The organism is Nocardia sp. NPDC004260 (assembly GCF_053603155.1).
In genome coordinates this window covers 1-57,671 of sequence record NZ_JBSGEZ010000047.1, presented here as the reverse complement: position 1 = coordinate 57,671, position 57,671 = coordinate 1, and the positions used below count along the sequence as shown (strand labels likewise).

53 protein-coding genes and 1 pseudogene (1 of these 54 running past the window's edge) are annotated in these 57,671 nt (G+C 66.6%); 33 read left to right on the top strand and 21 right to left on the bottom strand.

Annotated elements, in window-relative coordinates; all coding sequences use genetic code 11:
• Positions 1-227: the beginning of an ATP-dependent DNA ligase gene (locus ACWEO7_RS25195; protein ID WP_452426615.1), read on the bottom strand. The gene continues 283 nt to the left of window position 1, outside the view; the window shows 227 of its 510 coding nt (coding positions 1-227); the start codon lies at positions 225-227; its stop codon lies beyond the left edge, outside the window.
• A gap of 217 nt (positions 228-444) precedes the next feature.
• On the opposite strand from ACWEO7_RS25195, the gene ACWEO7_RS25190 reads away from it, so the two are divergent.
• Together ACWEO7_RS25190 and ACWEO7_RS25185 are read left to right on the top strand one after the other, a co-directional pair.
• Positions 445-831: a hypothetical protein gene (locus ACWEO7_RS25190; RefSeq protein WP_452426613.1), complete on the top strand. Its 387-nt coding sequence runs from the start codon at positions 445-447 to the stop codon at positions 829-831.
• A 95-nt stretch (positions 832-926) separates the two neighbouring features.
• Positions 927-1,295, top strand: coding sequence for a DUF6374 family protein (locus ACWEO7_RS25185; RefSeq protein WP_452426611.1), 369 nt, complete (start codon positions 927-929; stop codon positions 1,293-1,295).
• A 127-nt stretch (positions 1,296-1,422) separates the two neighbouring features.
• Here the strand turns inward: ACWEO7_RS25185 and ispG are convergent, their stop codons facing one another.
• Positions 1,423-2,595: a flavodoxin-dependent (E)-4-hydroxy-3-methylbut-2-enyl-diphosphate synthase gene (ispG, locus tag ACWEO7_RS25180; protein ID WP_452426609.1), complete on the bottom strand. Its 1,173-nt coding sequence runs from the start codon at positions 2,593-2,595 to the stop codon at positions 1,423-1,425.
• A 107-nt stretch (positions 2,596-2,702) separates the two neighbouring features.
• Here ispG and ACWEO7_RS25175 point away from each other — a divergent pair, with 107 nt between their 5' ends.
• Both ACWEO7_RS25175 and ACWEO7_RS25170 read left to right on the top strand, forming a co-directional pair.
• The gene (locus ACWEO7_RS25175) at positions 2,703-2,840 is read left to right on the top strand and encodes a hypothetical protein (RefSeq protein WP_452426608.1); all 138 of its coding nucleotides are present in this window, start codon (positions 2,703-2,705) and stop codon (positions 2,838-2,840) included.
• A 117-nt stretch (positions 2,841-2,957) separates the two neighbouring features.
• A complete protein-coding gene (locus tag ACWEO7_RS25170) occupies positions 2,958-3,956 on the top strand; it encodes an IS481 family transposase (RefSeq protein ID WP_452426606.1) in 999 nt (332 codons plus the stop codon).
• A gap of 9 nt (positions 3,957-3,965) precedes the next feature.
• Here ACWEO7_RS25170 and ACWEO7_RS25165 read toward each other — a convergent pair.
• The 10 genes and pseudogenes from ACWEO7_RS25165 to ACWEO7_RS25120 form a co-directional block, all read right to left on the bottom strand.
• Positions 3,966-5,561: pseudogene (locus tag ACWEO7_RS25165) on the bottom strand (1-deoxy-D-xylulose-5-phosphate synthase); the annotation flags it as partial.
• The gene (ispH, locus tag ACWEO7_RS25160) at positions 5,558-6,526 is read right to left on the bottom strand and encodes a 4-hydroxy-3-methylbut-2-enyl diphosphate reductase (RefSeq protein WP_452426604.1); all 969 of its coding nucleotides are present in this window, start codon (positions 6,524-6,526) and stop codon (positions 5,558-5,560) included. The gene ispH and the pseudogene ACWEO7_RS25165, both read right to left, overlap by 4 nt.
• Positions 6,526-7,638, bottom strand: coding sequence for a terpene synthase family protein (locus ACWEO7_RS25155; protein WP_452426602.1), 1,113 nt, complete (start codon positions 7,636-7,638; stop codon positions 6,526-6,528). Before ACWEO7_RS25155 ends, ispH begins: the two co-directional genes overlap by 1 nt.
• A 23-nt stretch (positions 7,639-7,661) precedes the next feature.
• Positions 7,662-8,801, bottom strand: a complete 1,140-nt coding sequence (locus tag ACWEO7_RS25150) for a polyprenyl synthetase family protein (RefSeq protein ID WP_452426601.1) — start codon at positions 8,799-8,801, stop codon at positions 7,662-7,664.
• A gap of 17 nt (positions 8,802-8,818) precedes the next feature.
• Positions 8,819-10,066 (bottom strand): oxygenase MpaB family protein, encoded by a 1,248-nt coding sequence (locus ACWEO7_RS25145; protein WP_452426599.1) that lies wholly within the window; start codon positions 10,064-10,066, stop codon positions 8,819-8,821.
• Between the two features lie 7 nt (positions 10,067-10,073).
• Positions 10,074-11,405, bottom strand: coding sequence for an NAD(P)/FAD-dependent oxidoreductase (locus ACWEO7_RS25140; RefSeq protein WP_452426597.1), 1,332 nt, complete (start codon positions 11,403-11,405; stop codon positions 10,074-10,076).
• Complete coding sequence (locus ACWEO7_RS25135; protein ID WP_452426596.1) at positions 11,402-12,976, bottom strand: flavin-containing monooxygenase; 1,575 nt, start codon at positions 12,974-12,976, stop codon at positions 11,402-11,404. Before ACWEO7_RS25135 ends, ACWEO7_RS25140 begins: the two co-directional genes overlap by 4 nt.
• A 66-nt stretch (positions 12,977-13,042) precedes the next feature.
• Positions 13,043-13,789, bottom strand: a complete 747-nt coding sequence (locus tag ACWEO7_RS25130) for an HD domain-containing protein (protein ID WP_452426594.1) — start codon at positions 13,787-13,789, stop codon at positions 13,043-13,045.
• Positions 13,790-14,268: 479 nt separating this feature from the next.
• A complete protein-coding gene (locus ACWEO7_RS25125; RefSeq protein WP_452426592.1) occupies positions 14,269-15,114 on the bottom strand; it encodes a DUF1932 domain-containing protein in 846 nt (281 codons plus the stop codon).
• Positions 15,111-16,487: an XRE family transcriptional regulator gene (locus ACWEO7_RS25120; RefSeq protein ID WP_452426590.1), complete on the bottom strand. Its 1,377-nt coding sequence runs from the start codon at positions 16,485-16,487 to the stop codon at positions 15,111-15,113. Before ACWEO7_RS25120 ends, ACWEO7_RS25125 begins: the two co-directional genes overlap by 4 nt.
• Positions 16,488-17,157: 670 nt before the next feature.
• Between ACWEO7_RS25120 and ACWEO7_RS25115 the strand changes: the two genes are divergently transcribed.
• The 16 genes from ACWEO7_RS25115 (at position 17,158) to ACWEO7_RS25040 (ending at position 34,440) form a co-directional block, all read left to right on the top strand.
• Entirely contained in the window at positions 17,158-17,679 is a 522-nt protein-coding gene (locus ACWEO7_RS25115; protein WP_452426588.1) for a hypothetical protein, read from the top strand.
• Positions 17,672-18,667 carry a nucleoside hydrolase gene (locus ACWEO7_RS25110; protein ID WP_452426586.1) on the top strand — a complete coding sequence of 332 codons (996 nt, stop codon included), beginning with the start codon at positions 17,672-17,674 and terminating at the stop codon, positions 18,665-18,667. The genes ACWEO7_RS25115 and ACWEO7_RS25110 overlap by 8 nt, the downstream gene beginning before the upstream one ends.
• Positions 18,668-18,985: 318 nt before the next feature.
• Entirely contained in the window at positions 18,986-19,801 is an 816-nt protein-coding gene (locus ACWEO7_RS25105) for an SAM-dependent methyltransferase (RefSeq protein ID WP_452426584.1), read from the top strand.
• A complete protein-coding gene (locus ACWEO7_RS25100) occupies positions 19,798-20,223 on the top strand; it encodes a hypothetical protein (RefSeq protein ID WP_452426582.1) in 426 nt (141 codons plus the stop codon). The genes ACWEO7_RS25105 and ACWEO7_RS25100 overlap by 4 nt, the downstream gene beginning before the upstream one ends.
• Positions 20,224-20,293: 70 nt before the next feature.
• Positions 20,294-20,980 carry a hypothetical protein gene (locus tag ACWEO7_RS25095; RefSeq protein ID WP_452426580.1) on the top strand — a complete coding sequence of 229 codons (687 nt, stop codon included), beginning with the start codon at positions 20,294-20,296 and terminating at the stop codon, positions 20,978-20,980.
• Between the two features lie 347 nt (positions 20,981-21,327).
• The gene (locus ACWEO7_RS25090) at positions 21,328-22,203 is read left to right on the top strand and encodes a hypothetical protein (protein WP_452426578.1); all 876 of its coding nucleotides are present in this window, start codon (positions 21,328-21,330) and stop codon (positions 22,201-22,203) included.
• On the top strand, positions 22,200-24,224 hold the full coding sequence (locus ACWEO7_RS25085; protein ID WP_452426576.1) for a PfkB family carbohydrate kinase: 2,025 nt from the start codon (positions 22,200-22,202) through the stop codon (positions 24,222-24,224). The genes ACWEO7_RS25090 and ACWEO7_RS25085 overlap by 4 nt, the downstream gene beginning before the upstream one ends.
• Positions 24,221-25,201 carry an NAD-dependent epimerase/dehydratase family protein gene (locus ACWEO7_RS25080; RefSeq protein ID WP_452426574.1) on the top strand — a complete coding sequence of 327 codons (981 nt, stop codon included), beginning with the start codon at positions 24,221-24,223 and terminating at the stop codon, positions 25,199-25,201. The genes ACWEO7_RS25085 and ACWEO7_RS25080 overlap by 4 nt, the downstream gene beginning before the upstream one ends.
• 14 nt (positions 25,202-25,215) lie before the next feature.
• Positions 25,216-26,322 carry a hypothetical protein gene (locus ACWEO7_RS25075; RefSeq protein ID WP_452426572.1) on the top strand — a complete coding sequence of 369 codons (1,107 nt, stop codon included), beginning with the start codon at positions 25,216-25,218 and terminating at the stop codon, positions 26,320-26,322.
• A 152-nt stretch (positions 26,323-26,474) separates the two neighbouring features.
• Entirely contained in the window at positions 26,475-27,593 is a 1,119-nt protein-coding gene (locus ACWEO7_RS25070) for a cytochrome P450 (protein ID WP_452426570.1), read from the top strand.
• Positions 27,590-28,864, top strand: a complete 1,275-nt coding sequence (locus tag ACWEO7_RS25065) for a hypothetical protein (protein ID WP_452426569.1) — start codon at positions 27,590-27,592, stop codon at positions 28,862-28,864. Before ACWEO7_RS25070 ends, ACWEO7_RS25065 begins: the two co-directional genes overlap by 4 nt.
• A complete protein-coding gene (locus tag ACWEO7_RS25060; protein ID WP_452426567.1) occupies positions 28,861-30,021 on the top strand; it encodes a glycosyltransferase family 9 protein in 1,161 nt (386 codons plus the stop codon). The genes ACWEO7_RS25065 and ACWEO7_RS25060 overlap by 4 nt, the downstream gene beginning before the upstream one ends.
• A gap of 3 nt (positions 30,022-30,024) precedes the next feature.
• Positions 30,025-31,734, top strand: coding sequence for a carbamoyltransferase family protein (locus tag ACWEO7_RS25055; protein ID WP_452426565.1), 1,710 nt, complete (start codon positions 30,025-30,027; stop codon positions 31,732-31,734).
• A gap of 5 nt (positions 31,735-31,739) precedes the next feature.
• Positions 31,740-33,101, top strand: coding sequence for a DUF459 domain-containing protein (locus tag ACWEO7_RS25050; protein ID WP_452426564.1), 1,362 nt, complete (start codon positions 31,740-31,742; stop codon positions 33,099-33,101).
• Positions 33,098-33,817 (top strand): hypothetical protein, encoded by a 720-nt coding sequence (locus ACWEO7_RS25045; protein ID WP_452426562.1) that lies wholly within the window; start codon positions 33,098-33,100, stop codon positions 33,815-33,817. Before ACWEO7_RS25050 ends, ACWEO7_RS25045 begins: the two co-directional genes overlap by 4 nt.
• A complete protein-coding gene (locus ACWEO7_RS25040) occupies positions 33,814-34,440 on the top strand; it encodes a hypothetical protein (RefSeq protein ID WP_452426560.1) in 627 nt (208 codons plus the stop codon). Before ACWEO7_RS25045 ends, ACWEO7_RS25040 begins: the two co-directional genes overlap by 4 nt.
• Before the next feature lie 151 nt (positions 34,441-34,591).
• Here the strand turns inward: ACWEO7_RS25040 and ACWEO7_RS25035 are convergent, their stop codons facing one another.
• Positions 34,592-35,125, bottom strand: a complete 534-nt coding sequence (locus tag ACWEO7_RS25035; protein WP_452426558.1) for a hypothetical protein — start codon at positions 35,123-35,125, stop codon at positions 34,592-34,594.
• A 488-nt stretch (positions 35,126-35,613) separates the two neighbouring features.
• On the opposite strand from ACWEO7_RS25035, the gene ACWEO7_RS25030 reads away from it, so the two are divergent.
• The 4 genes from ACWEO7_RS25030 to ACWEO7_RS25015 all read left to right on the top strand — a co-directional run bounded on the left by ACWEO7_RS25030 (position 35,614) and on the right by ACWEO7_RS25015 (position 39,279).
• Positions 35,614-35,775 carry a hypothetical protein gene (locus ACWEO7_RS25030; RefSeq protein WP_452426557.1) on the top strand — a complete coding sequence of 54 codons (162 nt, stop codon included), beginning with the start codon at positions 35,614-35,616 and terminating at the stop codon, positions 35,773-35,775.
• Between the two features lie 911 nt (positions 35,776-36,686).
• Complete coding sequence (locus tag ACWEO7_RS25025) at positions 36,687-37,208, top strand: hypothetical protein (RefSeq protein WP_452426555.1); 522 nt, start codon at positions 36,687-36,689, stop codon at positions 37,206-37,208.
• A gap of 117 nt (positions 37,209-37,325) precedes the next feature.
• Complete coding sequence (locus ACWEO7_RS25020) at positions 37,326-38,072, top strand: hypothetical protein (RefSeq protein WP_452426554.1); 747 nt, start codon at positions 37,326-37,328, stop codon at positions 38,070-38,072.
• 586 nt (positions 38,073-38,658) lie between these two features.
• Positions 38,659-39,279 (top strand): hypothetical protein, encoded by a 621-nt coding sequence (locus ACWEO7_RS25015; protein ID WP_452426552.1) that lies wholly within the window; start codon positions 38,659-38,661, stop codon positions 39,277-39,279.
• Positions 39,280-39,464: 185 nt separating this feature from the next.
• Here the strand turns inward: ACWEO7_RS25015 and ACWEO7_RS25010 are convergent, their stop codons facing one another.
• The 3 genes from ACWEO7_RS25010 to ACWEO7_RS25000 all read right to left on the bottom strand — a co-directional run bounded on the left by ACWEO7_RS25010 (position 39,465) and on the right by ACWEO7_RS25000 (position 43,450).
• Complete coding sequence (locus tag ACWEO7_RS25010) at positions 39,465-40,220, bottom strand: competence protein CoiA (protein WP_452426550.1); 756 nt, start codon at positions 40,218-40,220, stop codon at positions 39,465-39,467.
• 758 nt (positions 40,221-40,978) lie between these two features.
• Positions 40,979-41,752, bottom strand: a complete 774-nt coding sequence (locus tag ACWEO7_RS25005; protein WP_452426548.1) for a TIGR02391 family protein — start codon at positions 41,750-41,752, stop codon at positions 40,979-40,981.
• 132 nt (positions 41,753-41,884) lie between these two features.
• Positions 41,885-43,450: an RNA-binding domain-containing protein gene (locus ACWEO7_RS25000; protein WP_452426546.1), complete on the bottom strand. Its 1,566-nt coding sequence runs from the start codon at positions 43,448-43,450 to the stop codon at positions 41,885-41,887.
• 270 nt (positions 43,451-43,720) lie between these two features.
• On the opposite strand from ACWEO7_RS25000, the gene ACWEO7_RS24995 reads away from it, so the two are divergent.
• The 3 genes from ACWEO7_RS24995 (at position 43,721) to ACWEO7_RS24985 (ending at position 46,745) form a co-directional block, all read left to right on the top strand.
• Positions 43,721-44,362, top strand: a complete 642-nt coding sequence (locus tag ACWEO7_RS24995; RefSeq protein ID WP_452426545.1) for a hypothetical protein — start codon at positions 43,721-43,723, stop codon at positions 44,360-44,362.
• 265 nt (positions 44,363-44,627) lie between these two features.
• Positions 44,628-45,203 (top strand): HD domain-containing protein, encoded by a 576-nt coding sequence (locus ACWEO7_RS24990; protein ID WP_452426543.1) that lies wholly within the window; start codon positions 44,628-44,630, stop codon positions 45,201-45,203.
• A gap of 630 nt (positions 45,204-45,833) precedes the next feature.
• Positions 45,834-46,745: a dihydrodipicolinate synthase family protein gene (locus tag ACWEO7_RS24985; RefSeq protein WP_452426541.1), complete on the top strand. Its 912-nt coding sequence runs from the start codon at positions 45,834-45,836 to the stop codon at positions 46,743-46,745.
• Positions 46,746-46,761: 16 nt separating this feature from the next.
• On the opposite strand, the gene ACWEO7_RS24980 is transcribed toward ACWEO7_RS24985, so the two are convergent.
• Entirely contained in the window at positions 46,762-47,397 is a 636-nt protein-coding gene (locus ACWEO7_RS24980; protein ID WP_452426539.1) for an AAA family ATPase, read from the bottom strand.
• Between the two features lie 169 nt (positions 47,398-47,566).
• Here ACWEO7_RS24980 and ACWEO7_RS24975 point away from each other — a divergent pair, with 169 nt between their 5' ends.
• Positions 47,567-47,797, top strand: a complete 231-nt coding sequence (locus ACWEO7_RS24975; RefSeq protein WP_452426537.1) for a hypothetical protein — start codon at positions 47,567-47,569, stop codon at positions 47,795-47,797.
• Positions 47,798-48,013: 216 nt separating this feature from the next.
• On the opposite strand, the gene ACWEO7_RS24970 is transcribed toward ACWEO7_RS24975, so the two are convergent.
• Both ACWEO7_RS24970 and ACWEO7_RS24965 read right to left on the bottom strand, forming a co-directional pair.
• Entirely contained in the window at positions 48,014-48,421 is a 408-nt protein-coding gene (locus ACWEO7_RS24970) for a hypothetical protein (protein ID WP_452426535.1), read from the bottom strand.
• 247 nt (positions 48,422-48,668) lie between these two features.
• On the bottom strand, positions 48,669-49,883 hold the full coding sequence (locus tag ACWEO7_RS24965; RefSeq protein WP_452426534.1) for a hypothetical protein: 1,215 nt from the start codon (positions 49,881-49,883) through the stop codon (positions 48,669-48,671).
• A gap of 380 nt (positions 49,884-50,263) precedes the next feature.
• On the opposite strand from ACWEO7_RS24965, the gene ACWEO7_RS24960 reads away from it, so the two are divergent.
• From ACWEO7_RS24960 to ACWEO7_RS24940, 5 genes are read left to right on the top strand one after another with little or no spacing between them, the layout of a single operon-like run.
• On the top strand, positions 50,264-51,451 hold the full coding sequence (locus ACWEO7_RS24960; protein ID WP_452426532.1) for an NAD(P)/FAD-dependent oxidoreductase: 1,188 nt from the start codon (positions 50,264-50,266) through the stop codon (positions 51,449-51,451).
• A complete protein-coding gene (locus ACWEO7_RS24955; protein WP_452426530.1) occupies positions 51,448-52,557 on the top strand; it encodes a DegT/DnrJ/EryC1/StrS family aminotransferase in 1,110 nt (369 codons plus the stop codon). The genes ACWEO7_RS24960 and ACWEO7_RS24955 overlap by 4 nt, the downstream gene beginning before the upstream one ends.
• Before the next feature lie 6 nt (positions 52,558-52,563).
• Positions 52,564-53,508 (top strand): NAD-dependent epimerase/dehydratase family protein, encoded by a 945-nt coding sequence (locus ACWEO7_RS24950; protein WP_452426529.1) that lies wholly within the window; start codon positions 52,564-52,566, stop codon positions 53,506-53,508.
• Complete coding sequence (locus ACWEO7_RS24945) at positions 53,505-55,127, top strand: carbamoyltransferase family protein (RefSeq protein WP_452426527.1); 1,623 nt, start codon at positions 53,505-53,507, stop codon at positions 55,125-55,127. Before ACWEO7_RS24950 ends, ACWEO7_RS24945 begins: the two co-directional genes overlap by 4 nt.
• Positions 55,128-55,131: 4 nt before the next feature.
• Positions 55,132-55,935, top strand: coding sequence for a class I SAM-dependent methyltransferase (locus tag ACWEO7_RS24940; RefSeq protein ID WP_452426526.1), 804 nt, complete (start codon positions 55,132-55,134; stop codon positions 55,933-55,935).
• A 99-nt stretch (positions 55,936-56,034) separates the two neighbouring features.
• Here ACWEO7_RS24940 and ACWEO7_RS24935 read toward each other — a convergent pair whose 3' ends face one another.
• Together ACWEO7_RS24935 and ACWEO7_RS24930 are read right to left on the bottom strand one after the other, a co-directional pair.
• Positions 56,035-57,093: a dTDP-glucose 4,6-dehydratase gene (locus ACWEO7_RS24935; protein ID WP_452426524.1), complete on the bottom strand. Its 1,059-nt coding sequence runs from the start codon at positions 57,091-57,093 to the stop codon at positions 56,035-56,037.
• A 253-nt stretch (positions 57,094-57,346) separates the two neighbouring features.
• Positions 57,347-57,526 (bottom strand): hypothetical protein, encoded by a 180-nt coding sequence (locus ACWEO7_RS24930; protein WP_452426523.1) that lies wholly within the window; start codon positions 57,524-57,526, stop codon positions 57,347-57,349.
• Positions 57,527-57,671 lie beyond the last annotated feature (145 nt).

The window sequence follows — 57,671 nt, the reverse complement described above, 5'->3', positions numbered from 1 at the left end:
AGTGAGGTGGCAATACGCTCGGCGATGTCGGGAAACGAGGTGGTGACCTCGCGCCTGGCTCTGCTGTAGAGGCGGCAGTGCCCGTCACGGCAGACCGACATCAGCCGCATCCCATCGAATTTGAGTTCCACCGTCCACGCTTCGGTGCCGGGCGGCGACCCCGGTACGGCGAGCATCGGTGTCGGGATCGATACCACATCAGCGTATCTACAGCTAATGACATTCACGCAGATGGAAGGAATTTTATGGACTTAGAGCCCGGTTCAGCATCCCCGCCATCACTTGCAGGACCTCGTGCAGATGACAACAGATCCGCCGTGATCCCGGCGACGGCACGAGAGAACACGTTGACACGGCCTGATTATTCGCTTTAGATTCGCTTTCCATACGGGTTCGCAGTGTCGATCAACTCGGTCGGCCGCCCGGATGGGGAGGTAGTTTGCTATGCGAATTCGCGCAGCAGCAGGACTGGGATCGACTCTGATCGGGCTTGGCATCGGCGTGGCGATATCGGCTGGATCCGCCTCGGCAGCGGTGCCGTTGCAGTCGCCGGGTGTGATTGCCGGCGTGGGGCTCACCCATGCCGAAACAGTCGCCGTAGCCAACAGCCCGGTGCCATCAGTACTGGGTATTGGCTTGCTCGCACCACTGACTGTTGTTGTGGTACCCGACGGCTCACCGACACCCCACACGGAGGATGGCCGCGTGGCCGCGACGATGCAGACCATCTGGCAAGACATGGCCGGACAGCCCAACGGACGGATCTCGGTGGCCCTGGTGGATCCAGCGCAGACCGGCGGCAAGCTCATCGTTGTGAAGCAGTTTTTGTAACCCAGGGGGAGGAGCGCTGACGAATTATGCGCTTCAGATTCGCTTTCGGCGTCGCGTGGTGTCGACCGACCTCCGGGGCTGCGTTGGTTCAACGAATGAGGCAGGGGGCTCGCCGCATGTGGGCGTGGAGCAGGAGCGTCGCCGAATACGCCGCCGCGGCGACATGGACGCGCCACGCCGCGAGGACGAGTGAGCCGAAGTACGGTGAAGCGAAGTACCTGGAGCGATCGAAGCAGCGTATCGAAAGCGTGTTCGATCTAGAGTACGGTTCAGACATGTTGGAGACAGCGCCTCTTGGCTTCGCTGAGAAGCAGATCGGGGAAGTGCGGCGCCAGCTATTGGACGCGGCGGCGTTCGGCAAATCCATCTCTCCTGAACAGCTGGAGAACATGGCTGGCAAGCTCCTGGCTGCGCTGGGGGCCTTCAGGCTCTCGGCGGCGGGTGAGGACTCGGGCAAGCCCTAGTTCCCGCTGGCAGGGTGCATCGCCGTTTGGCGCTGTTTGGTTCATCTGCGAGCGCGGGACGCCACGAGGCAACGACGCGGGCGTCTGTAGGCAGTGAAGCATCCAAACGACGTGCTGCTTGGGCTGTTCATTTCGCGGCTTGCCGTGGTAGCACCGGTTCGCCGGTGCCTGCGTCCTCGCCCATCTCCTCGGCGATGCGCATCGCCTCTTCGATGAGCGTCTCGACGATCTGCGCCTCCGGGACGGTCTTGATGACCTCACCCTTGACGAAGATCTGGCCCTTGCCGTTGCCGGAGGCCACCCCCAGATCGGCTTCGCGCGCCTCGCCGGGACCGTTCACGACACAGCCCATCACGGCCACCCGCAGCGGCACCGCCATGCCCTCCAGGCCCGCGGTCACCTCGTTGGCCAGCGTGTACACGTCGACCTGGGCGCGCCCGCAGGACGGGCACGACACGATCTCCAGCTTGCGCGGGCGCAGGTTCAGCGATTGCAGGATCTGCCCGCCGACCTTGACCTCTTCGGCGGGCGGTGCGGACAGCGACACGCGGATCGTGTCGCCGATACCCTCCGACAGCAGCGCGCCGAAGGCGACCGCCGACTTGATCGTGCCCTGGAACGCCGGGCCCGCCTCGGTGACGCCGAGGTGCAGCGGGTAATCGCACTGCGCGGCCAGCTGACGGTATGCCTCCACCATGACCACCGGGTCGTTGTGCTTGACCGAGATCTTGATGTCGCCGAACCCGTGCTCCTCGAACAGGCTCGCCTCCCACAGCGCCGACTCCACCAGCGCCTCCGGGGTGGCCTTGCCGTACTTCTCCAGCATCCGCTTGTCCAGCGAACCGGCGTTCACGCCGATGCGGATCGGGATGCCCGCCGCGCCCGCAGCCTTGGCGACCTCCTTGACCCGGCCGTCGAACTCCTTGATGTTGCCGGGGTTGACCCGTACCGCGGCGCATCCGGCGTCGATCGCGGCGAAGATGTAGCGGGGCTGGAAGTGGATGTCGGCGATCACCGGGATCTGGGATTTCGCGGCGATCGTGGCCAGCGCGTCGGCGTCCTCCTGACGGGGGCAGGCCACCCGCACGATGTCGCACCCCGACGCGGTGAGTTCCGCGATCTGCTGCAGGGTGGCGTTCACGTCGTGCGTCTTGGTCGTGGTCATGGACTGCACCGAGATCGGGTGATCGCTGCCAACCCCGACGCGGCCGACCTGAAGTTGACGGGTTTTGCGGCGGGGCCGCAGCGTCGCGGGTGGTGGGTTGGGGGCGGGAAGATAGACCGGTGCATGCGTGGTCATGGCGCACTCCAGGTGACGGCGGGCAGTGCGGCCGCCGGCGCGGGGCCCGGCGGGGTAGCCAGTAGCGTGCGGCAGTCGGCGGCGATGCCCGTGCTGATGAGTCCGCAGTGGGACAGCAGCTCGGCGCGGCTGGCGTGCGGGAGGTAGCCGGTGGGGACGCCGAGGGTTCGAATCGCGGCCGGGGAGTGGGGAGAGCGCTCGGTGACGGCGTGCACGAGGCGGGCGCCGATGCCGCCGTCGACTAGGTGTGATGTCCAGGGAGGTTGTACCGGGTTGGAACGGTGAGCCTGTGTGACTGGTGAAGGCCTCCGGCGGTGAAGTGGAGCTGTCGAATTCACCGCTTCACCGATCCGGAGGCCTTCGTGTCCCACGCTAACGCAGCGTTGACCCCGCGTGCTCGTCTACGACTGGCCCAGCTCGTCGTCGACCGCGGCTGGAGCTATACCGCAGCAGCGAAAATGTTCATGGTCTCCCCGCGAACCGCCAGGAAATGGTCCGACCGCTACCGCGGCGAGGGTCCTGCCGGGATGGCCGACCGCAGCTCGCGTCCGGTGACCAGCCCGGCCAAGACCCCGCCACACGCGGTACGCCGGATCGTGCGGCTTCGGTGGCGTCACCGGCTCGGACCGATCCAGATCGCCGGCCTGCTGGCGATGCCGGCCTCGACCGTGCACGCGGTGCTGACCCGGTGCCGGATCAACCGTTTGTCGCGCATCGACAGGGTCACCGGCGAACCGCTGCGCCGCTACGAACACCCCCATCCCGGGTCGCTGATCCATGTCGACGTCACCAAGTTCGCCAACATCCCCGACGGCGGCGGGCACAAGTTCCTCGACCGCCGCGCCAGCAAGTCCAACGCCCGCGCCACCGCCCACCGAACCGGCAAGCGCGGCAACAACTACCGGCCCGCCATCGGCACCGCATACGTGCACACCGTCATCGACGACCACTCCCGCCTCGCCTACGCCGAGATCCACTCCGACGAGAAGGCCGCCACCGCGATCGGTGTGCTGCAGCGGGCCGTGGCATGGCTGGCCGACCACGGCGTCGCCACCGAACGGGTGCTGTCGGACAACGGCTCGGCCTACAAATCACATGCCTGGCGCGATGCCTGCACCGAACTGGGCATCACCCACAAACGCACCCGCCCCTACCGGCCACAAACCAACGGAAAGATCGAACGCTTCCACCGCACCATGGCCGAGGGCTGGGCTTACGCCCGGCTGTATGAATCCACCGAACAACGCAACACAACCCTGCCCGCATGGCTCCACTTCTACAATCACCACCGAGCCCACTCCGCCCTCGGAGGTCGGCCACCGGTCACCCGGCTGACCAACCTCCCTGGACATCACAACTAGGCCGTCTTCAACGGTCACGGTGGCGCGGTGGCGGGCGACGAGTCCGAACAGCGCCGGGTTGAGCGGTGTGACCCATCGCGGATCGACGACGGTGACTCCGGTTCCCTGTTCGGTGAGTTCGGCGGCCGCGGTCAGGCACGGCGCGGCCATGGCCCCGACCGCGACGATCAGCACGTCGAGTGGCAGGTGGGGGCTGCGGTAGAGGATGTCGAGCCCATCCATCCGGGCTTCGGCCGAAAGATTCGGCCCGACTGAGGCTTTCGGGAAGCGCAGGGCAGTGGGTCCGTGGATGCCGATCGCTTCGCGTAGTAGTGCTCGCAAGGACGCGGGGTCGCGTGGGCAGGCGATCCGCATCCCGGGGACGCTGCTGAGCAGCGCCAGGTCCCATAGGCCGTGATGGCTGGGTCCGTCGGGGCCGGTGATTCCGGCGCGGTCGAGGACGAGGGTGACGGCCGCCTGGTGCAGGCCGATGTCGTAGAGGGCTTGGTCGAGCGCGCGCGGCAGGAATGTGGAGTACAGCGTGACCACGGGGTGCAGGCCGCTGCTGGCCATGCCCGCGGCGGCCGCCAGCATGTGCTGCTCGGCAATCCCGGAATCGATCACACGGTGGGGGTGGGTGGCCGATAGTGCGCCCAAGCCGGTGGGCAGCCGCATCGCGGCCGTGGCGGCGACGATCGCCGGGTTGCTGTCGGCGAGCGTGGCAAGCTCGTCGCCGAACACATCGGTCCATGTCGGTGTCGGTGGTGTGGTCGGTTGGCCGGTGGCCGGGTCGATCACTCCGCAGGCGTGCATCCGGTCGGCCGTGTTGTTCTCGGCCGGCTCGTACCCTTTGCCTTTCTCGGTGACGGCGTGGACCACGATCGGCCGCGTCGATTCGCGCGCGCGGGTCAGTGCGGTGGTGATGGCCTCGATATCGTGTCCGTCGATGGGCCCCATGTACTCGAATCCCATGAGCTGAAAGAGGTTTTCCCCTCGGGTGGTTCCGTCGCGCAGTTGCGCGAGATGGGTCGCGATCTGGCCGACTGTGGCGTCGTAGCTGCGAGCGTTGTCGTTGACGACGACGACCACGGGCGCAGCGTCGGCGCCGAGGTTATTGAGGCCTTCCCAGGCGACGCCGCCGGTGAGTGCGCCGTCGCCGATCACGGCGATCACCCGGCGGCCGGGATCGCCACGCAGATGAAACCCGCGGGCCAGGCCGTGCGCGTGGGCGATACTCACCGAGGCATGTGACGATTCCAGCCAATCGTGCCGTGACTCCGCCCGGCTGGGATACCCGGACAGGCCGCCCTTGCGGCGCAGGGTGTGGAACTGCCCGGCGCGGCCGGTGATGATTTTGTGCGTGTAGGCCTGATGGCCGGTGTCGAAAATGATCGGGTCGCGCGGTGAGTCGAACACCCGGTGCAGGGCGATCGTGAGCTCCACCGTGCCCAGCGAAGCGCCCAGGTGCCCACCGGTGGCAGCGACCTGCTGGATCAGGTGTGCGCGCACCTCATCGGCCAGTACCCGTAGCTGCGCTGCGTCAAGTCGGGTGATGTCGTTGGGTTCGGAGATGGACGCCAGCACACCCGCCGTCGTCGCCGGCCGGGCGGCGTCCGGGCGGGTCATGACTGCCTCTGTGACGTGGGGCCCGGCAGCTGACGCGGCGGCGCGAACCGCATGGATTCGGTGGTGATTTCGCGTTCGACCACGTGCACGGGTCCGCGGGCGCGCAGCGCGTCGATGACCTGGCCGACGAGTTCGGGCGGGGTGGAGGCGCCCGCGGTCACACCGATGGTGTCGGCGTGCTCAAGCCAGGCCTGGTCGATGTCCGTGGCGTCGTCGATCAGGTAGGCCGCGGTGCCCGCGCGACGGGCGAGTTCGACCAGGCGCTGGGAGTTGGACGAGTTACGGGAGCCGATGACCAGCAGCACATCCGCGTCGTCCACGACTGCGCGCACGGCGTTCTGCCGGTTGGTGGTGGCGTAGCAAATGTCCTCGGACGGCGGCTCTTTGAGCCCGGGGTAGCGAGCGCGCAATGCCTCGATCACCGCGGTGGTCTCGTCCACTGCGAGCGTCGTCTGCGTCAGCACCGCCACCGGGGTGTCGTCGGGGAGTTCGAGTGATGCCACGTCCTCGGCTGTCTCCACGAGCACCGTCGCGTCCGGCGCCACGCCGAGCGTGCCGACCGCCTCTTCGTGCCCGGCATGGCCGATCAGGACGATCCGATCGCCTCGGCGAGCGAACCGCTCGGCCTCGTGATGGACCTTGCGGACCAGCGGGCACGTCGCGTCGAGAACCCGCAAACCGCGGCGGTCGGCTTCGGCGCGCACCACGGGCGACACACCGTGCGCGGAAAACACCACAGTGGCGTCGTCCGGCACAGGGTCGGGAATGTCGTCGAGTTCGTCGACGAAGATGGCGCCGCGCGCGGCGAGGGCGTCGACGACGTGCCGGTTGTGCACGATCTGCTTGCGGACGAACACCGGACCGGGCGCATTCGCCAAGGCCCGCTCGACGGTTTCGATTGCCCGCTCGACGCCCGCGCAGTAGCTGCGGGGCGAGGCCAGCAGCACAGTGGTGGTCGTGCTCATCACCGCCTCCCGGCCGTTGCGTATTTCCACCAACCGTCGATCTCCGGAAACGGCGGCGGGGTCAGGTCGTCGGGATCGACCAGGGCCGGGGTCGCGGAGAGAATCACCTGCGCCGGAGGCGAACTCGTGGGCGTGCTGGTGGCGTGGTGGTGGTAGCGGGGGGTGGAGGAGGCCCAGTGGATGCCCGCGGGGATCCAGTTGGGCAGGTCGATGGCCAGTCGGGCGACGGCTGGACGGGGGTCGGTGCGCAGCTGCTGCTGCAGATGCCAGGCCAGCGCCACCGTCCGTTCGTAGAGCCGCCACGTTTCTGTCACCGCGGCCGCGGGCTCGAGGTCGTTGTGGTGGGTGAGGACGGTGATCAGATTCGTGGTGGCGGTCCCGGCGTTGCGCTCTTTGACGATGCTGTACAGGTCGTTCAGCAGAATGGTTGCCGTCATCGTCGCTTTGACGAACGCGTGCACCGGCGGGTCGTCGATCGCGCGGGGCGACAGTGGGCAGCCCATGGTCGCCGGGGTAAACGGCAGCAGGGTGCCGACACCGCATTTGGCCCAGCGAGTCCTCAAGTACGTGCCCAGGCTCGGCGGTGTCGGTCGTCGTTGTAACGCTGTGTAGCGCTCCTGCCCGATCAGCCATGTCGCGAATTCCACACGGAACCAGAGGATTTCGGTGTCGGTCAGCACGTTTTCGAGCTGGCCGCGCAGATCCCGCAGCGCCGCCGCCCACCGATCACCGGGCGGCAGCGGCACGTCCGGGCCGTCGGTCATCACCGATTGGAGCACGCCGGCGTGCGCGACGATCTGCTCGAGGTGAGGGTGGGCATCCCAATGGTCATCCAGCAGCGACCCGAATAGGAACCACTTCGTCGCGGCAAGGATGGTGGAGTCGGGCGCGTGCGGCAGCGCGGGGGCGATCCCGGCCGCGCAGCCCATCCGCGTCGCGATGCTGGCAGGTTCACAGAGGCCCTGATCCAGGCACCACACGACCGCGTGGTCGTCGATGGCTCGGATGTCGCACGGATGCGATCGCAGGGGGAAGGGGCAATACACCGTGACTTGCCGTTCAGCCACTGGGGGTTTGGGCGTGGCCACGTCGAAGGGCTGGGTTGCGGTCATGGGTTCCTCCGAACGTCGGGGTGTCAGGCGGTGCGGTCGACGACCAGGCGCGCGAGTGCGGTGAGCTGGGCGCGGCCATGAGCGGTGGGATCGGCTCGTTCCAGATGGTCGAGCGCGCAGGCGATCTGCTTGTTCGCGTAGTCGTGCACCCAGTCCAGGGCGCCGCTCGCCTCGATCAGTTCGGCGGCTCGGGCAACCTGCTCCTCGGTGAGCGGCTGAGCTGCGGCGTAGATGGCGGCGAGTTCAACGGCTTGCGGGCTGCCGGTGTTCAGCGCGACCACCACGGGAAGGCTCTGCTTGCGCCGACGCAGGTCGGCCTGCGCAGGCTTGCCGGTGACCTCACGCAATCCCGAAATACCCAGCAGGTCGTCGCGTGCCTGGAACGCCAGTCCGAGATGTCGCCCGAACCGTCCGAGTGCGTGGATGCGATCCTCGGTGGCGCCGCCGAGCCGGGCGCCCAGCGCGCAGGCACATTGCAGCAGGGCAGCGGTCTTGTCGTCCATCATCGTCAGACATTCGGCCAACGCGACGTCGCGACGGGTCTCGAACGACGTGTCCACCAGCTCGCCCTCGATCAGCTGCAGGCCGTCGGCGGTCAACCTGTCGACGGCCGCAACCGCATGTGGTGCACAACTGAGCAGGGCCCGGATGGCGGCGACCAGCAGGGCGTCACCAGCGAGGATGGCGGTAGAGGCAGAGTAGGCGGCCCACACCGAGGGCCGGTGCCGCCGCAGGGCGTCGCCGTCGATGAGATCATCGTGGATCAGGCTGGCGTTGTGCATCAGCTCCACCGCGACCGCGGCGGGCACCGCCGCGGCCCGCAGGCCACCGACCGCGTCCGCGCACGCCAGCACCAACGCCGAGCGCACCCCCTTGCCCCAGGAGCCCTCGCCGTCGCGGGTACTGCCGTCCAATTCCGCCCAACCGAAGTGATAGGACACAACCCGGCCGATCCCGGGCGGCAGCGCGCCGATCGCGGCACGCAGAGCCGGAGCGACCACCGTCCTCGCCTCACCGAGAAGGTCACCGCCCACCAGTGCCGACCTGCTCGGACCTTCCGGCGTGCGGGCGATCGGATCATCGACCGATCGGGTGAGGGCCCGGCCGGTCGATGACGCGGCCGTCGCCAGAGGCAGGTGCGGGGTTGCGGTGTGCTGAGGCATGGGATCTTCCGTGGTCGTCATGAGCTCGGCCGAGCGGTCGTTTGCTGTGCGCGTCCGGCGAGGTGATCGTGGCGGCGGTAGCGCGAATCACCGTTGTGCTGTCGCATCATTCGCTGGCCGGCGGCGACCCAGCTGCGGCGCCCGCACATCTCGCTGAGGCGGGTCGCGGCCGGCAGAACGCACCGCAAGACCTCCGCACCCCGAATGACGGTGGCGGCGCCGCCCAGGATGCGTTGCATCAGGTGGTTGTCGGGCAGGTCGAGAAAGTCGGCGTTCTCGCCGCCCAGGATCCGGCGGGCGTAAGCGCACAGAATGGCGGTGGCTGCGGCACGGCCGAGGCGGTGCGGCAGATCATCGTCGTTTCCGACGGTCAACGGCCCGATCGCTTCCAGCAACGCACGCGCCAGCCGTTGACTGTCCAGGTCGGGGGCGTCGAACTCGTAAACAGCCTGCACAGACATCAGCCGCGCCGCATCACGCTCGTCGGTCGGAAGTATCTCTGGATCCACGCCCACCAGGTGCCCGACCACTCGCCAGTAGTGGTAGACAGCGGCTTTCTCCCCGGCGGTGAATCGCAGACCGAGGGCTTCGGACCCCGACAGGATGGCCACGGCGAATAGCGCGTTCGTGCCCGCCATCTGGGACTGGTTGAGGGGGCGATCCCACGCCTCCCAATCCCAGTCCGGTCGCCGCGACATGCCAGCACGCACCAGGGCATGCATCAACCGCACCCGCAGTGTGGCCGTCCACCCGGGTGCGAACGGCGCAAGTCCGCCCGGTCGCGTCACCTGAACAAACCAGTAGGTCGTCTCCGCCGTCCGGCGGGCCGCCATCCGTTCCAAATCGCCGGTGATAACCAGGGGTTTGGTGACACGATGCGCGAGATACCCGCCCAGCAAAGCCCCCATGCTCAGCGCGGCGAGCCCGACCGCGCCGGTGCGTCCGATCACCCGAGCCGCGAGGTCGAGCTGTGCGGAATCAGCCCAGTACGGAGTTTCGGCTCCGTGGAAGAACGCCCTCAGCTCCGGCGGCGGGTCGGCGAGGGTGTCGATGCCTTGGGTCAGCGCCTGCTCGAACATCGCCCGGCCCTCGCCGGGCGGGTACCGGCGGAACATTTCGACCACCGCGTCGGCGGGCGGATCACCCAGTGCGGTGAATCGCCGTGCGTAGGCGACACGTTGGTCGGCGGTGACGGCGGTCGTCCGGGCCTCGGGCGGTAGGAGGCTGCGTGGGAACACTTTCTCCTGGTGTGCCGTTGCCCTCACCTCGTCCTCACTCGACACCGAGCAGGGCCGGGCCAGCGATTCTCGGCTGGAACAGCGCCGCGGGTGGGGCGGTCAGCGACATCACCTGCGCGAAAGTGGCCGCGGTGTGGGCATCGCGGGTCGCGCGGTGCAGCACCCGGGACATGAAAATGTGCTGGGTACGGATCAGCGGCCCGTGGGGTGCGCCGATGGTCTCCGGCAGTCGCGCGTCCTCGGCGGTAGACATCATCCACGCGTCCCGCCCGCCCGCAAGCACGGCGCGGCAGGCCGCGCGCGCGGTCTCGTGACCGATGCCGCCGTGCCGCTCGACCGCCGCGTCGAGCGCTTGCGCACCCAATATGGCCAAGGTCATGCCCTGGCCATAGACCGGATTGACCACCTCCGCCCGGTCGCCGAGCAGGACAAGCCCGGCCGGAAGTTTCCGGATGTCTCGCCGCACACTCGGACCGGCCGGAAACCACTCCACTCTGCTGGCGGACTCGGCCTGGCTCACGACATCACACAAGATCGGGTCACGAAGTCGGCCCAGCAGCTCTTCGAATCCGGCCTCGCCCTGGCGCGGTCGACCGCTGTGCATCCCGCCCAGACTCACGATGTAGCGGTTCTGCTCGACCGGTAGCAGCGACCCCGTCCACGGCTGGCCAGCAGAGGTCTGCAAGTACAGGGCACGGCCGCCGAGGGTTGCGGTGACATCAGAGGGGAGCTCGATCAACCGGCTGCTGTAGGCGCATCCGGCATCGACTCGGATCTCCGGCAGCGGCGCGCACCCCAGCTGCGCGAGCCAGGTGGCGGCTGCACTGTTGCGTCCTGTGGCATCAATGACCAGCTGCGCGGGGAGGTCTTCGGTGACGGTCTGTCCGCGCTGGCGGATCCGCACGCCGGTCACCGCGTGGTTGTCGCCGAGCAGTCCGATGACTTTGGTGCCCTCGATCACCTGCACCTTGCTATCGCCGAGTACCCGCGCTCGCACCCGGTGGTCGAGCAGGCTACGGGTCAATGAAAGAAACGCGACCGGGCTGTGGTGCGGTGCCATCCACCCCGCCGAGCTCAGCCACCGCAGATCCCTGCCCATGACAACACGCACAGCGCCAGCGCTGAGCAGGTCGGCCACGATGCCGGGCAGCATTTCCTCCAGCGCTCGATGGCCGGCCTCCAGCAGCAGATGAGCATGATTGGATTGCGGTGTCCCCGGCCGGAACCCGGGTGTGAGCGGGTACCGATCGCTTTCGATCACCACGACCTCGTCGGCGGCGTCACGTAACACCCACGCCGCCAGCAGCCCGGCCAGGCCTCCACCGGCGACGACTGCCGTTGTGCACCGCGCGCGAATGGTGCTCATGCCGACTGCTTCCCTTCGCGTGCAGACTGGGTCAGCAGTGTCCGGTGCGGCGGGGGCACCGCCACGAAGGCCGTCGCCGGATCCCGGCGCACCATCCGGCCGAACTGCGCGACCGTTCCCGGCCACGGATTGGTGACCTCACCGTCGATGCGTTTGAACCACGTGGGCACACCGGCGGCGGGCCACACGGTGTCGGCTATCGCGCCGTCGAGCCAGCCCGCGAACTCCGCCATCGCCGCTGAGGTGACCTCGATCGGGGCGCCGAGCCGGGCGCTGAGCTCCAGACAGCGCACGATGTAGTCGGTTTGGAGTGCTTTGATCGCCGGGTTGCTGTTCGCCGGAGTGAACGAGTTCGGTCCGGCGATCATGTACATGTTCGGGAATCCGGGCACGGCCAGCCCGAGTAACGCGTCCGGACGCCCGGCACGAGCCCACCGGTCGTGCAGGTTCACACCACCACGGCCCCGGATCTCAATCCCGCCCAACAACTCCGGTGCCCGGAACCCAGTGGCGAAGACAATGACATCGGCATGTCGGTCAATGCCATCCACCGTGCGGATGCCATCGGCGGTAAACCGCTCTATCGGGTCGGTGACCAGCTCGACATGAGGCTGCATCAGCGCCGGATAGAACCCGTTGTCCAGCAGAATTCTCTTCTCACCGATCCGATACGGCGGGGCCAGCTTCGACCGCAGTACCGGATCAGGAACCTGGCGACGCAGATGAGCACGAGCGACCCACGCCGCAGGCCGCGCCGACCATCCACCACGCATGATCGGCGCGAGCACGAGATCGGCCCCGTGGTACAAACCCGCCCGATACAGCTGGTGCGCCCCGGGCACATGCCCGAGGATCCATCGGGTGACCGGACCGAACCGCTGGTCGGGCTTGGGTAGGATCCACGCCGGCGTGCGCTGGTACACCGTCACCCGCGCGGCGGTGCGCGCCAGTTCGGGCACGATCTGCGCGCCGCTCGAGCCGGTGCCGATCACCGCCACGTCCCGCCCGGCCCAATCGACGCTGTGATCCCACCGGGCGGAATGGAACGCTGTACCGCCGAACTCGGCTCGGCCAGCAATGTCTGGGATGTATGGCCGGTGGAGTTGTCCGACCGCCCAGACGATGTGATCGGCGCGGTAGGTGTCGCCGCGGCGGGTGGTGATCGTCCATCGTCCGTCGTCGTCGCAGTAGGTTGCGGCCGCGACGGCGGTGTCCAGACGCAGGTGCGGGCGCAGACCATGCCGGTCGGCGATTCCACGCAGGTAATCCAGAATCGCCTGCTGGTCAGGGTATCGGATTGCCGGGTCGCGCCAGGGGTCGAAGTCGTAGGAGTAGAGGTGGCTTGGGACGTCGCAGTTGGCTCCCGGGTAGCGGTTGTCCCACCACACACCGCCGACCTGAGGGTTCTCCTCAAGAACCAGGAAGTCCAGCCCGGCCTGCTTCAGTTGCTGTGCGACTCCCAAGCCGCCGAATCCCGCACCCACCACGATCACCTGCGTCCCGGGCGGTGTCTCGGCAGGACGTGATGGTGATGTGTGGGCGGACGCCGAGTCAGCGATGTCGGTGGTCATACGCTGGTCTTTCTGTGTGATGGCTGCGGGCACCGGCTTTGCGGGCCAGCGCGAGAGGGCGGAGGGCTATTCGGCCCACGGAGCGGTGAGCACCAGCTGCTCCCAACCGGTGCGGTAGATCAGCGCCAAGCGCCCGTCGGGCACGGCCGTCACTTCGGCACGGGCGGCCTGGATGACCGCCGCCTTGAAGGCCAGGCGCGGGTGTTCGGCCAGCACAGTGGCAAGCCATTGCTGGTCCATGTCGGGGGCACGCAACCCGAAGAGGTCCAGCCCAGCGCCCGTGGAGAGCAGTCCGGCGATCGTGGACAGGTCCGATACCCCGAGGGTGATGTGCTGGGCGATGCCGTCGCGGACGGCCTGCACTCGCTCAGGCGCCTCACCCATTTCGGTGAGGGCCATCGCCGCATATTCCGCACCTCGAACAGCGAAACACCTTCCCGGAACGGGGTTTTCCAGTGCGATGTCGTGCAGCATCGCGGCCACGAAAGCGAGTTCGTCGTCGACGGCGGCCGCACGGTCGTAGCGGGCGAGAGCCCTGCCGAAGTAGTAAGTCCTCCAGCTGTGCTCATACATTGCGGGGCTGAGGGTTTCGCGGGCGCGGCGCTCGGCGTCGCGAGCCAGCGGAGTATCGGGGAATCCGAGATCATCGAGGCGGGCTGTGCCGTGGCCGCCGAGGGCGGTGCGGACCTTGCTGTCGAGCAGGCTCGGCAGGACGGTCAGCAGCAGGGTTCCCAACCGCATCGCCTGGCGACGCGATAGCACACCGCCAGTGAGCGATGCCCAGTTCCAATCGAGCTCGTCCAGCACGCCCATCCGAATCCCTTCATCGGCCACGGCAGCCGTCAGCCGTCGGTCACATTTGGGCTGCCGGGTAAACCCTCAGTGATCCCACAAAAGCGAATCTAAAGCGAATTTTTGCGAGAGTCAATGGGCGGGCTTGGCTCAGTCCGCCGAGGTAGCAGGCAGTGCCCACTGGACCGCCCTTGACCTAGAGGGCGAATTCAAAGCGAAGTCCGTGCACATATCGCCCCAGTGGGCACCGCGGCGGCAGCGGCCCCGCGTGAACCGGCCGCGCACATGACCCTCCGGTCGTAACCCGCCCGATGCCTACGAGAGGACATGCGCCGGGCGCATGCGCTCAGGTGAAGGCTGTTGCGGACAGCATGGGAAGACAGGGCTCCAAGGACGAGCTGGGCAGAAGGCCGACGAGTGCTCCTACAGCCCTACCCGTCCGGCGCAAGCGGGGCCGGGTAGGGCGCGAACGTGGGAGGGGCTATCGAGGCGCCCGATTACTAATCGTGATCAGTGGTCGTCAGGCGTTGGATGACCTGCTCTGGCGAGTTCGCCCAGTTGTCTTTGTCCGCGTCGAATCGCCGGTAGAGTTTCGCGGCAGCCTCAACGAAGTCGGCGGGTAGGCCGGCCTCAGAAAGGCTTATGGCGGCCTCCTCGACCTCGGGTACCCAGCGCCAAGCTCTGGCCGCGACTCCAGGGAGCGCGGCTCGGTCGTTGAGGAAGCCAGTTCCGATCCGATTCGCCTCGGCGACAAGCATGTCGGTGATGCCGTGCTGGTCTGCGAGACCATGGGAAATGGCTGCCAACAGCCGAGCCGGGCGTTGGTAAGCGATGAGAGCCATCTTGAGCGCGCTCGCTGCACCGAGCCTGTCGCCAAGTAGATCAACGGACAAGCCCGCCGTGGTGAACAGATCACGTACCGATACGCACGCATTGCGAGCACCCGCAACGAAAATCTTGGCGGACGGGTTGTCATCACGTGGCGGCGGCCCGGAGATCATCGCGTCGACCACTGCAGCGCCGTGATCAGTCAAAAGCGCTGCGATGTGTTGCAACTGCTGTGGGCTGATCGCATTCGCCTCGACATAGATTCCCTCGAATCGGTGTTCGGCGACCATCTCTGCGACCTCGATCGCAGCGGCGGACGGGCAAATCGATACGACGATTTCGGCACGCCGAAGTAGTTCCGCGGGGTCTTCGATCGAGGTGAGCTTGGCGTCAGTGGCACGCCTGCGAGTGTCAGTACTGCGGCCTTCGGGGCACCACAGAACGGTGTGGCCAACTGTAGCGAGTCGGCCACCGAGCGCTGCCCCCATATTGCCTGGATGTAGCAGTCCGACGATCATGATGTTGCTCCAGGTGGTAAGGCATGAGCGCTGCTCACGGGCGAATCCTTGATGCGGTCGCGTAGACCGATCGCCAGAGCAGATGTCTGGAAGTGGGGCCGCTCCAATGCCGTACTGATCTGGCGAAGTCGTCGACCGACGCTTTCGACACGTCGTTGTCCACCTGTTTCGAGGACCGCTTCGATCTGTTCCGCGGCGCCGTCGAGGTCGCGCTGCAACAGCCGCGCGACCGCGAGGTCGAGGCGTGCTAAGGACATCTCGCCGAGCCGTCTCTGCTCGGGCGGGTCTTCGAGGTAGAGCTGAAGCGATTCGTCAGCGAGGGTTTCTGCGATGGCGTAGTTGCGATCACCGCCGAGCCAAAGACGAGCATTGGCCGCTGAGTACGCCTGCTTACCGATGGGGAATGCCATCATGCCGCCGGGCTGATCCTCGCCTTGTACGTGCTCCCGGGCCCAGTCGGCTCGAGTCAACGCCTCCTCTGTTCCACTGGCATCCCTCATGCGGGCGCGAGCACGGGCCTCGACGGAAGCGAGGCGTACTCGAGCCGTGCCGGCTTCGGGGGCGAATTGCCATCCCTGTTCGGCAAATTCGACGGCATCGGTGAACCGGTCGTCCCAGTAGGCGATCAGTGCCTGAAGACCGCGCACCCAGCCGCGTAGGCCATTGTGCTGAGCAAGTTCCCCACAGAGAAATGCTGTGCGAGCCTGAGTCTGTGCGGCGTCGATGCTGCCGAGGTCGAAGGAGGCATTCGCCAGGACCGCGCAGACTGTACCAGCGACGAGGTAGAGATCCCGAGTCAGCTTGGGCGGCTGCCGTCCTTCCAGCTTCCTGAAGACGCGGTCGCGAAGCGAACGCAGCTCGACGAAGGCAGGGTAGACGGGCCTATTCGGGTAGACGTTGACGATGCGCTGGAGGTCAGCATGGAACTGCTCCAGCGTGTGCGGCCCCACGTTGGACTGTTCAGCGAACTCGCCGAACGCGGCGGATTCGGTTGCCGCCATCGTGGTCATCTCCTCGATGTCTTCCCGGATACCCGGTGCAGGACGCCATGGGGCTACCAGTTCCTGGGGCGGCACCTGTACCGGTGTCGACGGTGTCCAGTCTGCCAGCGGGGGACCGAACATGTCTTCTGCGGTCACCCCATACTCCTTGAACATCTGCTCGAGGACCCGGCAAGAGATCGGGGTGGGAAGCCCGATCTCTCCCTTGATCCACCGGCGAGCGGTTGACCAGGACACGGCGGCCTTCGGTGCATGTGTCTGCTCGGCGATCTCAGCAGACGTCCGCTGGAAAACAAGCACAAATTCACTCGTGGTGAGCCGCTTCGCTTTCACCAACTGTTCGAGGCGCGTGCGATCTGCCTGGCCGGCCACGCGATCTCCTTCTCCGATGACTGTGGGTACGTCGACAAGCTGAGACTACGGACCCGATGACACTCCCAGACCTGTCTGCTGACCAGATGCGCACCGAATGCTGACCACATGCTCACCGCATGCACGCCCTGCCTGTACGACGATCTGAGGTCATCAATCACTGGCCAAATCCGCAGTCAGGAGGGGCATGATGACTTGCACCGCAGGGGAAGGTGTTGTCTGGTGGGACAAACCTGAGTCTCGGATCCATAGTGCAACTACTACGGTACGGCGACTCTGCCCTGCAGCGTGTAGCAGTAGCCGCAATGCTGATGCTGGGTTTGCACCGCACAAGGGCCCACGGTCGTGACCCGATGGACAGCCACATCACAGTCAAGTTCAGCATCAACGGTCTGCCGGTGATCCTGCACTACCGCGCAGAAAGAAGCGCAGCGGACGTTTTCGCCGCAGAGATGCGACGAAAGAGCCCTTCTCGGACTGTCACAGTCGATGACGCCGTGACAGAAGAGATGGCTCGCCTTCCCTGCCAACGGCTTTTCCTACCGTGATCCCGCTTGCTCGCGAACTGCACTCACCCGCGAGTCATATCGACTGAGCCGCCCGAAGCCTTCCACCACCATCGCCATATTTCCTTGACGCTCGCCTGACCATCGTATTCCTGTGAGGATTAATGATTTTAGCCCATTCATCGACCCAAGCTGCCGAGATATTGTGTGCGCGGTACCGCTCTGAGAACGGTTTCGACGGCGCGCAGGTGAATCACTTTTCGCGCATAGTTGTACCTACTGGAAGTATCGACAGCATTCAAATGCCCCGCCATTTAGGCGATATCGTGCGCAATGAATTGGAGCAGAGCAAGATTCGGACGCCGATCATCTTGAACAAGACCACCGGCTACCTGATGTTCATCACCAACGCTGCGCCAGCAGGCGACCCACGGCCGGTGCACATGCTGAACATCGGGCGCGAGGCTGAGAGTGGCGTGCCGTTGTCGCTGCGCCGGGACGCTGGACTATACCGGAATGCTGCGATCCGCACCGTACGCGGGGTCATGGTCCCGCTGCCGGGTCCAGACGATGGAATACGCATCTGGCTGGAAGAACCTGTTGGTCGCAGGCGGGCCGACTTCGACACCGTCGCGGAGATCACGGTGTCGGCCGGTGACAAGCTGGCGGGGCGGCGACATGGGTGAACACGAGCCGATGGCGGCCCAGCTGGACACCCCGCTCATCGTTGCCAGCGATCAAGGCGGCGATCCAGATGATGCGCTGACGCTGGCTCTGCTGGCGATGACCGAACCGCGGCTCGAACTGGTGATCACCGCTGACGAGCTCCCGGATTGGCGCCGCGCGAGATTCACTCGGCACCTGCTGACCCTTCTCGGCCGAGACGACGTCCGCGTAGTGGCGGGCCGTGTGCTCGGCGAGAGCAAGTACTGGGCCGCCGACCATCTGTATCCGGCGGATATCACCGTCGAGAGCGTAGATGTGTATGAGGCCGTCGCGGAGGTCTGCGGCCGAGTCAGTTCGTCGGTGCGCTATCTGGGGTTGGGACCGCTGACCGATCTCGCCTACATCTTGGAGGAGGATTCACGCCAGTACGCCCCTTTGAGGTTGGACGAGCGGCTGTGTATCTGGCAGATGGGCGGTGCCCTGAACTATCGGCGCCCGGACCGGGCCGAGCACAATTTCCGGCTTGATCCGCAGGCGGTGCACGCGGTTATGGCTCGAGCGACATACCTTTCGCTGGTGATGTCGGATCACACGTTCGTGCCGGATATCGCGGTCGATGCTGGCAGCCCGATCTATCAGTTGCTGGCCGCATCCCCGCGGCCGTGGGCGCAGTTGCTTCGACAGCACCTGGATCAGTGGTTCTTGGGCTTTCATTCGTCCAGCAAGATGCATGACCCGCTGACCATGACGGCCGCGATCGGACTGCGGTTTGTCAGTTTCGAGTGGGCCGAGTTCCACCTCGCGCCTGACGCTCGCATGTCCGCAGGTACCGACTATGGTGCGCTGCTGTCGGCCGGGGCCGACTATGGCGCGTTCGTGGAGTGGGTGTTGGCCACCTTGCACACCGGGAAACCGGCGGCACGACCAGTCACTTTGGGTCAAGCGGCGGATGAGCGCGCAACGCTGAAGGCGGACTTCTCCGGAGTCAGCGAGCCGGGGCGCGAATGACGATCATGCCTTTGGTACTCGTCCCGGCGGCGGGCGCCCGAGTCACCGATTCATGGGGGAGGGGAGGGCTCCGGTGAATGGGAATTACCTGGACCGCCGCACATATCAGCATATGGATGCCAATCTTTGGAACTGCTGGGACGATCCGGGCGAGTTGACTCCCCAGCGTGCCGAGGACGCACGACAACTGCATGGGCAGTGCAGTTCCCACTGTCGGGTACGCCCGCGGGTCGAGCAGAGTTCCAGCTCCGGCGACAGCGGCCCGCAGCACGAAGGAACCACATAATGGGCGGTGCTGGGAAGAAGTCCGTGCCCGCGGTGAGCAAGCATTTCGATCCGCTCAAGGCGCACAGTGGTCGCATCCACGATTACCTGCTCGGCGGCAAGGATCAGTACGCGGTCGACAGGGAAGCGGGCGAACGAATCGTGGGCAGCGCGGGCGAATATCAGGTGGCCGCCCGCGCCGCCCGCGCGTTTCTCATCCGGGCGGTTCGTCACCTTGCTGCTGAGCGGGGGGTCGGGCAGTTCGTGGAGCTGGGGTCTGGGTATCCCTGTCCACCGAATGTGCATGAGGTCGCCCAAGCGTGCGCTCCGGCGGCGCGCACGCTCTACGTCGACAACGACCCAGTTGTCGCGGCGCACGGGCGCGCGCTGCTGGCCGACTTCCGGACGAGCAGTGGGCAGACCCGATTCGTGCACGCTGATGTGGTCGACACCGCCACGATCGCAAGCGAGATGGGCGGCTTTCTGAATCTCGGCGAGCCCATCGCGATCTGTTTGGGGGCCGTGCTGGAGTTCGTCGAAGACCCGTGCTGGGTTGTTCAGGAGCTGGTCGGGACGTTGCCCGCCGGGTCGTACGTCGTTGTCAGCCATATCACTGGCGATTTCGATACGGAGATCGTTGCACGCGCTGCCGCCGTCTACGCCAGCTGTGACATCGCGGTCTGGCCGCGCACCCGTGAGGAGGTCACCCGAATTCTGGCTGGCTGTGAACTCATCGAGCCTGGCTTGGTCGCGCCGCATCGATGGCGGCCTGACGACGAGCTCGAGCAGCGCCGCGCACAACAACTCGGGTCGGCGCCCGCACCCAACACCGATATCTGCTGCTACGCAGCAGTTGGGAGGGTGCCATGACCCGGACCGAGAATCCCGCGGCTGCGTCGTGTGGAGGGCGCGCGGTAGTGGCTGGTCCTGGCCCCGAGCACCGGGCTGTGGAAGCGCCCCGGTCGGCGAGACCGCGACATCTCACCGTCGTCAGGGACGCGGTCGATGCTCGGCAGCCGCTGACCGTGGAACAGCGGCGCGAGCGGCTGGAGGCGCGAATCTCTCTGCTGTCCGGGTGCGCTACGTGCGTGGTGCAGGTCCGCGGTGATCTCAGCGCGGTGGTGGTGCTGTCCGGGCCGGCGCCCCGTCATCTGATCCATGCAGCGCTGACCGTGATCACGGCTGGCGTGTGGAGCTTGATCTGGGTAGCCGTCGCACGGCAACGACGCCCGCTGCGAGTGCGGCTGAGTGTCGACGAAGCAGGCCACGTACGGGGGACGGCGTGGGAGTGATCCGACCGCGTCCGCACGGTGAGGTCGTGTTGCGGCGCGAACCGAATTGGTGTGAAGGCAGGAAAAGCACATGGCACGTCATCTGACTCGGTCCGCGCGCCGTGTTCTGGAGGCTTTGGCGGCCGCCGAGGGCGCTCGAACGGTCGCCGAACTGGCAGGGCGCAGCCGCCCACACCGACCGATCCGATCGAGGTTGGAGGAGTTGAGACGCCGCCGGTTGGTGCGCTCGGTGTCCGCGTGGGAACTCACCCCCGAAGGCCGTACTCACCTCGCGGCGTTGGTCGACCGCTCCCGCACACGGTGGATGGACGGATTGCCGCGCCCGTACCCGCTGCCGTCATCGACCGATCTGCTATCGGCGATGACCGACGGCCAGGTGCCCGAGCACCACCCGCATGTGACGATCCTGCGCGCGGCGTTTCTACTAGGTCGGTTCGACAAGTGGTGCAACCTCGACAGCGTGACCGCCGCCGATGGCGATTCCGGATCGGAAGTGGTCGGCCACATGGGCATCAGCTGCGAGGACTATCTGGAAGCAGTGCGGGAACCGCTGGTCGCGGCGGTCGAGGCCGCAGCTCCATACGTCGAGGGGATAGGCGAGCTGGTCGCGGCCATTGCGGACGCGTGGCGCCGCGCCAGCTACGGAGAGCCGACCCTCGCGCGCCAGGACACCGTCTACCAGGCCTGTCGTGCCTACGACAGCCGAGCCCGGCCGGGCTATCCGACCCTTACCTGCCCACTGGGGGTGGTGTGGTGATTACCTTCGCGCCCTCCGGGGCTTGTTTCTTCGGCTGAAGTCTTGGCGGTTGGAGGCCGCCCCGGATCCCCGATCGTTGCTTGTGGTCCGGCTGCTCGCCGACCTGTCGGGACCACGTCCGATCCGAGGGACCTCGGCAACGTTGCGCTATGTGCGCATGAAAATGCAAGTGCGGCAACTATTTTAAGGAAACAGCGTGTTGACGATGTGTACGCGATGTGCGGACACTGGAATTCTCGGCGACCCACACGATGCGAAGGGGGGCCGACGTGTCGATGTCTGCGCCCACGCCTGATGCAGCGGTTCGCGAAGCGCGGGTCTTGTGGTGCTCGTATTTCGATTCGTCGGTGGCTGATCTGCAAGAGATCGGCGCTCACCGTGAGTGGTTGTCCACCGGCATCACGCCGAGTGATCACGAATTCGTCCTGAGTACGGGACAACGGGTCGAGCTCGTCTCGCTCGAAGCGATCCCTGCTGGGGGCCGTGATCCGCGGATGCCAGAGACCGCCGGCCGGGTCACCGGTGAAAGCGCCGTGCGGCAGAGGCTGGCCGAAATCGCGGTTGGATTGCGTTCTCGGATCGTGGGTGAGGGATTCGTACTGCGCCAGGTCGACTCGGCCTGCCAGCGGCTTCCTGAACGCCATCCGTGCAAGCCGGTCGTCGAGGATTCCGTGACGCTGGCGCGGCGGTTACGCGAAGAGCTTGGCTTCGCCGCGGCGCTGGATTATCCGGCGGCTGCCCTCACTGCCTTGGCCGAGCGCTCCGAACCCGCCGGACGGACTCTGCTGGTGGTCGGAGGCGGCATGCTCGGCCGAGCTGTTGCCGAACAAGCGGGAACTGCGGGATACGCACAGGCACTGATCGTCACCCGCACGCCCAGTAAAGCGCGCAAGAAGCTGGAGCGCACCACGTGCCCGGTATCGCTGTCAGCGGTCGACGGCGCGCGAGAAAGGTTGGGAACCCGTGGATGGGATGCGGTGATCGCTACGTCCGCGGTCGACGGCGGCTACCGGGCTCGGATCAAGACGTTGATCGACGCACCCGATTGTGTCGGCGCGATGGATTTGTCCGGGGTCCCGCTGCGCAGCCAAGCCACCGACCGGTATCAGCACATGTACGGGCCGCGCTTCACCGCGCTGGTCCACAAGCAGAACCGCTACGTCGCGCGGCGTGCCGACCTCGTGCGCCGCAGGATCGCCGAATCGGTCGGGGAGCAGCGATGACTGTAGCTTCGGAGCACAGCAGCGGTGCGACCAACGACATCGAGGTGGATCGCATCGCGGCGTTGACCACGGCCCTCGGGTACGTGGATGTGGAGAGAGTCAGGTCGTGGGGGCGGATCCTCGCCGACCGGTTGCAGCAGGGTGGGCGGGTCTTGGTCGTCGGCAACGGCGGCTCGGCGGCGCAGGCGCAGCACTTGGTCGCCGAGCTGGTTGGCCGGTTCGAGTCCGAGCGGGCGCCGTTGGCGGCGATGGCGTTGACTACCGATTCCGCGGTCGTGACCGCGGTCGCCAACGACTACGGGTTCGATGAGGTGTACGCGCGACAGGTGCGCGCGCACGGCCGCGAAGATGACGTGCTGGTGGCGTTTTCCACGTCCGGGTGCAGCGCCAATGTGCTCGCGGCGGCCGTGGAGGCGAACGGTCTGGGAATGCTGACTCTTGCGGTGACCGGCCCGTTCGGCAGCCCGCTGGCGAGAGCGTGTGACGACGTGGTGTCCGTCGAGTGGCCGACGACTTCGACGATTCAAGAATGCCACCTGCTGATCACTCATGAACTGTGCGGCGCCGTCGATTCCGCCTTGACATCGAAAACGCAGCAACCGGTGCCGATCGAGCCGCCGACCTACGGCACTGCACCGCCACGGCGATTCGGGCACTTGGTGGTGGTTGGTGACGCACTCGCGGACTGCGACTGGAGTGGCGAGGTCACGCGAGTGTCGCCAGAGGCTCCGGTGCCGGTGCTGAGCGGGCTGGCAAGACAGTGGCGTCCCGGCGGTGCGGGCCTGGCCGCGATGCTCGCGGCCAGCGACGGCTGGTCGGTGACGATGGTGGCGGCTTTCGGCGACGACGAACCGGGGCAGCGGATCAGGGCACAACTCGCCGCGGCGGGAGTGTCGGTCATCGAGCTCGCCAGCGACGGGCCGACATCGGTGAAACTGCGGATGCGTGCGCGAGGACAAACCCTCCTGATGGTCGATGACTCCACTCCCGGGACAGCGGTCGGTAAGCCACCGGCCGGCGTCGCGCGGGCACTGGCTGCGGCGGACGGCGTCCTGGTCGCCGACTACGGCCGCGGGGTCGCAGCCCAACCGCAACTACGCGCGCTGCTGGCAGCTGTTTCTAGCCGGGTACCGGTGGTGTGGGATCCACACCGGCACGGACCGGCGCCGATTCCACGCGTGAGCGTCGTCGTGCCGAATCAGGACGAAGCTGCCTGGCTGGCCGATGACGACATCGTGGGAAATGATTTGGACGCCGACGTCCGCCGTGCTCGGAACCTGCGGGCGCGGTGGCGCTGCGACCACGCCGTAGTCACCCGGGGAGCCGACGGCGCTGTCCTGGTCGGCGACGATACCGAGCCTGCACAGGTGTTCCCGGCACCGCGCCGCGAGCACGGCGATGCGCGCGGCGCGGGCGACAGGTTCGCGGTGACACTGCTCGAGCAGCTGATCGGCGTCCGGATCCCCTCGACGGCAGTCCAGCAGGCGGTCATCGTGGCCGCCGATCAGGTTGCCGGATCCCCCACACCGGGCTCGCTCTGTGAGAGCCGCCACGAGGTGGATGGCCTCGCGGTGGCGCAACGGGTGCGCGCGACCGGCGGCACAGTGGTGGCGACAGGTGGCTGCTTCGACGTGCTCCACGATGGACACCGCCACCTGTTGCAGGCCGCGCGCGCCATGGGTGACTGCCTGATCGTGTTGCTCAACAGCGACGACTCGGTTGCTCGGCTCAAGGGCCCGACCCGGCCCCTGGTGCCCCAGGCCCAACGGGCGGCGATGTTGTCGGCGTTCGCCTGCGTGGACGCGGTCGTCGTGTTCGACGAGGACACCCCCGCCGAGGTGCTGGAGCGGGTGCGGCCACATCTGTGGGTCAAGGGCGGCGACTATGGCCACTCCGAACTGCCCGAGACCGGGGTGGTCGAACGCCACGGCGGCCAAGTCGTTCTCGCCCCGTACGTGGATGGGGTGTCGACGAGCGAGTTGATCGCGCGCGCCGCGGCGGCGCGGGCGGTGCGATCATGATGCGCACGGTGCTGGTCACCGGCACAGCCGGGTTCATCGGCAGCCACACCGCCGCCGGCTTGCATGCATCAGGGTGGACAGTCACCGGTGTCGATATCCGGCCTGCGGGCCGCGAGCCCAACCGGTGGGAGGCGATCATCACGGATGCAGCCGACCCGGCGCTGCTGGCGAGGATCGGGACAGGCGAGTTCGACGTGGTCGTTCACCAGGCGGCGATCACCGACACCCTCGCCCCAGCGGACGAGCGGCTGGAATGGTCGAATTCGGCAGTGCCGCACCGGATCGCGCGGGCATGCGCGAGCTCTGGTACGCGGCTGGTGTATGCCTCCTCCGGCGCCGTGTACGGCGTTGTCCGGCCGGGGACTGCCTGCATCGAATCCGACGCCGACGACCGGGTGCGCTGCTCGGGCCCGTTGAACGCATACGCCCGATCGAAGCTGGCGATGGATCAGGCGATGCGGCGGTGGGCGCGAACGCACGGATTGGACTTCGTCGGGCTGCGTTACACCAACGTGTTCGGCCCAGGGGAAGGCCCGAAAGGGCGGATGGCGTCGATCCTGTCGCAGATCGTCACCACCGCGGCCGCGGGGCGTCCGGTGTCGCTGTTCGAGGACACGTTGACCGCCGCGCGGGATTACCTCCCGGTGACGCTGCTGGTATCGACGCTGGTACGTCTGCTGGACAACCCGCGAGTGTCGGGGATCTACAACCTCGGCTCCGGCGTTCCGGTCCGCTTCGAGACGCTGCTGGGCTGGTGCACCGAGTGGGCCGGTTCGCCGATCCCGATGATTGCGGTGCCGAATCCGGTTCGTGACCGCTACCAGTACTGGACCTGTGCGGATATGCGGCAGCTGCGTTCGGCGCTGCCCGGCCTGCAGCCGGTGAGCGCGGAAACGATCCGCACCTACACCCGCGTCCTGTTCGACAGCGCCCGCGCCGACCTGGTGGCGCGGGATGAGCCTGTGAATTTTCGGTAATCGGAGGAAATACTATGTCTACCAAAACAACCGGCGTTCTCGACGGGGAATCCGCGCTACGTCATCGGATCACGGTGCTGTCGCGCTCGCTGCGGCAAACAGCCGCGGTCGAGCACGCCCCGATGCCACGGTATGTCGGTTACGACACCGTCCGCGACGCCGACGGCACCACCTACGGCCGCAAGAAGGCGATCCTGATGTCGGGCGGATGCTCGGTGCCGACCTGCACGATGTGCCCGTTCACCAATTTCAACAACTTCGGCCGCGGCGGCAACCCTGATGGCTTGCGTGAGCAGGTCGCTTCGCTGCTGGCGCGCACCAGCGACGAGCCGGAATACGACATGCTCGCTCTCTACAACGACGGCTCTTTGTTCGCCCCCCGTGAAGTGCCATTGGACGTGCAGCTCGACATCGCCCGAGAAGTCGCTGCCACCGGTGTGCGCCGGCTGGTCGTGGAAAGCCTGCCGCAGTTCGTGACCGCTGAAACGCTCCTGCCTTTCCTCGACGCACTCGGCGACGTCCAGCTCGAAGTCGGCATCGGGCTGCAGTCGGCGGACCGGCTGGTGCGCGAAACCCTCGTCAACACCCGCATCACCGGCACGGCGTTCGAATCGGCAGTGGCGTTGATGCAGCAACACAACGTGATTCCCAAGATCTACCTGATGATCAAGCCGCCGTTCCTCACCGAATCGGAGGCGATCACCGACGTCATCGATTCCACCGCCTACGTCGCCTCGCTGGGCGTGGACGGGGTGACGTTGTGCCCGACGCGGCTGGCGCCGAACACGGTGGCGTGGTGGTTGTATCAGCGCGGCCACTACACCGCGCCGAATCTGTGGACCGTGGTGGACGCGGTGCGCGGAGCACACACGAAGGCAGCGGTTCGGGTGGCGTGCATCAACATGCGCGGCACCGACTTCGATTCGATCTACCCGGACTCGTGCGAACACTGTGCCGATCCGATCGTGGATGGGCTGGTCGCCTACAGCGTCAGCGGCGACTTGGCGGATCTTCCGATCTCGTGTGAGTGCCGCCGCCCGGCCGCGCCGGTCGCCTTGGACCACGAACACATCCTCGCCCGCACGGCGGCTGCGCTGGATGCCTGCGAGGCCGCCACGTGAAGCGGCCGCCGCTTGTGTCACCGCCGCCGGCCGCGGCGGATCTGCCCCGGTTTCTCGCTGACCAGCGCCACCGGCTTGGTGAGGTGTTCGCCGTCGAATTCCCGACGCATCCACCGACGGCGTACTGCATCGGGCCCGGCGCGGTGAGGCAAATGTTCGACCATGAGCGCGCCGGACGTTTGGCCGTGCACAACACCGCTTCGGTGCACACGCTGTTTCGGCGCGCGGTGTTCACGCTGAGAGGTCGCGAACACGCCATGGCACGCATGTTTCTGTCCACAGGCCTGCGGCATGAGGCAGTGGCCGCGTACCTGCCCGGTGCGGCGGGGATCGCGCATCGCCACGTGACCCGATGGGCCCAGATGCCGACAGTGGCGCTGTATCAGGCTGCTCGCGACTACACCATGGAGATCTGCCTGGCGGCGATCCTCAGCCTGCCCGCCGATGACCCGACCGGACCGCGGATTGCCGAACTGTTCGATCGGTTCGTCGCCGGAGCAGAGCTCTCACCCGCCGACGAAAGCGGTGCCGAAGTGTTCGCCGCCGCCGTCGAGGCAGCGACGCAGCTGCGAGAACTGTTGCAGTCGTGCACGATGCGCGCGGTGCACGGTGCACCACCGTCGGTGGTCGCCACCTGGGGTGCATCGACACGAGCACCAGCCGGTGCTGTGGTCGATCACGTGCTGGCGCTGTTGATCGCGGCGCGCGAAACCACCGCGAGCCTGATCACGTGGCTGCTGGTGGAGTGCGCGCTCGACGATCAGCTGGCTGCTGCGCTGGTCACCGACGCCCGCGACCTCGTCGCCGACCCGGTACAGGCGGCTCACCGCGGTGGCGCACCGGCGTTGCGGCGTGTGCTGGCGGAGTGCAGTCGCCTGCACACCCCGAATACCGTCGCGACCCGCCGCGCGCTCACCGATGTGCAGCTGGACGGCTACACCGTCCCGGCCGAATGGCATGTCGCCTACAGCGCCCCAGCGACCCACCTGCTGCCGGAGTTGTTCGATGACCCGCGAGCATTCCGCCCGCAACGGTTCTGCGGACCCGCAGGGGCGCGCAGCGCCGCAGGTCTGCTGGCGTTCGGGCGGGGAGCGCATGCGTGCGCGGGCCGCGGGCTGGCCGAAGCGGTGACATTGCTGTTGGCCGCAGTTGTGTTGGACGGGCACCGGATCGACCTGGTTGCGGGGCAGCGGCCGCACGTCGCGCGGTTTCAGCCGGTGCGCGCCCCGGCGGGCTCGGTGCGGGCCCGCATCGAGGCGGTGCGCCGGTGAACGCCGAGGAAATCGCTGCGCACCTGCTGAGGTTCCAGGCCGGAAGCTCCCAACGACTGCACCTGATCGCCAGCGAAAACCAAATGCCCGAACCCGCGTGGGCGCCCTACCTCACCGACGCCCTTGGCCGGTACTGCTTCGGTACTGCCGGCGAGGAGAATTGGGCGTGGCCAGGTCGCGGCGACCTCGCCGACCTGGAATCAGCGGCCGCGCGGGGGATAGGTGCGTTGCTCGGCGCGCGCTATGTCAACGTGAAGCCGATCTCCGGGCTGTCGGCGATGGCCGTGGCGCTTTCCGCGCTGGCCGGGTCAGCGGGCACGGTGTTCAGCTTGGCCGAAGCCGACGGCGGGCACGGTTCCACCGCGTTCGTCGCCCGCCGATTCGGCTTGCACTGGCAGCCTCTGCCGTTCGACCCGGCCAGCTGGTGTGTCGACGTGGCGGCGCTGGCGCGGCAGGCGCGCTGCATCACTGGACCGGTGCTGGTCTACCTGGATTCATTCATGGCGCTGTTCCCGCACGACATCAAGGCCATCCGCGACGCAGTCGGGGATCCGGTGACGATCCACTACGACGGCTCCCACACCCTGGGTCTGATCGCCGGTGGAGTGTTCCAAGACCCTCTTGCCGAGGGGGCCGACAGCATCGGCGGCAGCGTCCACAAAACCTGGCCCGGCCCGACCGGGAAAGGGATCGTTGCGACCAACGATGCGGGGGTGGCGAACCGGATCGACGATCATGCCGCCGGGTGGGTATCCCACAGCCACCTGGCCGACACTGCCGCGCTGGCGTTCTCGGTGGCGTGGATGACCGACCATGCCCGCGACTACGCCACCGCGGTCGTCGCCAACGCGCGCCGCTTGGCCGCCGCGCTGACCGAGCAAGGATTCACCGTCTGCGCGGCCGCGCGTGGCTACACCCAATCGCATCAGGTGTGGGTCGACATCGACCCGATCTGTCCCGCCGAAACCGCCTCCCGGCTGCTGTATGACGCCGGAATTGTCGTCAACGCCATCGACATCCCCTACCTGAACGCGCCCGGACTGCGGCTCGGTGTGCAAGAACTGACCTTCACCGGTCTCGATCAGAGTGGCGTCGACGAGCTCGCCGTGCTCATCGCCTGCGCGGTCATCCATCGGGACCCACCCGAATCGATTGCCCGCGCGGTCGCGGCGCTGCGCGCCCGCTACAGCTCCAACAAAGATCAGAACGCCGCCGACGAGCTCGCCCAGTTCCTACGGGTTCTCGGCCTGCCGGAAGTGAGGACCCCGTGACCAGCACTGACATCGCCCTGACCACCGACGGATTCGACTGGAACTCCGACTGCCGTCATTTCGTCGGGGGGCTGCCGTGCCGTCACTGGCGGCCCTGCCCCGGTTGCACGCTCTACGATCCGGTGACCCACCGGGTCCTGATCGTGATGCTCAAGCGAATGGGCGACATGCTCATCGCCTCACCGCTGCCGACGCGGATCAAAGCCGAGCACCCCGGCGCGCACATCACCTGGCTCGTCGGCGCCGAGGCCGCGGCGATCGTGACGATGATCCCGCACGTCGACCGCGTCTTAATCTGGGACACCAACGCCGCCCACACCCTGCTCGCCGAGCACTACGACGCGATCTACTGTTTCGAACGCCATCCCGCCGCCGCCGGGCTCGTCCCACGGATCAGCGCCGATCACCGCGCCGGCCTGGCCTACGGCGGCGACCACAACGGTCTCTACCCGATCGGGCAGGCGGCGCGGCATTTCTTCGCCATGAACACCTGGAACGACTTCCGCACCCGTGGGAACACCAAGACCTGGACGGAACTGTATTTCGAGGTCGTCGGATACACCTACACCGGCGAGCCCTACCAGCTGGCAGTCCCGGAGGATGCGCGCGCCCGGGTCGCGGCGCGGCTGGGCACGGGCGGCGGCTGGGTGTGCCTCAACGTCGGCGGCTCCAAGACCACAAAGCTGTGGCCGGCCCGGTACTGGAGCGAGCTCGGGCAGCGGCTGCTCGAGGACGGCAACCGGCTCCTGATCACCGGCGGGCCTGATGACGCGCGCGTCTGCCACCAGCTGCTGCGCCAGTTGGACACCGGGACAGGCTGGGTGCGCTGCGATGCGATGCCGTTGGAAGAGTTCGCCGCGGTCCCGGAGTTCTGCGAGGCGATGGTCACCGGCGATTCTCTCGGGTTCCACCTCGCCCTCGCCTATGACCTGCCGGTGGTGGTGTTGCTGGGACCCAGCAACGGCGCGGAGGTCATCCCCAAGCACGCCGACACCGTCACCGCGTTGCGGTCGAATCTGGCGTGTTCGCCGTGCGCACACCAGGTCACCTGCGGCGGGGCCGGTGGCTGCATGGACACCATCATCGTCGACGACGTGCACGCCGCGGTCCGCAACTCACTCGCCGCGGCGCCCGCCGCCACGGGCTCGGAGGGCTGAGCGGTGGGGTACGTGCTCGGACTCGGCGGTCCCTATCACCATGACGCCTCCGCCTGCCTCGTCGCGGACGGGCAACCCATCGCGTTCGCGGAGGAGGAGCGATTCTCCCGGATCAAACATCACCGCGATTCCCGCAGCGCCGCGGCCGCGGCGGCGTGGTGCTTGCAGCAGGCGGGACTGCGGTGGGGTGATGTGGACGAAGTCGCGGTCGCGTGGAACCCCTACTGGCCTAGGCCCGCCGACGACATCACCGACCCCGAGCTGATTGCCGAACTGTTCGGACCGCTCGCCGGATCGGGTGGTCCACGCCGACTGACCATCGTGGGCCACCACCTCGCCCACGCTGCCAGCGCGTTCTACCCAGCCGGTGTCGCCGACGCCGCCGTGATCGTCGTCGACGGCTCCGGCGACGGAGTGTCCACCAGCATCCACCACGGCACCCGCACCGGACTGCGAACCATTCGTGCACTTCCCTTCACGCAATCGCTGGGCTGGTTCTATCAATTCGCCACCGAGCACGCTGGGCTCGGCGACTGGACCAACGCGGGCAAACTGATGGGGCTGGCCGCCTACGGCCGGCCCCGCTTCGACCTGAACTTCCTGCAACCGACCCGGTCCGGCTACTACCTGGATCTCACCGGCTACGGCCTGGCGTCCGAGGCCGATGAGACCGCCCGCTACAGCGACTTCTCCTACTACCGCGACCTACGCCGGGCCTACCGCAAGGCGTTCACCGACGCCGGAATCCCAGCGCAACCCGCCGCCGGGCACGACGCGCATCGCGGGGTCGCCGCCGACCTCGCGGCCTCAGCCCAACTGCTGCTGCAACGCTGCCTGATCAGCGTCGTCGCGGCCGCGCTCGAGGAGACCGGCGCTACGGCGGTGTGCCTGGCCGGCGGGGTCGCGCTCAACTGCACCACCAACGGAATCCTCGCCCGCACACCCGACATCGAGACCTTGTTCGTGCAGCCCGCCGCCAGCGACGCCGGATGCGCGCTCGGCGCCGCCCTCGAGTGCGCGCACCGACGCGGCGAACTCGCCGTACCCGGCCCCCGGCAAACACACGCGCTGCTCGGCCCAGCCTTCGACAACCACGCCATCGAGACCGCGCTGCACGCCACCGGAACCGCCTACACAACCCCACCCGACATCGCCACCGCGGCCGCACGCCTGCTCGCCGACGGCAAGGTCATCGGCTGGCACCAGGGCCGCTCCGAAGCCGGGCCCCGCGCGCTGGGAGCTCGCAGCATCCTCGCCGACCCCCGCACCACCACGACGCGCGACCGCATCAACCTCGAGGTCAAACGCCGCGAATACTGGCGTCCCCTCGCACCGAGCATGCTCGATCTGGCCCCCTGGACCACCACACCGACCGGGCCAGCAGAATTCATGATCGTCGCTCACGACGCCACACCCGATGCGCAGCAGAAAATTCCGGGTGTCGTGCATGTCGACGGCACACTGCGCCCGCAACGGGTCGATCCCGACCTGCAACCGGAATACGCTCGCCTGCTGCACGCCGTCGAAGCCGAAACCGGAATCGCCGTCGTACTGAACACCAGCTTCAACGGGCCCGGCGAACCGATCGTCAATTCGCCCGCCGACGCGCTGCGCAGCGGCGCCCAGCTGGGCCTGGACGCCATCGTGATCGGCGACTATCTGATCACCCCACCCCAATCGCGCACCACCCGACCCGCAGAGCAAGGATCATGACCAGCGTGACCGACATCGACACGATCACCACCATCGACCGAATCCGCGCCCGCCACGGCCAGGCGGTGAGTATCGGCACCGGCTGCGACATCGCCGAGGACGTCGACGTCCTCATCGACCCCGATGCCAGCATCACCATCGGGGACGGAGTCAGCATCCGCCGCGGCACCACCCTGCAGGCCAACCGCGGGGGTCACATCATCATCGGCGACGACGTCGCGATCGGCGAGAACGTCGTCATCTCCGCCATGACCACCGTCCGCATCGGCCGCGGCGCGGGCCTGTCGAATATGGTCGATATCCACGACCACAACCACCGCCCCCGCACCCACGACACCGTCACCCCCGGGGACCCGATCACTCCGTGGGTCAGCGGCTTCGACGCCGCACCGATCACCATCGAATCCGGCGCCATCATCGCCAACAAAGTCACGATCACCGCCGGAGTCACCATCGGGCAGAACACGCGCGTCGGAGCCAACGCGGTCGTCACGGCCTCACTCGCCCCCAACACCACCGCCGTCGGTGTGCCCGCCCGCGTCATCGCCCGCCACCCCGGTCCGCTCGACCCCGCCCAGCCACGCCGACAGCTGCGCATCGCCTGGTTCGGAACGTCGCTGATGGAACACTACGAAGCCCACAACCCGCGACTGTCCACCCAAGCCGACCTGCCCGAAATCGGAGAACAACTCGCAGTCACCGAATGGCGCAACCGCGGCTACGTCCACGCGCTGATCAGCAGCTGGTCCATCCACTACCCCTGGATCACGATCCATTCCAACAATTTCGGCGAAGGAGGCGCGACCTCCCGAGACGTCCTGGCGATCCTTCGCGCCGCCGCCGACGCCGGCGGAAGCTGGGACCTCACCGTCCTGGGGGTGGGCATCAATGATGTCTGGCGCCACCACCAAGGCCGCAGCGCCGAAGCAGTAGGAATCGAGGAGTACGACACCAACATCCGCACCGCTCTCGACCTGCTCACCAGCCGGTCCCGGCGAGTCCTCGTGATCGGCGAACCCCCAATGGGATGGGAACCGGGCATCGACGTCGCCGCGGCGAATATCGACCTGGCCGACTACAACCGGCGCGCCCAACGCGCCGCCGCCGACGCGGGAGCGCACTTCATCGACATCTGGGACGACGTCATGTACACCGCGACATCCTTCGGGTGGTCACCGACAGCGCCGACCGCACCACCCGCAGGAGCGCCGAGCGTCTGGAGTGACGGAGTCCACCTCTCGGAGCTGGGAGACGAACTCTTGCGCCAACTCGTCACCGGGCACGTCACCGAACACCGGCTCCTCGACGGCCTGCTCACCCTCGATCGGCTCGACCGCAACACCGCCGCCCGCCTCTACTCCAGATGACCACCGACAACTCCACCATCGAGACAATCCAGGAAATCATGCGGCTGCGCGACCGGCCGCGGGTCATCTTCTGCGATTGGCACGGCGTGCTGTGCCGGAAACCGTTCTGGCACAGCATCACCGATGACCCCGGGCACTGCTTACATGGGATCCTCACTCGCGAGCTGGATCGGCTATTCACACCCGGCAACCGCGAGGGCCGCGACTGGATGTGCGGGACACGGACCTCCCGCGACATCCTCACCCACCTCGCTGCCCAGCATCGTGACCTGGACGTCGATCTCCTGCTGACCCAGCTCGTCGACGACATCGCCGCAATGCCCGTCGACCAGCCGCTCATCAACGCCCTGCACCGAGCGCGGTCCCACACGACTGTCGTCCTGGCCACCGACAACATCGACCAGTTCACCAACACATTCCGCACCGCCGCCGAACGAACCGATCACACACCGGCGACACCAGCGATAATGCAGACCATCGCCGCGCGATTCGATGACATACTCAGCTCCAGCGAAATCGGAGTACTGAGGGGTGAGGACCCAGAGTGCTTCTTCGGGCCCTGGCTGAAGAGGGCTGGACTGGCCTGGTCCGATGCGCTCCTCGTCGACGACCGGTCGGCCAACTGCCACGCATTCGAGAAACTGGGCGGCACGGCCGCCCAGTGGAGGACGCACCCGCCGAGTGAACGGTCCAATCGAAACCCGAGGAGGCAGTGATCGCTCCAGATACGACGTACTTAGCGCTGGCCAACACCGTGGCGAATCACCCGTCGATACAGGCCCATGCTCAAGGGCAGAACGCCGCCGGACTCATCGCCGCGGCCGCCCGCCATGTCGGCTTCGCCCTGATCGCCGTCGGATTGGCCGAGTGGGGCGCAGAACCCGACGGCCACGCGGAGATGCAAGCGCGCGTGTCGAACCAGCAGTTCGACACTCTGTCGTTGGCGCCGATCAGCTACGCCGCAGCGTCCGCGGTGAGCTGCCTGGACGCGTGCGCTGCTGCCGCATACCGGCTGTGCATAGGCACCACCAGAATAGAGTTGGATCTGAGGAAACTCGGCAAAGCTATACAGGACGGTGTCGCCCTGCGGCCGAACCTGCAGACGTGGGCACAAGACGCCTTGGCTGATCCCAGCTACCCAGACATGGTGGATGTGCGTCATCGGATGGTGCACCGCGACATCCCGAGCACGTCCGTGGTGGGATCTGCACCCGGACGCACAACCTATCGTGCCGGCGGGACAGACCGGACTCCCGAGGACGCTACACGTGTGTTCGCCGACATCGCGCAGCGCTACTACAAGAAGTTCATCGCTGCTGTTCTCACGGACTTCCCGTAGAGGCATCAGCCCCCTGAATCTGTACGGAGAGCGTATCGGCGCAGTGGAGAGACTCGGTGATCTATGAGCTGCCCGTCCACCGAGATACAAGGCGGCGGCTGCGATTACCAGCTGTTGTCGGGGCTGCCACACGTATCTGCACCGTGCTGGATCACGAGTCCGGTCGCGCGAACGGCGAAGGCAAATACGCTCTGCCGCTGACTAACTCGCGCGCAAGGCCCTCGTAGGCTACTAACGCACGGCCGAGCTGCTGGCGGTTCCTGCCTGCCGGGCCGTCCAGTACGAACGGATTGAACGAGACCCTGTGGAGGTGGACCATCCGCCCGAAAACCGCGCCCAAGCCCTCATGATGCTCCACCGCTTCAGCATTCGGATCTCCAAGGACCTCGCAGCTCACGAGGTCGATGTCGAGCATATGCCGCTGCGCATCCTCCCACGCACCAGCGAAGGGATCGGCACCGGCTGCAGACAACACCGGGACCTGCTCCGAGGCCCATACGACCTCCACGTCGCGCCATCTCGGCTGCGCCGCAGCCATGCGACGATGCGCATCCACAAGGCCCACGAGCGATTCGAGTATCCCGCCACGAAAATCACTTGCAGCGGCCATCCCCGACTCCGAGGCCCGCGCGAACACTCGCATGACGGTCGCGATATCCGGCAATGGCCCCAAGCCGTTGTCCACCGAAGGCCCCCCTTCCGCCCCAGATCATGGACAGCAGTGGAAAGTCCCGCGCTGGACCCATGCCATCCACAACCCAATATGTATGTAACGCAGTCCTTTTCAGCGCCAGCAGGTGACTCTACTGCCTCTCGGGCCAACGCACATCGGATCACCTCGCTGGGTCGCTCGGCAGCGACACCGGGGCGTGATCTGCGGACGGGCTATACCGGGCACAAACTCACGTCACCGATCGTGCGTATGGTGCCGTGGGTCCGGAGACACGCTGAACATAGGACGTATTGTGGGCTGCGAATCGCCGAATCGGTGACCGAGCTAGGCGACTGGGTCGGGGCCGGTCTTCCGAGACGCGATTCCAATGGGTCACTCAGCGCGGGGCAGCTGGTCTAAGTCGCTGTAGAGCTCGCTCACCAGCAGTTCGTTCCGATCGGCAACCACCACGTCATCGAGGTGCTCCTCGTGTCAGAGTGGCGAGGTCGTAGATTGTCGCCGTGGGTGAACACAGGCGTCGATGGCCGCAGCGCGGCCTCGGCGATCCTGCGGGTGCGAATGATGACATCGGCGGGGAGAACATCGTTCGTGGCGAGCCACGCACGCTCGCCGTCGAGCTGCAATACGATCTCGTCACGGCTTCGACCGGGCTGGGGCGGTGACGGCGCGTCGTGCAACATCCGTACCGCGGCACCAGCGGCAGCCCACGCCGCAGGCGAAGTGGTCGATGGTTCACCGAGACGGCCGAGGGCCACTCCGGGGAGGGCCGCTAGCGCGAGCACGGGCGGCTTGCGCTCCGATCGCGTACTCGATTCGAACTTGCGCGCGGTGCGCGCTCAGTCACATCGGGGGCATCCGGCGCGCCCGTCGTGCGCGGCCACCTCGTGTCGCCGCGCACGACCGCGTGCAGAATCGGCGCTTCGCGGGCGCATGCGCCAGCCGTTAACGCAACAAGCGCAGAAGCGTGCGCGTCGTGCTCGCCGACGTGGTGAGCGAGTTGCCCTGTCGATCCATCCACCGCGCACGATGTGCATGCTCAGTCTCCGCTGTGCCCGGTCGTACCTGGCGCGCGACTCTGTAACAGGCCACGCGCGGGCAGCCGGATTTCACCGGCCCAGGGGTGCCAGCCGGTGTGCTGGGGCAGCCAGGCAACGCGCGTTGCACGCGCGCAGCGGCGAGGAACCTGCTTCCCCTGCCGCCGCTCCAGCATCCAACGTCGGCATCTCTCGGCCGGCAAACTCGGTTCGACCGCGACCAAGATGCAACAGAGGTAGACAGCATCGCGCGCGCCCTGTATCGACCAGCCAGCGACAAAATCACGAGACCGAGCGCGTCCACTACCCGCATAATGAGCGCGCGCCGCGCGCGGTGAGACAATCGGCCCAAGTCAAGCGGCAAGACCGTCTCGCTCAGAGCGGACGGGGAAGCAGATGCGACGCAGCAGCGTGGCAACCTTGCCCAGCGACTAGGCGCGGCGCTTGGTGTGGTCGGGGGACGATTTCGGCGGTCGATGACCACCGGGACCGATACGATCAAAGCCAATCGCGGCAGCAACGTATCGAGGGGATGAGGCATGGCCGATCTCGCATCCGTCTATGACGCAGAAGCTCAACTCGCTCCCGAGTGGGGCGAGTGGGCTGATCTGCGTCGTTGCTACACCCAGATCGACACACTCTTCGACGAAACCCTCCCTGCGGTCCCGGTCGCCGAGGACTTCACGACCGGTGAGAGCGTGCCACCACGGCCCGCGGCCGGACGCTACACCCCCTCCATGCTCGAATGGGTGGAACACTGTGCGTTCGCACTGTTCCCGACTCGGGAAGCGCTGGAAGACAACGCCGTTACCGCTGACCAACTCGTCTGCTACCTGACCGAGTACCTGGTCCGCAACGCTGGCGGGCTGATGGTCAACGTGCCCTCCAATGGCACCCCGGTGTACCACGGGATCGGGCCGTCGGTCTGCTACGACTACACCTCCGAGGTGGACAACCCGGTGGACATGCTGCTGTCGATGATCGAACACGCTGATGGTTTCACCGACGATATCGCCGACCGCATAGACGATTACTGCGATTCGGGAGCGCACCCACGGTAGTGGGCACCGGGTGCGGCGGCGGGGGGACGGTCGAGGATGTCCGAGGAGGACGAGAGACGTCGCCGAAGCGAACGATCCCGCAAAGCGCGCGACCGTGGCCGCCACTTCCATCGAGGGATGGCGCAGCAACGCGGCGAAACCCGCGCGAACGGGTGGCGCCACGAGGCAAAGATTGAACTCGGTAAGGGCAAGGGAAACACGCGAGTTCACGACACCGCCCGCGTCAACGAGCAGGGTGGCCGGGACTTCACCGAGTACAAAAGTGGTGTCGTAATCCGTGGCGACGCCCACACCCTCAACCAAATCCGCCTGGACCGGGAAGTACTGACCCGCGACCCACACGCAACGGGCACTTGGGTGATGCGAGTAGGGGCCGCGGATCCCACAGTCCGCAAGCAACTCGACGGGCTGCGACGCGACTTCCCCGAGCGCTTCCAGATGGTGGAGGTGTCCCGCGCTGAAGCCGAGAAGGCACGCAAACTCGGCCGGGCACTCGAGCAGCAGGCGCGCGGAGTGCAACGTGAGATGCACAACGTACCGGAGCTGATACGCCAGCAGCAACAACGGCAGCAGGAGGCGAAAGCGCGCGTCCAAAACGCCGTACAGCGAGCACTCGAACGCCAAGAAGCCCAGAAGGCAGCCGAGAACGCCCGCCAGCAACAGCTGGACCGCATCCTGCAAGCTCAAGCGCAACTACTGGCGAAGCTACCGCCCGACGTCGCCCGCATCCTGGCTGTGAGCATGCCGCCACCTGCCGAAGAGCTGAACCGGCAGCCGCCGACCCCCGGCACCGGCACCACCCGCGCCGGGCGTGAAGCCCGCGCACTCGCACGCGAACACCAGCGCGAAGCACGCGGACGCTAACCGTCCACGAACCCATCGGAGCAGCAGCTCTCGGCGATCTCGCCCCGCGGAGCATCCCCGACGCGCGGGGCCGAGGCGTCGGACCGGCGAGCTATATGGCCAGACCATCCCCGCGTGTGCGGGGCCGACGGCGCCGAGTAGGGCGACGACGTGCACGCCCGGGATCATCCCCGTGTAGCCAACTGTGGATAACCGCTGGGTCGTGGGGCAGGTTGAGTTTGCCGCTGTCGTCGCTTCCTTGAAGATACAACCGGAGTTGAAAGCTGTGTCAGGTCCGCAGCGGACGGCACGGTTTGGTCAGTTCGAGCATTTCGAGACTTCCCGCCGATCGGTCGCCCGGTCTACCACCGGTTGCGGACGTTCTTCGCGCCGCCGGGCCGTTGCTCTTCGAACGTAGATCTCCGCCTTGAGGGATTCGGATTTGGCTCAGACGGCGCTGCGGGCATCGGCGGCTTCGTTGGCCACCGACTGCTGATCGGACCAGTCGGAGTTCCCGGTCACTCACGTTCCCCAGCGCCACGGCCGCTGGTGGGCGGCGTCGGCGGCGTTGCCACCTGCATGTCGGTGGATGAGGTTGACTGGTCCAATGCAACTAACCATCGAGCACCAGGGTGTCTGGATTCCGTGGGCAGAGGGAAACCCGTCCGCACGCGCCGAGCATGAGTCGGCGCTGATGAGCCGGGTCGAATCAGAAGGCGGGAACCTGTCCGACGCTGTCCGCGTCGCCGGAGCCTTGGGCGGAACGCCGTTCGGGCTCGGCAACGACCGCACGGTGACACCCAAATCCCAGAAATTGCATCTACGAAGAGGGTTGGCGTTTGTCGACTACCCCACTGTCAAAGAGATGGCGATGGCGGTGTCCGTGGCCAAGGGCGGCATTGTGGCGGTCTTGGAGGGTCCGCCCGCCTCGGGCCTGGCGGACCTCAAAGGTTGGGCCTCCGCAGTACGGGCCGTCGACGCTCTTTCCGGCACCCCTGCAGAACCTCCCACAGATGAGGTCCTTTCGTTGTTCGAACAACTGGTGCAGTACGGCAACAACGGCTATCACGACTGGAAGCACAACTACTTCGTCCGAGAGTTGGTCCCTCAGATCACCTCGGACATCCGCGCCGCCGGCTACACGAACGATTTCATCGTCAGCTACCTGCTTGCCTACGGGTTGAACGACAGTAACGAGAAGAGCCTGCGCAAGGTCATCGACGGCTGATGGTACGGATGATCTGTGTTGCCGGGTGCCCTCGATCAACAGGGGGGTCTTGGCGGACCGTCGTGCGCACCGTCTACGGTAGCGCCCGGCGGTCCACACCAGCACGGTGGCAGGATCGGCCGGGTACGGCCAGGAACGGTGCGAGTTCGCTGCTGGGCCCCTTCGGCGTCTGGGCGGGACTCTGCCTATGAGGCTGCGCTGCTGGGTGTGAAGATGACAGCCCACTCGTTGTCGTAGCGGCCGGGGCGGCAGCTCAGCGCGAATGTGGCAGGGCTGGTAGTGATGTGCTTGAGGGTGCGGGGTCTGTAGTAGTGAGGCTGCGCGTCCTGGTCGTAGCTCTCGCGTTCGTGTACCGGATGCAACTGGAGGTTCCAGACCGTTTCGGTGTCAACGTCGAGCACGAAAATGCCCTCGTAATGGCGGTTATCGACCCAGAGGAGTTCACGAGGCACGCGGGTTTCGATTCCTTCTTCGAGGGGAGCCTGGGCGATGTCCAGCAGAACCTGTGCACGTTGGTCGGTGAACACCCACAGGGTGTGCAGGAACCCCAGCCGACGATCGATGCGAGTCCGGGCTTTCATGTCCTCGACCGAGATCGCCGAATCTTGTATCTCGACAGCCACACGAGCTGACCCCGCGCGGGCGGGCACGGTGACAGCGACATCGACGCGGCGGCCGTGCCGGTGGTGGACCTCCTCAAGGTTGACCTCGTAGCCCTGGCTGCGGAAACGTGCGGCCAGTAGTTGCTTGGCCCGCAGGTGGGTCACGCTCTCTGGTTCGCTCCAGCAGTCCGAGCCGGGCAGGTGCGCGAAGTGCGCAACCTTGACCCGGCCCCGCTTCAGCAGCACGGGCCCCGCACATGCCGGACACGTGAACTCATCCGCTGGCAGATCCCGTGATGCCTCCGCCTTGTCTCCGCTGGCGTCGCGGGCAACGAGCACAACAAACCCCCTGGGCCGCAATAGTCCAACTCTCGATTCCGTCGGCGAGCGCCAACGGCCTGCTACCAATTCAATTCTCCACCAACGACTTCGCCTCGATCGCCATTCGACTGCAGAAGTACCGAGATCGTTCGACACAGGGAGCACGGGCTGCGCCGCGGCAGCTCACGGCGAACCACGGGCAGTTGCAGCGCCGCTGGCGGACGGGCGGAGGCTGCCGTGGCGCCCGCTCGGGCTGGTCGGAACGAGCGCCGCGAGATAGTCGGTTTCGACGACCCGCCCGACCCCGACAATCCATACGAATTCCAGCCGCCGGGCGGACTGTTCGTTGTGGCCTACTCTTCCGGCGGCGACCCAATCGTCTGCGGCGGATACAGGACTTACCTCCAGCAGACAGCGGTGGTGGAAGTCCGCAAGATGTACGTCGGCCCACGCAGCCGACCTGGCCGCCGCACTGATAAAACTCGCCCCGGTCCAGCACCCGTGCAGACCTGGTTACTCGGTCACGGCTGGGGCGAGCACCCCCGGCACAGGCTGATCGGCGCCGAGCACGCGGGATGAGACAGCTGTCCGGCCATACGGCGGGGGGAACGGTGATCGCGGTCGCTGGACTGCGCTGGGTCGACAGCGCCGTCGGGGTGCGCGGTGAAGCGGTCCAGCAACACGGACCGCGGGCGCGGGCACCACCTGCCGTTCGACGGCCCGGCCCAGCGCACAGATCGCCGCCATTCGTGGGCATGCACCGAGAGCCGCGCGTCTCAGGTGCGGCTGGTGTCGAGTCGGCGGTGGATGTAGGACAGAAGGCTGAACAGGTCGTAGAAGTCGATGCGGGCTTCGGTTGAGCCGTGGCGTGTGGTGTGGGCACGCGGATTTCGGTAGTGGCCATGCACTCCCAGCAGCAGGTTCTTGAACCCTCTGTGCTCGCTGATCAGCGAGGCGTTATCGAAGCTGTTGATGAACAGTTTCGGCTGGATGCGGTTGGTGCCGAATGCTTCGTCGTACAGTTCGGCTCCATCGAGGCCGATCCCGGTAAGCGCGCGGACACGGTCGGGCACCGATTTCGCGGCTTCGCTCATCGCGTGGAAGAGATCCTTCACGATCACCTCCTCTTCGGTGTACTGCAGCAACACGGCGTGGGTGTCACGCCGGATCAGCTCAGTACGCAGCTCGCCTGCCAGTTTCGCGGCCTCGGTCAGGGTGGCGGCCTTGGCGCCGTGGGCAAGTTTTCCGTTGTCGGTGACGAAGTAGCCGTGCAGGATCAATACCGCGTTGAGCTGATCGCGCAACGCTTCCCATCGGCGCTGATCTTGCACGTATCGCGCGGGCGCCATCGCGCGTGCAACGAATCCGCCGAGCGCATTTCCACAGCCCTGACGGACCTGGACGTTATGGAGGGTGCGATAGAGCCGGTCACGCTTGTTGCTGCCGCCGTCACTGGTGATCCGAATCTGCTCGAGCAATCTGTCGATCTCGGTGTTGGTCAGTCCGGGGTAGTCGGTCTGAGCGAGGACATCGGCGATCGACTCGGTCATCGTGATGTCGAAGATCGGGATTCTCTTCACCGACGCAGTGCTCATATCGTGCGATCTTGCCGTAACGGTGGGCTGGTGAGCCACCACAATTCGCACAACCTCCGGACGGAATGCCGACACACGGCCGTGGGTTCACGATGGGATCGACCGCTGCCTTGCGGCTTTGATCGCTTGTTGGACTGGCTCGGTCTCTGTCGACCAGATACCGAAACCACCGACTCCCATGTGTCGGGTCGATTCCGCGACTTCCAGCATGGCGTCGCCGAGCGCTTCGTCGTTGACCTCGCCCAGCAACGCGGTGCGGAAGTGGTGGTCGGTGGCGAGCTTTGCCCACCAGGGTTCTGAACGTCGGGAGTAGTAGTTGCCGAACGAAGGGTAGTAGCCGCTGTCTTGTTCCCCGGCGCGGCGGCCGGGCCGGGTAGTGACGATGAGCGCTGCCAGCGCGTCGAAACCGCAGAGCGCATCCAGCACCTGATCGCGGTCGGGGATGGCAGTGCCAGGCTCGGCCTCGTAGCCGCTGTCGTCCACGACGTATGGTCGCAGAGCTGGCAGGTGGTGGGTGATTCGGCGCGCTGGCGGGATCAAGCCACCGAGTTCGTTTTGCCCGTTGATCTTCGGGAAGAGTTCGCTGCGGTAACCCATGGTCAGACCGTGTCGGAGCCAGGTCGGCCAGAACGCCTCGGGCGAGGGTTGCAGGGCGAGCCTGCGGACGATGTCCCATTTGCCGAGGTATACCGCGAGACCGCCCAGCGCTTCGGCACGGAAGACTATTTCGAGCCACAGCAGCGCCAGCAGCTTGGGATCGGTGTGCCGCGGCACGGGTGGGTAGCAGTAGATCTTCGCCAGCTGGTCGATGACCGAGGTCGCGGTGTCATCGTGGTCGAGGGTGAGCGCGATCCCGGCGAGGGAGATCAACCGGTCGAGGATCGTTCGGTACTCGTCGATGTCTTCGCGGTCGGCTGCGGCCAAGGCATCACCGGGCGCTCCGAGGAGCAGCAGCCGCACCGGCACCAGATCACGCTGGCGCAGCATCTCTAGAACGGCACCGTCGAACGACGCCTTATCCAGCTGCCACGTGAGCGCCTGCGCTGGGCCATGAGCAATGGACTGACCTTGCGCGCCAGCCTGGATCGCGGCAACAGTAGCAGCGAATTCCTGCCGATGCTGCTCGCGCAGTCGGGCATCACGCGCAGCGAGCAGATCCTCGACCTCGGCCTCTTCCCACCGCACACTGGAAGTGCCACGCCGGAGAAACACATCGCCTGGACGAAGCACGTGCTTCGGCTTTCCGTGCTTGGGGTACTCGCCGAGCGCTTTCACGACGGTGAAGCCGAGCGGGTGGCGGGGCACATACACCAGCACGACGTGCGATCCGTTCACGACATGCTGGGCGGGGATGACGTGGGTCGGGTGGAGGAACTTTTCCAGCTTCTGCCGCAGATTGGCCTCGTCGAACTGCTTGGCCAGCGGCTCAGTCATGTCGCCTGTCAGCTGGCCCTGGTCATCGGCGCCGATCACGATGTAGCCGCCGCAAGCCCGCATGGCGGCGACATCTTTCGCGAACTCCACCAACGAAGGGTGGTCGTTGAGGTCGACTTCGCTCTTGTAGTCCAGGTTCATCAGTTCGGTGCCCAGCGCAAGTAGTGCCTTGACCTTCTCTTCCGAGACAACCGGTTCGACGACGATGGCGGCAGGCATTCCCATGTGCTGCAACGTAGCGCTCCGACGTCTGGGGCCGGGTCCGGGGGCAAGGTCGACGCGGCGCCAGCGGCGCAGGCAACGACTCGACGTTTCCGAAAGCTCGATCCTCGCGCGACATCGACCTCGCCGACGACTTTGAGCAGACCACCGACCGGGACGCAGGTGACCGGTCACGGGACCCGCGCCGCCAGCACACACGGCGACGCATCAAGGTTCGGCACGAAAAGCCGGTATCGGTTGGTGGCCTGAATGTGGTGGTATTCGACCGTGGATCGGATCGAGCAGTGTGCGTCATTGGACAGCGTTGATGCGGATGTCCTGCGGAAGTGGGGATCGGCGTGGCTGGATCTCCGCCATGCCGACTCTGTCTTGGAAGCACGACTGAATACTCCGGTCACGCCGTCCAATCTGTTTGTGCGCAGAGCTCTGTGGGAGGCGGCGGTAATCAGCTACGGTCGTGTCGGTCAGAGTACCCGTCGGAGAAAGATCGACCTTGCCGGGCTTTTCGCAGCGTCAGGCGATCCAGACGCCTCGAACTTTCACGACACCATCAAGGAGTGGCGACACGGGCATGTCGCGCACCGAGCAGATGCTGCGTTCGAGTCGGTCGACGCACTGCTCTGCGTCGATGCCTCGTTGACACCCAGCGCGCTGAAGCTGGTGATCGAGACTGACATCGGACCTCAGGACGATGAGCAACTGGCCGAGAAGTTCCGTGCACACGTCATCCTGCTCCACAACACCATCTGGGAAAGATTCATGGTGCCGCTGGCCGCAAAGCTGACCGAGAAAGCGCAGCGCAACACGGTCGATCCCGGATCGGTGATGCCGTACCCAACACCGTCGGCTCATGGATTCATCGCAACACTCACACTCTGGGACAGGTCCGGACTGTCCGAAACTGCGTAGCAACAGCGCCGGTGCGGCCGACCCCTCGCACGGCCTGTGGTGAGGCCACTGCACCGGGCAAGCCGACCTCTACGCCCACACCCTCGCCGACCTGATCGCCAGCCACCCGCACCTGACCGCCGCCAACCCCGCCCTGCGCACCGCGACCCGAGCCGCGCTCGACCGAATGAGCGGCGACCCCGAACTCATGCCCCAGGCCCGCCACGATCTGGCTAACGTGGCTTACGCAGTACGCATGTCCAGCCGATGACGCGGAGGAACACCTATGGATGCACAACAGCTCGGCCCCAACGCCGCAGCCGAAATCGCCGCCTTCGCCTTCGAGCTGGGCAACCTTAAACGCGAACCCCGCAAAGGCTGGCGCCAAGCCCACATACCCAACCCGGAATCGGTCGCTGACCACACCTGCCGAGTTGCGCAACTCGCCTCGATCATCGCCGCCGTCGAGGGCGGCGACCCGGCCGCGGCCGCCCATATGGCGGTCTGGCACGACAGTCAGGAAACCCGCACCGGCGACAACAACAAGACCTCCACGCCCTTCATGACCGTCGCCAGCCACGAGGAGGTGACCGCTGCCCAGGTCGCCGGACTACCGCAAGTCGCCCGGGAAGCGTTGCAACGCACCGTCGCCGAGTTCGAGGCCCAAGCCACTCTCGAAGCGGTGTGCGCCCGCGACGCCGACCGGCTCGAATGCCTCATCCAGGCCCTCGAATACCAAGCAGCAGGCAACACGCTGATGGAGGAATGGATCCACGACTCCTACACCAAGCTGAAAACGACCACCGCGATCCAGATCGCCGATGCCGCCAAAGTCACTTCGCCACTCAAATGGCGCCAATAGGCGAGTGAGCACTCACCTCGCTCACCGCCAAGGGCCAGCAAGCGGCGAGATAGTCGTCGATGGGGATCTTTTCGCGTCGGACATGGTCCCTGTGCCGAAGTTTCTGGTGCCGGCCAGCTAGGACGCATTCCAGCTCGGCGACCACTTCTTGCCACGCAACCAGGCAGGTGGCTGTCAGCCTGCCATCCGCTCCTGGCGCCGAACTAAGAGCCTCCGCGCGCACTGTGCATGGCGGTGCACACGGACCGTCGACGATTCCGCCCGCCCTTCTGCGCAGGCGCGCGCACCGCGCATATAGCGCGCACTGCGCGCGGTCACCCCCGTGTAGCTCTAGCGACGCTCATAGTCGACCACCACATCTGGCTGTCACGACCACCGCCGCAGCAATCAACTTCTCGTAACCGAATCCGGGTCGCGATGTCCTCAGGACAGCGTGTCGGGCACCCCCCAGGGCCGGTAACTTGGGGATACCTCTTGGCACGTCACAGCACCAGCGCAACGGCATCCGGCCACAGCTCGCTCCACACCACGCGGCAGGACTGCGGCTTCCCGATTCCTGCGGGTGCAGTTGCCGTACTCGCCGGAGCGGCCGCTGGTCGTTGCGGCTGCCGTTCGCGGTTGAATCAGGAGATGGTGGATTCTGCGGTCGTAGCCGTTCTCACGCCGTTCCAGGCCTCTGGGCGGATCGACATTGCGGCGTTGACCGACTACCTTCGATTGCTCGCGTCCGCAGGGGTGGGCACGATCTTGGTCAACGGAACCAGTGGGGAGTTCGCCGGTCTCACCGCCGGTGAGCGGCGTTGCGTCCTCGAGTACTGCCGCAGCGAGTGGGCGGGGACGGTGATCGCGCATGTCGGGGCGACGGCGGTGGCCGATGTCCGCGCGGCGGCGCGCCATGCCGCGGAGCATGCCGACGAGGTGGCGGTGATCGCGCCGTACTTCTTCGCCGAGGCGCCCGAGTCCGGCATCGAGCAGTTCTTCCGCCAAGCCATGACCGGCATCGCGCTGCCTTGGCTGGTGTACAACTTCCCACGCCACACCGGTAACCCGGTCAGCCCGGTGGTGGTGGCACGGTTGGCGGGGGAGTTCCCGCAGCTGATTGGTGTCAAGGACTCGGGTAAGGATCTCGCGATCACCCGGGCGTACAAGACAGGCTGCCCGCGGCTGTCGGTGCTCGTCGGTGACGACCGCGCCGCCGCGCGGCTGGCTGAACTTGGCCTGGACGGGGTCGTCACCGGCGCAGGCGGACCGGTCGCCGAGCTGCCGGTCGCGATCACCGCAGCCGCCAGGGCTGGTGATGAAGCCTCGGCGAGTAGCTGGCAGCGGGTCTTCGATACCTACAGCGACACCCGCAAGGCGATGGGGTTATCAGACATCGCGTTCGCCAAGGCCGCAGCAGCCACACGGCTGCCCGGCTTCCCCCTACGGGTACGGGCGCCACTGGTGGGTGTCGACGAGCAGCAGCGCACCCGCATCGAACGATTGCTCCGCAGTCAGACGCTGCCCGCGATCGACGCGCTGCGCGCCGACTCTCGTCAGTGACCGCCCGCCCCGACGGCTATCCCTCGGCGGGGGAGGTGGCGATGACGAGGTCACAGAAGGCGTGGGCGAGGGCGCGGACTCCGCTGTCGAGCACTTCCTTGCGATAGATTTCCCAGTCCGCCAGCTTGGGTGCGTCGCGTTCGGCGTCGCGCGCGATCATCCGCGCGCGGATCACCGGCTCGGCCGCATCGAGCCAAATCGTCACCAGAGGAACCGATTCCGGGAGGCCAGTGTAATCCCGGAGGTGATCACGCAGCGGCATCTCGCGCGTGGCGGCATGGCGGATGGTGGACAGGAACGGGGCATCGAGCACGACCGGGTGTGTAGCGGCGACGGTGAGTCCGGTCCGGATGAGCCCGTCGTAGATACCGGGCCCCACGAGCGTCCGGTAGGTATCGGAGTCGCGATCGTGGGGATCGCCGGTCAACTTCCGCATGACCGATTGCTCCAGCAACGGCGCGAACCGATCCTTGTCCAGCACCGGGGCACCCAACACGTTCGCGAGATACGCGGCGGCCGTCGACTTCCCAGACCCCGGGAATCCTGCCACGACGACAGCGCCACAGGAGTGCAGTCCGGTGACCGCGTCGCGCAGCGCCCCGGCCACCGGCTGGGGCAAGGCGGTGCTGAGTGCTGGGTGATCATCTGTCATGTGATCAGTCCACCACAAGACATTCGCGAAGTCGCGGAGCCGAATGGTCGCTTCTCGCGAAATGCACTGTGCTGCAGCTTTTTCTGTCGATTCGGGCGTCGTCTAAAGGCAGGGGCTCTGGCGAGGAGTCCACTCATCCGCAGCAGCCTACTAAGTGGGCGGGATACCGATGATGGTGATCGACGTGCAGACCGGGTTCGTCGTCCCGTGCTCGCAGCATGTCGTCCCGGTCGTCGATCACGTCCATGTCTCGCTCGCCGCTGCGCTCAACGCGATGCTCCTCAGGCCCTGTGTCAGCGGCTGGCGCGCGGCGGAGCGCTGGTCTGTACGCGCGGTCCGGTACGGCGACGCGCGTGTCGCGCGCGCAGCAGGCGCGGCGGCCTTCACAAATCGTGACTGAGCGCGCGCACCGCGCGCGATGCTGGATTCAGCAATACTGGCGGCGGAGGTGGCGTCGATGAGGGCCAGGCGATCGCGGTGTCGCTGCCGCAGCGACATACGAGGCGCCAGCCGCGTTCTATTTCCGTCGCGCTCGGGGGGTGCAGTGGCTGCGCGCGATCAACGGCAGTGCCCGGCACCCACCTGCTGCACCGCCCACCACACCCCGTCTCAAACGCTACCCGGCAGCGATTTGTCCCGGATCTCCAGATTTTTGGCCGCAGTCGGGCTGTGCGGAGCAAGCCATCGTGGTGAAGAGTTCCTCCAGGTCGTCACAGGCGGCATCGAGATCGTCGAAAGCCATCATGCGCTTCTTGATCCGTCCGGCGAACGGCCCGAACCGCTCAGCTTCCACCTGTTTGACGTGCTCGAGGTCCCACACCGGTCGGCCCGCCTCGGTCCGCTCGGTTCGAGGTCCGAATACTGCCTCCAGGTCCTCTTTGCGGTAGCCCAGCAGGCGTAGATCAACCTCGGAGATTTGGCCGTGTTCGGCCAAGTCGCCGTCTTCGTTCTCCCACTCGGGTGTTCCGCGGTACTCGTCGATGACGCGCTCGTCGTCCAGATCGGATTCGTACACGCTCCCCATCAGAATTCCTCCCCGTTGGTGCCTCGGCGGGCTTGTGACCCGCCCCCACTGAGGAATTTACCGCGACGGTGGATCCAGTGCCGTAGAGGTGAGTCGGTCAGCGGACTCGGCAAGTAGAAGCCGAGCGAGCGATGTTGGTCCTCGTCTGCTGGCGCAGGACCGTAGGTGCCGGGTCACGGTGCGGTTGAGGCGAAGATCGTTGCTGCGTGTTCGAACCGCGGGTCAGTTGATGGTGTCTGGCGATGACCTACGCGGCCGAAATGAGGGTGTCGAATCGGGTTCTGAACTGGTCGGCGTCATTGCTGCGGGATTGCTGCGCGGCGCGGTAGACGGGGCGCAGTTCGTTGACTAGGCGGGCCGACTGCACGGGCCCTTCGAGCATGGTGAGGGCGGTGAGTCCTTCGGTGAGTGCCGTGGTGGTGTCGCCGAGGAGGGCGAGGCAGGCTGCGTAGTAGGCCCGGTAGGACGCTTCGTCGCGAAGTGGATGAGTGCCGCTGATGACGCTGCTGTGGTAGATGGTGACGGCTTTGTCGTGCTGGCCGAGGTAGCGGCGGGCGTGGGCTTCGATGGTGCGGATCTCGGATTCGGTGATGTAGTGCAGCCGGATCGGGTCGTTGGCGTCGTCGAGGCCGCGATCGACCTGGCGCCAGGCGGCGGCGAGGGCGCGTTCACATTGGCTGCGGTCACCGATAGCGGCGAAGGCGACGCCTTCGCGGGCGGCGAGCAGTGCTTGCAGGCGGGCGGAGGGGTCGTGGCGGCTGCGGTCGCTGGCGCGCAGGCTCAGTTGCAGGGCTTCACGCATCCGGCCGCCGGTCCATGCCTGCTGCCGTAGGGCGTCGATGATGTCGGCGGCCAGTGAGTCGTCTCCGCCGCGTTCGGCGAGGATCAGCGCGTCCTTGTAGCAGGTGGCGGCGGTGGCGTGGTCTCCGCTGTCGTAGGCCAGCCAACCGCTGACCAGGCCGAGATTTGCTGCGACCGCGGCGAGTTCGGTGCCGGTACGTGGATCGTAGTCGGCGTGGTCGAGCAGTTGTTTGGCGGTGGCGAACTGGTCGAGCGCAGTCTGGACGAGGCCGCCGCTGCCGAAGTCGTTGTCGTGTGCCCACAGCTGGTCGGCGACATCGGCCAGGTAGCGCACGTGGTCGGACCCCACGAGTCGGGCAGCCGCAGCGTGGGAGGTCGCTGCGGCCGGGGTGGTGGTGAGGGCGGCGGCGAGGATGAATGCGCTGGCCTGCCCGAACTGCCTACGGTCCACGTCGGCTCCTTCGCTGTCGGTGATTTCGATGTTCCCAACGTCGGACGTTTCGAGCAAGGCGGGCAGCAACGCCAGCCGCGGGATGCCCAGGGCATCGGCGGTGCGGCCCATCTGGTAAATGTCGCAGATCGTGGCGACCTCGTCGCGTTCGACACGTCCGGCGTGGGTGCGGTCCCAGTTCATGAGATCACCGAACCCGGCCTGGGTCATGCCCGCTGCTTTGCGGACCAACATGAACGCGTGACCTGGGCGTCTGGCAGCCAGGAAAGCACGGAACTCGGGTGTATTCCACGCAAAGTGTGAACTGTCGGCCATGGCCATCCCTTGATGTACGCCGATAGGCGTTGATACGGGACACACTGTAGGCCGCCTGCGGTGGTGTCGACCGCAGATTCCGCACATCCGTTTGTTCGATCGACGCTGTCGCCCAGGCACATTCGCTGCGCGAGGCTGGATCCAGCACCAGGCGCCGGGCCTGCGCCCCGAACCACCGCGTGCTCCCCGTGGGTGACGCCGGTGAATCACATGCGTATCCGGTGAGTGCCCCGGCGCCTGGTGTCCTCCAACTAAGGCAGGGAAGGTGGTCGAAGATGACACGCACGGTCGGCTGCGTCGTCGTGGGCGGCGGTATCGCGGGGTTGATGACCGCCGCGCGTCTCGCCGCTGCCGGGTGGACGGTAGTGCTGCTCGAGCGCGGACTGCTGGGATCCGGTGCGACGACCAGTAATCATGGCATGATCCACTCCGGCGCGCTGTATGCGCGCTGGCATCCGGAGATCGTCGCCGCGTGTCGGCAGGCGCAAAGCGCCTACCAGTCCTCGTTTCCCGAATGCGTGGTCACCACCGAGGCCTGCTGGTACTTGGCGCGTCCGGAGACTCTGCACACCTACGAAACCCTGTGGCGGCGCCACGGCATCGCCCACCACACCGTCGCAACGCCGGAGATTCGCGGACTCCTCCGCGACCAGGGACGCGACATTGCAGCGTGCGCTGTCGGTGAGCTGGTCATCGATACCCGCGCGCTGCTGGGCGAACTCGCCGCACGGTGTGTAGCCCTGGGCGTGGAGATCGCCGTGGCCACGGGCGCTCACCGCATCGTCGTCCACAACGGCGGCGTCCAGGCCATCGACACCGCACAAGGACCCATCAGCACACCGAATGTCGTGGTCTGCGCGGGAATCGGCACCAAACCATTGTTGGAGACCGCCGGTTCGGTGATCGGCGCACAACTGCGTTCGCGGCTGGAAATGATGATGGCCTACCCAGGACAGTTGCCGCGCCCGATCATCGGCTTGGAGTTCGGCTGGCCGGCACTGGCCCCCGCCGCGGCGGCCGGGACCGTGCTGGCCTCACGCTATGGCGGCGTACAGCGGTGGGTGGACCGGCCGGGCCGCTGGCCGGTCCCGGCCACGGAGGTCGCCGCCCTCGACGCTGAGCTGAGGGAATGGTTCGCGCCGGGCGTGATCGACCACGACGGTGGCGTCGCGTGGGTGTGCTCGAAAACCGAGCACACAGGGGCACAGCGGGATCAGTGGGGCACCGCACCGAACTACGCGGTCATCGACCACTGCACGAAGGAAGGTATCCGCGGGCTGTGGACTGTGCTGCCGGGCAAGATGACCCTATCGATGCACGCATCCCGCGACGTCGTGTCCCACATAACCGGCAGCAGAACGCCGTTGGATATGCCTGTCCAGCACCCCTTCTCCGACGGCCAGGCCGCCGAGCTGGTCGCGGTGTCCCCGTGGGCCGCGCACCGAGAGGTGCAGGCGCGATGATCCCACCCTTCACTGCGGCGCTTGCGGCCGACGAGATCGCTACCGTGCTGGCGGCGGTCGAGCAGATCCTGCGCTCGGGGCGGCTGGTACTCGGCCCGCACACCGAAGCGTTCGAGACGGCCGTCGCCGACATGGCCGACGCGCGCTATGCGGTCGCGGTCAACTCTGGCTCCACCGCGCTGGAGATCATATTCCAGGCCCTGGATGTCCGAGACCGCGTCGTGCTGGTCCCGGCGAACACGAACTACGCGACCGCGGCCGCAGCCCTGCACGCGGGCGCGCGGGTGCGGCTGTATGACTCGGGTCTGTATCCGGACCTCGCCGATCTCGAACGGCTGCTCACTCCCACGGTGGCTGCGGTGGTGGTCGTGCACATCGGCGGCTACGTGTCCCCGGATCTGCCGCGCCTGGCCGGGCTGTGTGAGCGGGCCGGGGTGCCGTTGATCGAGGACGCCGCGCACGCCCACGGCTCGGATCTGGCAGGACGACCGGCGGGCGGTTTCGGGTACGCCGCGGCCTGGTCGTTCTTCGCGACGAAAGTGGTCAGCACCGGCGGCGAGGGCGGCGCGATCACCACCAACGCCCCGGACCTGAACAAGATGGCCCGGATGTACCGCGATCAGGGCAAAGACCGCGAAGGCCGCCACATCGTCGCGGGCAACAGCTGGCGAATGACCGAGATCGGCGCCGCGACCGGTCTCGCACAACTCGACCACCTCGATACCGACATCGACGCCCGCCGCAGGGTGATCGACCGCTACACCACTCACCTGGACGGACACAGCCTCACCTTCCCCGCCATCAGCGGCGGTTCGCGGGTCAGCGGCCACAAATGCGTGGCGCTGCTCGGCCCCGGCATCGACCGACAGCGACTCGGCCGCACGGTGGTGGAGCGCGGTGTGCAACTGGCGCGCGGAGTGTATGAGGCGCCACTGCATGTCCAGCCGGTGTTCGCCGAGTTGAACACCGGCGACAGATTCCCGACGGCCGATGACTTCGCTGCCCGTCACATCTGCCTGCCGCTGTGGCGGGGCATGGACACCACCACCGTCGACCGGGTCATCGACGCCGTCACGACCAGCATCAACATCATCTGCAAGGGGTGAAATCCATTGGCCAACATCGTGTTATCGGGAGCGTCCGGATTCATCGGCGTGAACCTGCTGCGCCGCATCCACCGCGATCCCGCGTTCGAGCGCTTCGACCGGCTGGTGCTGGTGGATCCGCTCCAGTACGGGGTGCAGAAGATCCCCCCTCGGATCCTCGCCGATGAGCGCGTGAGCTTCGAGCAGACCTCCATCTACGCCCCCGGGGTGGCGGAGCGGCTCATCGGCGCCGGGGATCTGGTGATCCACCTGGCTGCGGAAGTCAACACTGCCGCGCACCCGCAAGACGGTGTCGGTGACGACCCGATCGGCTACCTGCGGGCGCTGTCGGACGCGGGGATCGGGCGGCTGCTGTTCATGTCCAGCGCCGACGTCTACGGCCTCAACGACTCCCAGAATTTGCTCGAGACCGACCCGGTCCGGCCCACCACCATCTACTCCGCCGCCAAGGCCGCGTTCGAGGCGTACCTGTCGGCATTCCACGCCAGCGAAGGGCTTCCAGTGGTGGTGTTGCGGCCGGTCACGATCTACGGCCCTGACCAATACCCGGGCTGGCTGGTGCCGGTCGCGATCACCCGCGCGCTGGCGGGGGAGCGCATCAGTATCGCCGGGGACGGGTCGGCGCGGCGAGACTGGATCCACGTCGCCGACGTGTGCGAACTCCTCGTCGCTGCCGCGCTCACCAACCGTGACGTGCACGGCGAAACGTTCAACATCGGCACCGGCAGTGAATGGACCGTGCTCAACCTGGTCAGCCATGTACTCGACCAGGCCGGTCGACCCGCAACCGACATCGACTTCGTCCCGGGCCGCCGCGGCGACCCGCAACGCCAGATCACCACCGCGGCCAAGGCCCGCGCCGCATTCGGTTGGGCACCGCGCATCGGGTTGCGCGAGGGCTTAAACCGCACCATCGCCGACTACCGGCAGCTCGCCGCGAGTGAAGGGTGAGTCGGGTGTATGTGCTGGGCATTCACGGAACATTCGGCCGCGCCGATCACGACGCCGCCGCCGTTCTGATCCACGACGACCGGATCGTCGCCGCCGCGGAGGAGGAGCGGTTCGTGCGCTACAAGCATGCCGTCGGGCTCATGCCCGACCATGCAATCCGCTACGTCCTACGCGAAGCGGGAATCAGCATGCACGAGGTGGATGTGATCGCATTCCCGCGCGCCACCTGGCGCGACTTCAATCCCCGCTTCGAGGCGTATCTGTGGTACCAGTTCGGGCACGTGCCCCCGGTCGAATACGTCGATCATCACCTCGCGCATGCGGCATCAGCGTATCTGGTATCGGGTTTCGACAAGTCCCTGGTGGTCACCGCCGACCAGGCCGGAGACGGGATCTGCGCGGCGGTGTTCCGCGGCGACGCAGGCACACTCACCCCGGTCGAGACCGTGCCGTTTCCCGACTCGATCGGCTTATTCGCGGCTGCTGTCACGCAATACCTCGGGTATCGCAGCCAGCACGACGAATACAAGGTCATGGGCTTGGCCGCCCACGGCGTCCCCTACCACCAGCAGCCGCTGCTGTCGATCGATGCCGGGCACCCGCACCTGAACACCAGCCTGCTGCACCGGGAGGTGTTCCACCGGCATCCGCTGTTTCACACCGATCAGCTGCCGATGATCGCCGAGGACACCCTGCCCGGCTTCCCGCCCCGGCGACTGCCCGGCGGCGCGCTGCACCGCGAACACGCCAACGTCGCCGCCACCGCCCAAGCCGCGATCGAAACCGCGGTGCGGGAACTGGCCGAAGGACACCGCCAGCCCGACGACACACATCTGTGCGTCGCCGGCGGGGTCATGGAAAACTCCGTCGCCGTCGGCAAACTCCTCACCCACGGCGGCTTCGCCGATGTGTACGCCGCTCCCGCCTGCGGGGACGCCGGAACCGCCCTCGGCGCAGCGCTGATAGTCGCCGCCGCCCACGGCCACCGCCCGCCCCGGCTGGAGGACACACGCCTCGGCCCGGCCTACAGCGATGACACGATCGAAACGGTACTGCGCGAATGCGGCATCACCTACCGGACGACCGACGACCCCGCCGCCAGCGCGGCGCAACTGCTAGCCGGGGGACAGATCGTCGCCTGGTTCTGCGGCCGCATGGAATTCGGGCCCCGTGCGCTGGGTGCCCGGTCGCTGCTGGCCGACCCGTCTTCGGCGGCGATGCGGGAACGGGTCAACCGCATCAAGCGACGCGAGGAGTTCCGGCCCTTCGGGCCGTCGGTGCTCGCCGAGCACCTTCCAGATCTGTTCGGCCGCAGCGATATTCGCGCTCCGTTCATGTCGTTCACGCTGCCCACCGCCGACGGTGCCCCGATCATGGCGGCCACGCATGTCGACGGCACCAGCCGACCCCAGAGCGTGCCGCCCGGTCCCGGCGTGTATCGGCGGCTGATCGAACAATTCCATCAGCTCACCGGGGTGCCCGCGGTGCTGAACACCAGCCTGAACTCCGGATGGGAGCCGATCGTCGCCGACCCGGCCCACGCCCTGGCGTTCTTCGGATCGTGCCCGGCCGATGCACTGGTGATCGGCTCCTACATCATCACCAAGGACAGGCACTGAGCGAATGGACGACTCGCTCGAGCTGCTGGCCGACCAGATCACCATCCACAAGCGCTACTCCCAACACCCCTACGACCTGGACAGCGATGTGGCCGACGCGCTCGCGCTCACCGGAGGCGAGCGGATCCTCGACGTCGGCTGCGGCACGGGCGAATTCCTGCGTCACATACTCCACAGCGGTCATCGAGGACACCTGGTGGGCATCGACATCCGGCCCGAAGCGGTCGAAGCCACCAACCGCACCCGCGGGTTACACGCATACCGAGCCAGCGCGGAGGACCTGCCGTTCGGTGATTCGGTGTTCGACCGGGCCGCCGCCAAGCATGTCCTGTACTACCTACCGGACCCAGGCCACGCGCTGCGCGAACTGCGGAGGGTAACCTGCCCCGGCGGGCGGGTCTGCGTGAGCATCAACCACACCCCGACAGCGCCCCGCATCCACGACCTGGTCGCCGCCCACGCGGCACCGCTCGGATTCACCCCACGGCCGGCCTCAGCGGTCTGGGCCGCGAAGCCCGCCCAGCCGGACTCGGTCACCGCAGCCACTGTGGCGCCACTGATGCAGGCCACATTCGGCAACGTGACCGTCCACCGCCGCGACAACGCCCTGCTGTTCCCCAGCGTGGAATCGCTGATGCGATACGCCCAGGTCATCCTGCGGTTCACCTGCGAAGTACCGTCTCAGAACCCGCACCACGACGTGATCCTTGCCCGAGTCGAGGCCGAGGTGCGGTCGTGGTTCACGGCCAACAACGACAGGTCGTGGCACGACGCGAAGGGCTACACCGTGTTCACCAGCACCCGATAGCCCAGACAGAAGGGGCGCACCGAAGTCCCGGGCTGACCAGGGTCCACACGCATCAGCCGATCAACGCTGCCAGGCGTGCGCCCGGCACGCCGTCCGCCGCTATCGAGCCGAACCCACCTGACTCCAGTTGAACCCGAGTTCGCCCTTATCTGCGAGGATGCGTTCCCACCACTCGCGGTTGTCGCGGTACCAGCGGACCGTCGCGGCGATTTCCGGTTCGAACTGACGTACCGGCCGCCACCCCAGCTCGCTCTCGAGCTTTTCTGGATTAATCACATAGCGGCGGTCGTGATTCGGCCGATCCTCGATATGCTCGATCCACTCCTCGGGATCCAGCCCCAGCTCGGTCACCACCATGCGGGCGATCTGCCGGTTCGTCACTTCCTGACGCGCCGAGATGTCGAAGATCGGCAACAGCCCCGGATCGGTCGCCGCCGCCTTCGGGATCGGCCCGAGCTCCGCATGCAACACCCGGTGCACCGCTTCACAATGATCCAGCACATGCAGCCAGTCACGACTTTGCAGCCCGTCGCCGTAGACCGGGATCTTGCGGCCCCGCAGCACGTTCGTCACAGCCAGCGGGATCAGTTTCTCCGGCAGCTGATACGGCCCGAAATTGTTCGCGCAATGGGTCAACCGAATGTTCATTTCGGGGTAGGTCGCCATGTAGGCGCGCACCATCTGATCTCCGGCCGCCTTGGCTGCCGAGTACGGGGTCTTCGCGTTCAGCGGGCTGCGTTCGGTGAACCACTTATCACCCGGGGGCAGCTCCCCGTACACCTCGATCGTCGACACATGCACATGCGAACGCACCGGGACCAGACGGCTGGCCTCGGCCATCACCTGCGCGCCCAGCGCGTTGGACCGCATGAACGCCGACGGGCCCAGGATCGCGCGGTCGTTGTGGGACTCGGCGGCGAAGTTGACAACGAAATCCGGCCGATACCGCCGGTAGATCGCCTCCATCACCTCGAGATCGGCGATATCAGCCTTCTCGAAGGTGATCCGCTCTATCACCGGGTCCAAGTTGGCCAGGTTCCCGGCGAACCCGATATAGTCCACCGCCACCACCCGCGCCTCCGGCTCCCGGCCCAGCAGGAAATGCACGTAGTTCGCGCCGATGAAGCCCGCGGCGCCGGTGACGAGGTAGACGGCCATGGCTGGCTAGCCTAGCCGACCCCTAGCCTCCACGGAGCCCTCAGACACCGCCACTGACCCTCGTCTGGTTCGTGGTCCGGGGTAGCGGCGCAGCCGCCGTCGACCAACTCGGCGTACAGCTCACGACCTGGCCGCGGACATCGACCCAGCGCCGAACTGATGGCTGCGCGCGTCGCGCGGACACCGCGTTTACGAACGCGATGATAGGAACTACTCAGCTTGGGCTCAGGTCACAAGCTCGGTGATCGAGCGTTCAGTACTCCGCCGCCGGTTCGGCTGGCACGAGGCTGTCGGTGCGGACGCTGAACGGGTAGCTGCCGGGCGAGTCGAGCACCGCCTGGACGAGCACATGATCCTCGTCTTCGAATTCCAGGACCTCGAACACCGAGACCCCGCCCGCCACTAAGTGCACCTTGTCGCCGACCTGCACCATGCCGGTGAGCCTATCTCGCCATACCGACCGGTACGGTGCTTGCGGCCGATCTTAGTGAGCGTCCGGGAACTTCGGTCACGCTCGGGTGAGTCGGCGTGACATGGTCATGATGGTGGCGATGTAGACCATGGCTTCGTGGTGGTCG

Excerpts from the sequence above, each read along its gene's own strand:
- ACWEO7_RS25140 (WP_452426597.1), bottom strand. The coding sequence starts at position 11,405 with ATGAGCACCATTCGCGCGCGGTGCACAACGGCAGTCGTCGCCGGTGGA.
- ACWEO7_RS24930 (WP_452426523.1), bottom strand. The coding sequence starts at position 57,526 with ATGGTGCAGGTCGGCGACAAGGTGCACTTAGTGGCGGGCGGGGTCTCG.
- ACWEO7_RS25080 (WP_452426574.1), top strand. The coding sequence starts at position 24,221 with ATGATGCGCACGGTGCTGGTCACCGGCACAGCCGGGTTCATCGGCAGC.
- ACWEO7_RS24985 (WP_452426541.1), top strand. The coding sequence starts at position 45,834 with ATGGTGGATTCTGCGGTCGTAGCCGTTCTCACGCCGTTCCAGGCCTCT.
- ACWEO7_RS25075 (WP_452426572.1), top strand. The coding sequence starts at position 25,216 with ATGTCTACCAAAACAACCGGCGTTCTCGACGGGGAATCCGCGCTACGT.
- ACWEO7_RS25125 (WP_452426592.1), bottom strand. The coding sequence starts at position 15,114 with ATGATCGTCGGACTGCTACATCCAGGCAATATGGGGGCAGCGCTCGGT.
- ACWEO7_RS25095 (WP_452426580.1), top strand. The coding sequence starts at position 20,294 with ATGGCACGTCATCTGACTCGGTCCGCGCGCCGTGTTCTGGAGGCTTTG.
- ACWEO7_RS25015 (WP_452426552.1), top strand. The coding sequence starts at position 38,659 with ATGCAACTAACCATCGAGCACCAGGGTGTCTGGATTCCGTGGGCAGAG.
- ACWEO7_RS25190 (WP_452426613.1), top strand. The coding sequence starts at position 445 with ATGCGAATTCGCGCAGCAGCAGGACTGGGATCGACTCTGATCGGGCTT.
- ACWEO7_RS25045 (WP_452426562.1), top strand. The coding sequence starts at position 33,098 with ATGACCACCGACAACTCCACCATCGAGACAATCCAGGAAATCATGCGG.
- ACWEO7_RS25115 (WP_452426588.1), top strand. The coding sequence starts at position 17,158 with ATGATTTTAGCCCATTCATCGACCCAAGCTGCCGAGATATTGTGTGCG.
- ACWEO7_RS25130 (WP_452426594.1), bottom strand. The coding sequence starts at position 13,789 with ATGGGCGTGCTGGACGAGCTCGATTGGAACTGGGCATCGCTCACTGGC.
- ACWEO7_RS25150 (WP_452426601.1), bottom strand. The coding sequence starts at position 8,801 with ATGCCTCAGCACACCGCAACCCCGCACCTGCCTCTGGCGACGGCCGCG.
- ACWEO7_RS24980 (WP_452426539.1), bottom strand. The coding sequence starts at position 47,397 with ATGACAGATGATCACCCAGCACTCAGCACCGCCTTGCCCCAGCCGGTG.
- ACWEO7_RS24960 (WP_452426532.1), top strand. The coding sequence starts at position 50,264 with ATGACACGCACGGTCGGCTGCGTCGTCGTGGGCGGCGGTATCGCGGGG.
- ACWEO7_RS25110 (WP_452426586.1), top strand. The coding sequence starts at position 17,672 with ATGGGTGAACACGAGCCGATGGCGGCCCAGCTGGACACCCCGCTCATC.
- ACWEO7_RS24990 (WP_452426543.1), top strand. The coding sequence starts at position 44,628 with ATGGATGCACAACAGCTCGGCCCCAACGCCGCAGCCGAAATCGCCGCC.
- ACWEO7_RS25100 (WP_452426582.1), top strand. The coding sequence starts at position 19,798 with ATGACCCGGACCGAGAATCCCGCGGCTGCGTCGTGTGGAGGGCGCGCG.
- ACWEO7_RS25000 (WP_452426546.1), bottom strand. The coding sequence starts at position 43,450 with ATGCCTGCCGCCATCGTCGTCGAACCGGTTGTCTCGGAAGAGAAGGTC.
- ACWEO7_RS24955 (WP_452426530.1), top strand. The coding sequence starts at position 51,448 with ATGATCCCACCCTTCACTGCGGCGCTTGCGGCCGACGAGATCGCTACC.
- ACWEO7_RS24940 (WP_452426526.1), top strand. The coding sequence starts at position 55,132 with ATGGACGACTCGCTCGAGCTGCTGGCCGACCAGATCACCATCCACAAG.
- ACWEO7_RS25020 (WP_452426554.1), top strand. The coding sequence starts at position 37,326 with ATGGCGCAGCAACGCGGCGAAACCCGCGCGAACGGGTGGCGCCACGAG.
- ACWEO7_RS24970 (WP_452426535.1), bottom strand. The coding sequence starts at position 48,421 with ATGGGGAGCGTGTACGAATCCGATCTGGACGACGAGCGCGTCATCGAC.
- ACWEO7_RS24965 (WP_452426534.1), bottom strand. The coding sequence starts at position 49,883 with ATGACCCAGGCCGGGTTCGGTGATCTCATGAACTGGGACCGCACCCAC.
- ACWEO7_RS25085 (WP_452426576.1), top strand. The coding sequence starts at position 22,200 with ATGACTGTAGCTTCGGAGCACAGCAGCGGTGCGACCAACGACATCGAG.
- ACWEO7_RS25155 (WP_452426602.1), bottom strand. The coding sequence starts at position 7,638 with ATGACCGCAACCCAGCCCTTCGACGTGGCCACGCCCAAACCCCCAGTG.
- ACWEO7_RS24975 (WP_452426537.1), top strand. The coding sequence starts at position 47,567 with ATGATGGTGATCGACGTGCAGACCGGGTTCGTCGTCCCGTGCTCGCAG.
- ACWEO7_RS25135 (WP_452426596.1), bottom strand. The coding sequence starts at position 12,976 with ATGACCACCGACATCGCTGACTCGGCGTCCGCCCACACATCACCATCA.
- ispH (WP_452426604.1), bottom strand. The coding sequence starts at position 6,526 with ATGAGCACGACCACCACTGTGCTGCTGGCCTCGCCCCGCAGCTACTGC.
- ACWEO7_RS25005 (WP_452426548.1), bottom strand. The coding sequence starts at position 41,752 with ATGACCGAGTCGATCGCCGATGTCCTCGCTCAGACCGACTACCCCGGA.
- ispG (WP_452426609.1), bottom strand. The coding sequence starts at position 2,595 with ATGACCACGCATGCACCGGTCTATCTTCCCGCCCCCAACCCACCACCC.
- ACWEO7_RS25185 (WP_452426611.1), top strand. The coding sequence starts at position 927 with ATGAGGCAGGGGGCTCGCCGCATGTGGGCGTGGAGCAGGAGCGTCGCC.
- ACWEO7_RS25070 (WP_452426570.1), top strand. The coding sequence starts at position 26,475 with ATGTTCGACCATGAGCGCGCCGGACGTTTGGCCGTGCACAACACCGCT.
- ACWEO7_RS24935 (WP_452426524.1), bottom strand. The coding sequence starts at position 57,093 with ATGGCCGTCTACCTCGTCACCGGCGCCGCGGGCTTCATCGGCGCGAAC.
- ACWEO7_RS25025 (WP_452426555.1), top strand. The coding sequence starts at position 36,687 with ATGGCCGATCTCGCATCCGTCTATGACGCAGAAGCTCAACTCGCTCCC.